This is a genomic window from Paenibacillus sp. YN15 (assembly GCF_003285005.1).
Lineage (GTDB): Bacteria > Bacillota > Bacilli > Paenibacillales > NBRC-103111 > Paenibacillus_AR.
This window is the reverse complement of the sequence record NZ_QMFA01000018.1, coordinates 1-57,671: the sequence shown is the minus strand read 5'-3', so window position 1 is coordinate 57,671 and position 57,671 is coordinate 1. Positions and strand designations below refer to the sequence as shown.

Genomic DNA, 57,671 nt, shown 5'->3' with positions numbered 1-57,671 from the left:
GCAAGTTCACCATTCCGGCGGCAGGCTACGCGGACATCCGGCTGTTGGGCCAGGACCGCGCAGCGCTGGGCAAGCCCATTGACCCGGCCAGGCCGTATTTGGGCACGAGCTATGCCATTTCCGATTTGAACGGCAAGCTGTATTCCGCTTTTCAGTATCTGGATGTCCAGAATTTCAATAGGGGAGCCGCTTCCGCCCAGGATGCCCGCAGCACCTTCTTCATCGGACCAGACGGCAAACGGATCACCCGGCTTCCCCTTGTTCCGGGCAGCGGCACCCTGTCCTTTGAAGGCAATCTGATCCGGGCCCAGGTGGATAACCGGCTGTCCTATTTGACTCCGGCAGGCCGGGTGGTGTGGGCACAGAACACGGTGATCCCGCTGACGCCTCCGTACAGTGTGAAGGAGCTCAAGTATAAGCCCAACAAAGACTATTTGGTGTATTATCCCCAGGTGGAGGGCATCACCCCTCCCTCTGTCCGGGAGCAAGTAAACCGGCGGCTGGCGGAACTTTCCAAGGTCAAACCCGTCCCTGCGTCGCAGCAGCTGGAGTCCTCCTATACCGGCGACTTCCAGGTGGTCTTCTACCGCGGCAGGCTGCTGCAGCTGCTGCTGGAGGGGTATGACTATCCCTTCGGCGCGGCCCACGGCATGCCGTCCCGGGTGTACCCGCCGATTGATCTGGGCACAGGCCGGTTCTATGAGCTGAAGGACCTGTTCAAGCCGGACAGCGATTATCTCAAGGTGCTCAGTGCCATTGTCAAAAAACAGATCGCCAGCGGCGCCTATCCCTATGTCTGGCCGGATAATTACAAGGGCATCTCGGCAGACCAGCTGTTCTATGTGACGGAGAATGATCTCCATCTGCTGTTTGCCCCCTATGAGATTGCTCCTTATGCCGCGGGGTTCCCGGAGTTTACAGTACCTTTCACCGAGCTGGACCCGATTCTGGACAAAAATGGCGCCTTCTGGCGCTCCTTCCACCCGCAAGTTTGAGTCTGTCACCCATGACTGATCTATCGCTCGCAGTCTGAGTCTGTCGCCTATAACTGACCCATCGCCACAAGTCTGAGCCAGCCAGTCCTGCCAGACATCCGCATGGGTAGTTCCGGCCCCGGCGCGGCATCCTAATCCCATCACATTCCGGGGAGGACTGATGCTGCCCATGGGCACCAAGGCCAATGAAAGCAAACGGGCTGTGCTGTGCGGAAAAGGCTATGTGTTTTTGGACGGGCGCTGGAGGCATAAAGGGGGCGGCCCCGGCTTCTCCGACTTCCCGGTCCAGGCGCTGGGGGATGCGGAGTTTGCTGAATCGCTGGACCGGTATGTCTCCGCCGTGTCCCGGAAGGTGAACGATGCCCATTTGGGGAAAAAGCTGTTTGTGTTCAAGCCGTAGCCTTAAGCGTAATGTAACGCAGGGGCGGGGGTGGAATTTTCAGAGTAATAGCGGAAAAAGAGCTTCCTTAATCGCAGCATCCCGTCCCGCAAGCATGATCCGGCCGCTCCCGCGGCCGGTTTTTCGTGCGGCGCCATTGCCAGCCCCCAGGCCAAGGAGTAAAATAGGAACAAGTGTTTGAATATCCGAAAGAAGCGGAAGGGGACAACGGACATGAAACTGGCGTTGCTGATTGTGGATATGCAGCTTGCGTATCTGGGAGATTGCGTGAAGGAGAGCGGGGCGGAGGCCGCCTGCGAGTATATCAATTACGTGTCGGAGAAGCTGCGGGCCAAGGGGCATTGCGTTGTGCATGTGCGGCATCTTGATCCGGGCCAGTCCAAGGAGGATTTGGGCTGCGAAATCATTCCCCAGGTAACCGTCGGGCCGGAGGACCACACGGTTTGGAAAACCTTCAACAACGCCTTCTGGCAGACGGATCTGGAGGAGCTGCTGCGCCGGGAGAAGGCGGATTTGGTGATCGTATCCGGCTTTTCCGCGGAATATTGCGTAACCTTTACCTATGGGGGCGGTACGGAGCGCGGCTTCAAAACCGTCATGCTGCAAAAAGGCATCGTCAGCAAAAACCCCTCTGTGGTTGCCGAAGTGACCCGGGACCGGAATATGATCTCCTATCCGGTTATTGACGCCATTCTGGAAGCGCAGCAGTGAGCATTATCTCCATCTCTGTCCGCGGGCTGGCCGAATATGTCCACCGCGCCGGAAGCATCGAGGCCGGCTTCCGGACAAGCGCCCCGCTGGCTGAAGGAACGCGGGTCCACAAGGCCATTCAGGCGGAGTACGGGCCCGAGGACCGGACGGAGGTGCTCTTGGCGGGGGAATTCCCCTTTGAGGAGCTGCTGTTCCGGCTGGAGGGGCGATGCGACGGCTTAAGGCAGGACGAAGAAGGGGTCTTCATCGAGGAGATCAAGTCCACCGCAGGGTCCCTGGATTCTCCCGCCATCGCCGCGGGGCTGCCCGTTCATTGGGCCCAAGCCTGCTGCTATGCCTGTCTGTATGCCCGACAGGAGGGGGTGGACGCCATCCGGGTGCGCCTCTTGTATGTTCACACCGGTTCGGGCCAACGCCAAGCCATTACCCGGCCGTTCTCCTCCGCGGAGCTGGAGGAGACAGTGGCCGGCATGATTGCCGCCTATGCCCCCTTTGCCCGGATGAATGCGGCGCATCTGGCCCTGCGCGGGTCCAGCAGCAAGGCGCTGCCCTTCCCGTATGCCGATTACCGTCCCGGCCAGCGCAAGCTGGCGGGGGCGGTTTACCAGGCCATTGCCGAAGGGCGCAAGCTGTTTGTCCGGGCGCCTACCGGAACCGGCAAAACCATGTCCACGCTGTTTCCCGCCGTTAAGGCGGTTGGCGGGGGGCTGCTGGAGCGGGTGATTTATGTTACCGCCCGGACTACCGGTCGCGCCGCCGCCGAAGAGGCCTTTGGCCTGATGGACAGGCAGGGGTTGGTGTTCCGCCGGGTAACGCTGACCGCCAAGGAGAAAATCTGCTTCCAGGAGGAGGTCCGCTGCACCCCGGAGGCCTGTCCGTATGCGGATGGGCACTATGACAGAGTGAACGGGGCCATCCTGGATCTCCTCGGTCATGAAACGGCCATAACCCGCCATGTTGTGGAGCGCTACGCCCGAAAGCACCGGGTCTGTCCCTTCGAGCTGTCTCTGGATGCCGCCTATGCATCCGATGCCATGATCGGCGACTATAACTATGTGTTTGATCCGGTGGTGGCGCTGAAGCGGCTGGGGGACGGCGACCGCAAGAAAACCGTTGTACTGGCGGACGAAGCCCATAATCTGCCCGACCGGGCCAGGGAGATGTATTCCGCCGTTCTGGACAAATCCGCTTTTCTCCAGCTGAAGCGGAGCTTCAAAAGCGCGGCCGGCCTGTACCGGTCTGCCCGGGCCATTAACGCCTGGTTCATCGCCATGCGCAAAAAACTCCAGGAGGGCGGCAGCCCCCGCCTGGCGGCTCCCCCGGAGGAGCTGCAGCCCCTGCTGGAGGAGTTCCGCCAGGAGGCGGAAGGCCTGCTGGCATCCGGCTCCGCGCCCCAAAGCGGCCCCGGGGACAGTCTGCTGGCCGACACCTACTATGCGGTGCTGGGTTATCTCCGCGTGGCCGAAGGGTTCGGCGAGGAATACGCCGTTTATCTGGAGGAGGAGCGGCATGAGCTGCGCCTGCGGCTGTATTGCCTCAACCCCTCCGCGCAGCTGGAGCAGGCGGGCAAGGGGCTCCGGAGCCATGTGTTCTTCTCCGCCACCCTGGCGCCTATCCGGTTCTATCAGGAGCTGCTGGGAGGAGGCGGGGAGGATTATGGTTTGGCCGTTCCCTCCCCCTTCCGCAAGGAACAATTGCGGGTGCTTCACGCCCCTGTCTCCATCCGTTACCGGGACCGGGAGCAGAATATCGGGCCTGTTGCCGGGCTGATTGCAGCGTTGCTTCAGCAGCAGCCGGGCAATGGAATTGTGTTCTTCTCCTCCTACGACTATATGCGCAAGGTACATGCCCATTTTATGGAGGAGTTTCCTGCTCACGGCCGTCAGATATTGCTTCAGGAAGCCGGAATGGGCGAGGAGGAGCGGGAGGCCTTTCTCGCTTGCTTTCGTCCGGATGGGGAAACGCCCGTACTGGCATTTGCGGTGCTGGGAGGGATTTTTTCAGAGGGGATCGATCTGCCCGGAGACCGATTGAAGGCGGTGGCCGTAATCGGGGCGGGCCTGCCTCAGGTGGGGCTGGAGCGCAATCTGATCAAGGAGTATTACGACCGCCGCGGACGCGACGGGTTCCAGTATGCCTATGTGTACCCCGGCATGGGCAAGGTGCTGCAAGCCGGGGGCAGACTGATCCGTTCCGAGGCGGATACGGGAACCCTGCTGCTGGCGGATGACCGCTACAGGCAGCCGCCTTATTGGGACCTGCTGCCGGATGAGTGGAAGCCTCCGGAAACCATAGAGCCCAAAAATAATTGGAAGGATCAGGAAGGCTGAACTCCGCCCTTTTGTGCCATATTATCCTTGTCTGGATAAATTGGGACCAAGGGGTGAACAGCATGAGGCGGTTATTGGCGCTTGCCGCGGCGGCGGCCATACTGGCAGCCGCGCCTTCGGCAGCGTATGCCATGGACGGAACAGCGGTTGCGGCGCAGCAGGACAATGGAGGCAAGTCCTACAGCTTCGGCTTCTACAGAAGCAAAAACGGGCAGCTTCCCTCCATCGCCCAAGAGGGCTTTATGGATGTGCTGAAGCGGCACAACGCTGTCTTTTTGGGCAATACGGAGGAAAAGGAGCTTTATCTGACCTTTGACAACGGATACGAAAACGGGTTTACCCCGGGGATTCTGGATGTGTTGAAGGAAAAGCAGGTGCCTGCGGCTTTTTTTGTCACCGGCCATTATATTAAGGATCAGCCGGAGCTGATCAAACGAATGGCGGCGGAGGGCCATGCGGTGGGCAACCATTCCTGGAGCCATCCCGATATGAGCTCGTTGGGTTCAGCCCGCATTTCTGAGGAGCTGGAGAAGGTGCGTTCCGGCGTGGAAGCCCTGACCGGGGAAAAAACCATGAAGTATCTCCGTCCGCCCCGCGGGATTTTCAGCGAACGGGTGCTAAGCGAATGCGCCGCCCAGGGGTATACCAGCGTGTTCTGGTCCATCGCCTACAAGGATTGGGAGCCGGATAAGCAGAAGGGGGCGGATTACGCCTACGCCCGGGTGATGGAGCAGCTTCATCCCGGCGCTGTGCTCCTTCTTCATTCCGTTTCCCGGGACAATGCCCAGGCATTGGGCCGGATCATCGATGAGGCCCGGACCCGCGGCTATACCTTCAAGCATTTGGACCAGTTGACGGTCCGCACCTATCGGTAAGGGCGGTATCTAAGCATATCGGAAGAAAAGGAAAGTCCCTGCTCCGTGTTATGCGGATTCAGGGACTTTTAGGCTGCTTGGCATAGCGGTTGATGCCTTTGAAGAAGAGGACACAGAAGCTGCGCGTTGCAAAAAAAGTCATTAGAAGCGTCAGCCAGGTGATCCACCAGTGCCAGTGAAGGTAACACACCAGCTCCGTGTACCGTTCCAGAAAAATTTCGGGCAGAGTCAAGGCAGTGCAAAAAGCGGCGTAATAAAGCATTTTGGACAACCGCTTGGCCTTTGTCGGATAAAACACATTGAATAAGGCGCAAACCACCGGGTAGGCCATATATTCGTAGGTGAAGCTGGTGCGGTTGACGTCGGCCAGCTCGCGCACCGGATATTCCAGCAAGCCCAATTCCACGGTAACCAGACCCAGGAGCGAGGTAATGAATTGTTTGAATAAATAGGCGATCAGGGCCAGCCTTCTTTTGTTGCGGGGAATGAGGAAAAGAAGCAGGAATGACAATACCCAGACACCCAACAGAATCCAGCGGTCCAGTCTCATGCCGACTGCTCCTCCGCATGCAGAAATGCGGGATCGCGGAATATCCAATTGGTCACGGCGCGGGAGATGAGAAAAAGAATGAGCAGAGTAACCCAATCCTGCAGGATATGGTAGTCGGCGGCGACGATAAGCCGGGTATACCGCATCAGCAGCATGCGGAAAATGACAGTGGCCGTAGGCAAGCATAAGATGTACAGGATCTTCTTGGCCAGCCCGCCGTTGGGCTCGAACAGGATGCAGAAACCGCATAAAGTCGGGTAAAAAAGATATTGCATGGTAAACCCCATATCTGTGGCTTTGGGAAATTCCCGCACCGGGTAGGCATATACCCCCAGTTGACAGTGGATCAAACCATTAATCCAGGTCAGGTTTTGGGCCATCAGATGGGCGGCGGCAAACCGGCGCCAATTGTTGCGCCTAAGCAGAAGCAGCATGGCTGCGATGACGATTATCCATACAGTGATGAGAATCAGACGTTCTTTTGTCATGGAATGGGATCTCTCTTTTGGAAAAGATGGCGGTACGCTTTTAGTATAACCATGCCGTTTATCTCCATACCCGGCGGAAACGCCGGAGGACAGCATAATTTTGCGGAGGAGCAGGAATTTCGCAACAGCAGCAAGAAGTAAATCAGTTGACGCGGCTATGTAAAAGTTGGTATGATCTAAATATTATAATGCCTACATGATTACTTGGTATAAAATTTGCAGGATTCGTTTATGCCTTGCCGCTGTTTGAGCCTTGCCACTCCAAAAACCGGGAGGAATTAACCATGTCGCAAGACCGCCAATTGCAGCCTGAAACTCTGGCTATCCATGCCGGACAATCCATCGACCCCACCACTTTGTCCCGCGCCGTTCCCCTGTACCAGACCACCTCTTACGGCTTCCGGGATACGGAGCATGCGGCGAACTTGTTCGCCCTGAAGGAATTCGGCAATATCTATACCCGGTTAATGAATCCCACCACGGATGTGTTCGAGCAGCGGGTGGCCGCCCTGGAGGGGGGCGTGGGGGCCTTGGCTACGGCCTCCGGTTCGGCCGCCATTACATACTCCATTCTGAATATCGCGGAATCCGGAGATGAAATCGTATCCTCGGCCACCCTGTACGGCGGCACCTACAATTTGTTTGCCCATACGCTGCGGAAGCTGGGGATCAAGGTTACCTTCGTGGATGCTTCCGACCCGGAGAACTTCCGTGCGGCCATTACCGATAAAACCAAGGCTTTGTTCGCCGAAACCATCGGCAACCCCAAGGGCGATGTGCTGGATATTGAGGCTGTGGCGGCTGTTGCCCACGAGAATGGCATCCCGTTGATCGTGGATAACACCTTCCCCAGCCCTTATCTCTTGCAGCCGATTAAATTCGGAGCGGATATCGTTGTCCATTCCGCCACCAAGTTTATCGGCGGCCACGGCACCTCCATCGGCGGGGTAATTGTCGATGGGGGCAAATTCGACTGGAGCGCCGGCGGCAAGTTCCCGGGCCTGACCGAACCCGATCCCAGCTACCACGGAGTGGTCTTTACGCAAGCCGTTGGGCCCATCGCCTATATTATCAAGGCCCGGGTGCAGCTGCTCCGCGATACAGGCGCCGCCATTTCGCCCTTCAACTCCTTCATGCTTCTGCAAGGGCTGGAAACCCTGCATCTGCGGATGGAGCGCCACAGCGAGAATGCGATGAAGGTGGCCCGTTATCTGGAAGGCCACCAGGCGGTGAAGAATGTCAGCTACGCCGGTCTGCCGAGCCATCCCTCTTATGAGCTGGCCCGCAAATATCTGCCCAAGGGCCAGGGAGCGATTCTGACCTTCGAGATCAGCGGCGGCGTGGAAGCCGGCAAGAAGCTGATCAATGCCGTCCGGCTTTTCTCCCACCTGGCCAACGTAGGGGATTCCAAGTCGCTGATTATCCATCCGGCCAGCACCACTCACCAGCAGCTGACGGAGGAGGAGCAGATTTCCGCCGGGGTGGAGCCGGGACTGATCCGTTTGTCCATCGGAACCGAGGCCATCGAGGACATCCTGTTCGATCTGGAACAGGCCATAACGGCCAGCCAGCAATAAGCGGGCATTGCTGCCCTGCACATAACGCCAAAAAAACTGCTTCCCGGCATCGGACCGGGGAGCAGTTTTAAATTAAGAGCGTGTGATTTTCGGTACAGTCTGGAGCAAAGGAACAAGATTGGCGGAGAAGTCTTCGGAGCCCCCGGCCGGCGGCGTGCCGGGCCTGACCTCCGCTGCCGCCCGGCGGCTGGCTTTGGGGCGCGAGCCGATTTCGCCGATCTGCAGGCAGTTCCACTCCATCTCATTCTGGGGTTCATCCGTCCGCACGAGGGACCACTGGTAATCCCGGTCAAACAGATACAGCGTCGGCGGGCATTGCTCCAGATTGGCGGCAAGCTCCTTGTAGCCGGTGATGCATACCCCGGCGGCGCGGGCAAAGGGTGAAGCCGCTTCCATATAGCGGTGATCCCAATAGACCAGGACTTCGTCCAGCTTGTGGGAGTAGCTTTTGAAGGTCTGCTCGGAAATGATATAGGGACGGCGCCTGCGTTCGGTAGCATAATAATCCCAAAGGGCGTAGCCGCTGTTGCGGTAGCCCTTGTTGCGCCTGAGCTTCTCCAGCATCATGAAGGTATGGATGGACATTCTTTCCTGGTCAAGGAACGTCTGGATATAACGGGACAATGCCTGCTCCGACATCCTGGGGCTTAAGGGTTGGAGAACAATATCTGGCATGGGGCATCCACCTCCGTTATGCGGCGCCTGCTGCAGCGCGGGCTCTATGGCAGTCTGCATGGCGCATGGAGCCGCGAGAGCTGTTTTAACAGTCATTATACCCCATGGAAAAGCATATTGACACCACATTCTATCACATACTGGAGGAATTGGCCGACATGGAAGACCGTCTTGTCCGTCTCGCGGTGCCGCAGGATTACAGCTTTGAGCATGCATTGGGTTACTTGCAGCGCAATGAATCGGAATGTCTCCACCAGGTGGAGGACCGCACTGTATACAAAGCCCTCCGCATCGGAAATGAAACGGCGCTCCTGGCCATTGAAGAAGGCAACGGTTCTCTCACGCTCCGCTTTCTGAACGGAAGCCCTTCCGCCGCGCTGCAGGAGGAGGCGGTGTCCTTTGTCAGGGAATGGCTGGATCTGGATTCCCGGCTGGAGGATTTCTATGCGTTAAGCGCCCGGGACCCGGTGCTGCAGCCTGTGGCGGAGCAATACCGGGGCTTAAGGCTGGTGGGAGTGCCCAGCCTTTTGGAGGCGTTATGCTGGACGGTCATCGGCCAGCAGATCAATCTTTCTTTTGCATATACCTTGAAGAAACGGCTGGTGGAAACATTCGGGGACAGCCTGGTCCACCAGGGCCGCCAATATATGCTGTTTCCCGGTGCCGACCGGTTGGCTGCTGTCTCGCGGGAGGAACTGCAGGCGCTGAAGTTCAGCCGTTTCAAGGCGGAGACGCTCCTTGCCGTAGCCCGGCTGATCGCAGAAAAAGAGCTGTCCAAGGAACAGCTCCTGCAAATGGGAGACTTCCGGCTGGCGGAGGAACGGCTGATGGAGGTGCGGGGAATCGGCCCGTGGACCGCCCAGTATGCCTCCATGCGCTGTCTGCGCAATCCGGATGCCTTTCCTTTAACCGATGTGGGATTGCACCATGCCATCCGCATGAGGCTGGGCCAAACGGCAAAACCCTCCCTCCCCCAAGTGGAGGCAATGGGCCGCGCCTGGCAGCCCTGGCGCGCCTACGCAACCTTTTATTTGTGGAGAACGCTGTACTAAAAAGTGACAGACTATCCGTACCGGCGGATCAGGTGGTGGCAATCCGGTGCATAATCAGCTCTTCCACCGGCTCATTGTTCACCAGGTGCTCCATCACGATGCGCTCGGCATCATCTGCAGTCAGGTTGTAATACCAAATGCCGTCCGGGTATACCAGGGCGAAGGGGCCGTTTCCGCACAAGCCCAGGCAGTTAGTCTTGCTCAGCTTAATGTCTTTGTGGATGCCCGCCTCTACCAGCTTCTCCTTCACCGCTTCCATAACTTCGCTGAATTCCTGGCCCTCGCAATGCTCGCTGCTGCAAAAGAAAATATGCTTTTTCATTGTCTTCAACCGCATATTCATGGTTACCCTCTCCTCTTCTGTGGGATATTACTTTCCATCTCTATGGCCTGATTATAGAAGGAATTGTAGAGGAGGGGAACTTTTTTGGGCAAATTTTGCGTAAAATGTAACATGTTCCTCAGAACACGTAACATATAATGTAATGTTTATGTCACGCATTTATTTGCGGATTCGGACCTCTGTTCCAACCGATACCTTCGCCGCCAAATCCAGCACATCGGCGTTATGCATGCGGATACATCCGTGGGAGCTCCGTTTTCCGATGGAGTCGGGGCGGTTGGTCCCGTGAATGCCGTAATGGGGTTTGGACAATCCCATCCAGAAGGCGCCGAAGGGGCCTCCGGGATTGGGCTGTTTGTTGATAATGGTAAACGTCCCCTCCGGCGAAGCGGTGGCAACGGTCCCGATGCCGATGGGATAGGACTTTACCACCCGATCCCCCTCCAGCAAATGCAGCATAAACTGCGACAAATCGACAATAATCCAATAACGGGGCGGCATAAGCATCCTCCTGTTCTTCTTTGCGCTGTGATCCCTGCTGCTGTCAGCATATGCCGATTGCCCGGAATTGGTTTTGGATCAAGCCTAATGTAAAAATAATTCAAATTTTATTCAAATTAATCGGACCGGAAAACAACGCAGAGGGTTATGAAGAAAAATGTCGAAAGAAGTAGAAAAGTTGCCGATTCAAACCACTTAGATTCACACGTGGAAGGGGAGCGAGCAAAGGATGCTTCGTAAAATGAAGTTGGGATCTAAGATTTTTTTGTTGTTTCTGCTGCTGCTGCTTATGACGGCGTTTACCCTGTCCCAAATGTTTCTGATGATCCTCAAGGACGGCATCCGCGATGAGGTAGCCCAGAATGCGGTTGGCGCCAATGCTCTGGCGCTGAAATATTTGGATGCCCGGTTTCCGGGGGAATGGTCGGTGAAGGCGGACGGCTTGTACAAGGGCGCCCTAAACATGAATGGCAATAACGAAATTTTGGATGAAATTAAAGCGGCAACCGGCAATATGGCCACCCTTTTTCAGGGCAATACCCGGGTGGCGACCACCGTTTTGAAGGAAGACGGCAGCCGGGCTGTGGGAACCGCTGTTGATCCTGCGGTAGAGGAAGCGGTATTGAAGCAAGGCTCAGCTTATCAGGGAGCGGCCGCCATTCTGGGGAAGGAATACCAAACCTCGTATCTGCCGCTAAAAAACGGAGGTGGGGAAACCATCGGCATTTTGTTTGCCGGTACCTCCGAAGCCACAGTGCTCCAGCATGCCAATGAGGCCATGAAGCTGGTGTGGATTATCCTGGCCGGCGTGCTGCTGATTTCGCTTGTGGCGATTTTCTTCTTCGTCTGGAGCTTGTCCCGGCGTATCGGCCGGGTGAAGGCTTCCCTGGAGGCTGCCGGGCAGGGGGATTTCACTGTAGAGGTAGCAGATCGGTCCCAGGATGAGATTGGCCTGCTGGTGAACAGCTTTAACCGGATGCGCGATGGATTGATCCGGCTCATTCAGGGCGCGGCATCCACTGCCACGCAGGTGGCCGGCACGGCCGAAATTCTCACCGTGAGCGCCGATGAAACCAGCAAGGCTACGGAGCATATCGCCATGTCCATCCAGGATATTTCCGCCGGGGCCGATTCCCAGTTAAGCGCCACCAGCGAAAGCGGCAGGCTCATGCAGGAGATTGCCGCCGGGATGGGCACCATCGGCGAGGATTCCCGGGAAGCGCTGGAGAAAACGACAGCGGCGGGCCAATTGGCGGGAGAAGGGGCCCAGGCGGTCCAACGCACGGTAATCCAGATGACGCAAATTCACGGGGCGGTGGACCAGTCCGACGCGGCGATCCGCAGTCTGGCCCGCCGTTCGGAGCAAATTGAGGAGATGGTGAGGGTGATTGCAGGCATTGCGGTTCAAACCAATCTTCTGGCTTTGAATGCGGGTATTGAAGCGGCCCGTGCCGGGGAAGCGGGCAGAGGCTTTGCTGTGGTGGCCGGCGAGGTGAAGAAGCTGGCGGAGGGCTCCCGCACATCCGCGGAGAAGGTGGCGGAGCTTATCGGCGATATCCGGACGGATATTGAACGGACAGTGGGGTCCATGGTTCAGGTGAAGGATCAGGTCAAGGGTGGCATGGCGGCGGTGGAGGAAACCGACCGGAGGTTCGGAGAGATCGTCCAGGCCATGAAGGAAGTGGAAATGAAGGTTCAGGAAACCGCAAGGATCACCGCTGCCATTGTGGAGCAGGTTCAGGAGGCCGAACAGACCTTCGGCGGACTGGAGGAGGTTGCGCGCAGCACGTCCATGAACACCCAAACGGTAGCTGCGTCGTCGGAGGAGCAATTGGCTTCCATGGAAGAGGTTTCGGCCTCCTCCGCCGACTTGGCCCGGTTGGCGGACAGCCTGCAGGAGCTGCTGCAGCAGTTTAAGGTCAAGGGATAAAACGGCGGAGCGCTGGCGCCCCGCAGATACGGCAGGCCGTCCGGTTGGGCGGCCTGTTTGATGTGCAGCGGGAACTTGGCTGCGCCGCCTCGTCCCAAATCCCGCACAGTGTGCTATAATAAGCCTTTAGCGTGACAAAGCATGGCCTAAAAAAAGCTAGAGCATGCCCGTATTTTGGACAGGAGGACTTGGATTATGAACACCAAGGGATTTATTTATGCTTTGTTGGCATATTTGGCGTGGGGGTTTCTCCCGCTTTATTGGAAGGCGCTGGACGAGGTGCCCGCATGGGGGATTTTGGGACACCGGATGGTGTGGTCGCTTGTATTTTTGCTGGGGATTCTGCTTGTATCCCGCCGCTTCCATGAATACCGCCAGGTGATCCGCAACAAGGGGACGGCCCGTTATCTGGGGCTGGCGTCTCTTCTCATCAGCACCAACTGGCTGGTATTCATCTGGGCGGTGAACAACGGGCACATGGTGGAGACAAGCCTGGGCTACTATATGAATCCGCTGCTGAATGTGCTGTTGGGCGTGCTGTTCCTGAAGGAAAAGCTCCGCGTCGGACAATGGGCGGCGATTGCCCTGGCTTTTACCGGCGTGGCTGTAGTGACCATTGAGCATGGCCGTCTGCCGTGGGTATCCCTGGTGCTGGCGGGCAGCTTTGCCTTGTATGGCCTGATCAAGAAAAAAGCCAACGTGGACGCCACCCTTGGACTGGCCTGGGAGACCACCTTTGTCGCGCCCATAGCGGCCGCCTATCTGCTGTATGCCCAGTTTACCGGACAGGCCGGCACGGCCGGAATGGACGCCTGGCGCTGGATTCTGCTTCTATTGGCGGGGGCGGTTACCGTTATGCCCTTATTCTGGTTTGCCAAGGCGGCTGCCACCCTGTCCCTGTCCACCATCGGCTTCATTCAATACGTAGGCCCCACCATTACGCTGATTCTCGGCGTGGCGGTGTACCACGAAACCTTTGACATGACGCGCTGGATCAGCTTCGGATTGATTTGGGCGGCGCTTATCGTCTATACCTGGTCGTCGCTGCGGGCTGCGGCTCAGGCAAGCCGTGTCCGGGCGGAAGCCTGCGAGGCGGCCTGATCCAAGCGGAACTGCCCAGTCCATGGAAGCCTTACACCGTCAGCGTCCACATGCCGGCCCATTCGGGAACAACCGGCACACCCTTGGCCAGCACTTGCCGGGCCAGCTCCTCTCCGAAGAAGAAGCCGGTAAGCTCCGCCGCCTCCTCGACGCTGCTGAAGGTATAGTCCAGCGGAAGCAGGGAAAAGGTGAAGCCGTACCTCTCCTCCAACTGGCGGTAATAGCCGGTGAGAAAATCCGGCGGCTGCGGACCATCGGTGCCGGTGCCCATGGTTTCAAAGATGACAATGGTTCCTCCCGGGCGGAGAATCCGCCGGAATTCGGCCATGGTCTCTTCCAGGGAGACCTGCCAATCCGCACGATTGCTGCTGGCCAGGTAGCAGACGCACCACCCTGCCGTCACCAGATCGGCGGAGCTGTCGGCTACGGGCAAGCTGCGGTGGTCTGCAACTCCCCAGCGGAAACGGTCTGCGGGCAGCAGGGGGGCTACCTTTTCCCGTGTCAGGTGGAGCATGGCCTCCGAACGGTCAAACACGGACAGGATGCGGGCAAAAGGAGCCAGAACCGCGGCCAGGCGGCCGGTGCCGGCTCCGGTATCTACCATATCCAGTCCTTCCAGAGGACGGACGGCAAGAAGTGCCGGGAGAAGGCTGGGCTGGCAGGAAATCATACGGTCGTACAAATGGGCTTGCCGATTGTAAACATGCTCATGATCAGGCATATGAATGATCCTTCCTGTATGGAGTGCGCCGGCCGGCGGTGATTTCACTATACAGGTTCACGCTGCGTGAAGGTCAACAGGGTTTTGCCGCATATAACACAGAAACTTGCTTTTGCCCCGGAAGCGGGTGAAGATGGGTCTGCCAGCCGTCGAGTACGGCAGCGGCGAAGGACCAGGCCTCCGCCGGAAGAAGGGCGCAGATGGCGAAGCGCCCTCCGGGCTTGAGAACCCGCAGCAGCTCCGCCAGCGCCTGACTTCGCTCCTCGGGAGCAAGCAGATGAAAAACATAGCCGCTTGCGGCAAAATCAAAGCTGCCCGCATCATACGGAATGGCCAGGGCGTTGCCAAGCTTGGTTTCCATCATGGGAAATTTGCGCCGGCATACCTGCAGCATCCTCCGGGATTGGTCGACGCCCCTTATGACGGCCCCTTGTTTGCCGAGAGCCTCCGCCAGGTTGCCTGTGCCCGTTCCGATGTCCAGGCCGGACTCGGCGGGCTTCGGGTCAAGCAGCTCAGCCATCAGCCGGATGGCGTCCGGGTAACCGGGATATTGAGCGCTGCCCTCCGCCAATTGCGCATCGAAGTCTTCGGCTTGAAGGTCGAAGCGGTAGTGGTCGGTCCAACTGCTGCGCAGCTCCCGCTGTTTGCGCACGTCCCCCGCCTGGTGCTGGAGGGCCGGGGACAGATTCATGCCCTCCCGGGAAAAGCTGCGGATCAGCTCCTCGTTCATGCGGATCTGGTTGTCCAGATCCAGCCGCCGGGCATACAAGAGAGAACGTTGGAGCTCAAGCAGGTACAGACTTTCCTCCTGCCGGCCCATTCCGTGGGTTTCCAGCACATTGCGCAGATCGGGAATGGATAGGCCGGCTTCACGGAGCACAAGAATGGTTTCCAGGCGGAGCAGATCATGTCCGGAAAAAAGACGGTAGCCGTTAACGGGGTCTTTGGAGAAGGTAAGCAGCCCTTTTTCCTCGTAAAACCGGATGGTTCTGGTAGTGATGCCCAAACGGCGGGCGGCCTCTGTAATGTGGAAGGTATCCATATGAACGCTCCTTGGTTTCGTTATATCCAGTATAATGGCAGGGAAACGCGGGAACCAGACTGCAGTTGCGAGAATAAATGCCTGTCGGTGTCATTTGCGTTTGACAAGAAGCTGCGACTTTGAAAAAGGGGGAACAGGGATGAGCAGTGGTGAAAACGGGAGGCTGCCCGTGGAGGAAGCGCTGCCCTCGCTGAAGGCGGCGCTTGGCCGAGGAGGCGGGGCAGTGCTGGTGGCCCCTCCCGGCGCAGGCAAAACCACCCGGGTGCCGCTGGCCCTTCTGGGGGAGCCGTGGGCGGAGGGCAAACGGATTCTTATGCTGGAGCCCAGGCGGCTTGCAGCCCGTTCGGCGGCCCGCTATATGGCGTCGGCGCTGGGGGAGCAGGTTGGGCAAACGGTAGGCTACCGGGTCCGGATGGACAGCAGGGTGGGGCCGAAAACCCGGATTGAGGTGATTACCGAAGGGATTTTGACCCGGATGCTTCAGGAGGACCCGGAGCTGGCGGGGGTGGCGGCGGTGCTGTTCGACGAGTTTCATGAGCGCAGCCTCCATGCGGACCTGGGACTGGCCCTGTGCCTGCAAGCACAGGAGCTTCTGAATAGCGACCTGAAGCTGGTGGTGATGTCCGCCACGCTGGAGGCCGAGCCGGTAGCGGCGCTGATGGGGGAGGTGCCGGTTGTGGTCAGCACGGGACGGGCCTATCCGGTGGAAACCCGCTACGCCGCCAAACGCCCGGAGGGGCGTCTGGAGGACCGGACGGCCGCCGCTGTGGCGGCTGCCCTGCGGGAATGCCAGGGGGATATTCTGGTGTTCCTGCCGGGAGCGGGTGAAATCCGCCGGACGGAGGAGCGGCTTCTCTCCCTGCTGGGCGGGCCAGGCAGCGCGGTGCAGGTGCTTCCGCTTCACGGCAGCCTGCCCCAGGAGGCCCAGGACCGGGCGCTGGCCCCTGGGGAGCCGGGGACGCGCAAGGTGGTGCTGGCCACCTCCATTGCCGAAACCAGCCTGACCGTGGACGGGGTACGAGTTGTGGTGGACGCCGGGCTTTCCCGGGTGCCGCGCTTTTCGCCGCGGACGGGCATGACCCGGCTGGACACGGTGCCGGTGTCCGTTGCCTCCGCCGACCAGCGGAGGGGCCGCGCCGGGCGGCAGGGTCCCGGTGTCTGCTACCGGCTGTGGCCGGAGCAGGACCAGGGCCAGCTGCCCGCCCGCACCGCCCCGGAGATTCTGGAGGCGGATTTGGCGCCGCTGTGCCTGGAGCTGGCGGCCTGGGGCGCTGCGCCCGAGGAGCTGCGCTGGCTGGATGCGCCGCCTGCGGCGGCTTTGGCCCAAGCGCGGGGGCTGCTGCGGCGCTTGGGAGCGCTGGGGGCGGACGGAGCCGTCACGCCCCACGGCAGGGCCATGGCCGGGCTGGGGCTCCATCCCCGGCTGGCCCATATGGCGCTGAAGGCCCGGGAGCTGGGCCTTCACGCCTTGGGCTGCGAGCTCGCCGCTTTGCTCGGCGAGCGGGACGTGCTCCGCGCGGCGGAGGGGGCCGCGGCCAACGCGGACCTGCGCCTGCGGGTGGAGGCGCTGCGGCACGCCGGAGGCGAGGCCCGCAGCCTGGGGTTGCGGGCCGACCCGGCAGCCCTGGCGCGGGTGCGCCAGGAGGCGTCCTGGTGGAGGCGGGAGTTGGACTCCCTCCCGGCTCCGGCCGGATCTGGCACCACCTTCCCGCTGGCTAGGCCCGCACCTGCTCCCGCTGGGCATGGCACCACCTTCCCGCTGGCTGAGCCCGCACCTGCTCCTGCCGGATCTGGCGCTGCCTCCCCGCAGCCATTGCTCCTTCCTTCCGGCCCCGATGGAGAGCTGGCCTTTTGCGGGCTGCTGCTTGCTTTCGCGTATCCGGACCGGATCGGCCAGCAGCGCTCCCGGGGACGGTATCTTCTGTCCAATGGCCGGGGAGCGGTTATGGCAGCCGATCAGCCTCTGGCGGGTGTCCCGTATCTGGTGGCGGCGGAGCTGGACGATCAGGGGGCGGACAGCAGAATTTATTTGGCCGCGCCGGTGGAGCTGGATCATTTGGAGACGTATCTGAAGGAAGGCTTGGAGGAAGAGGAGGCCGTGGAGTGGGAGGAGGCGGCGCAAGCGGTGCGGGCCAAAAGCCGGGTACGGCTGGGAGCGCTGATTCTGCGGGAGAAGCGGCTGCAGAATCCCCCGCCGTCGCTGGTGGCCAAGGCGCTGCTTGCCGCTATCGCCAAGGAGGGGCTGGAGGCGCTGCCCTGGACCAAAACATCCCGGCAGCTTCTGCAGCGTCTGCGCTTCATGCACCTGGCGGACCCGTCCTGGCCGGATGTATCGGAGGAGACGCTGCTCGCCACGCTGCCGGAATGGCTGGGGCCATACGCGGAGGGGCTGCGCAGCAAACAGGAACTGGCCCGGCTGAACCTGGGCGAGGCCTTAACCGGCCTGTTGGACTGGAGCCGCCGCCAGGAGCTGGACCGCTGCGCACCCACGCATCTTCAGGTGCCCAGCGGCTCGCGGATTCCGGTGGATTACAGCGATCCCGGCCAGCCCTATATGGCAGTCCGGCTGCAGGAGCTGTTCGGTTTGACCGAAACGCCGCGGATCGGCGGCGGCCGGGTGTCGGTAGTGATCCATCTGCTGTCTCCGGCCCAACGGCCGGTGCAGGTCACCCGGGATCTGGCGGGCTTCTGGCGGGAAACCTATTTTGAGGTGAAAAAGGATCTGAAGGGGCGGTATCCCAAGCATTATTGGCCGGACAATCCCCTGGAGGCGGTTCCCACCAACCGGGTCAGGCCCAAGCCGCAAAGTTAATGGGGATAAACGGGAAGCGGAGCCTCGGCAAGCCCAACTGAGAGACTGCGACGAAGTAAGGTACCGCAATTTTGGCTCTACGCCAAAAATCAGTGCTTGACGCCACGGACTGATGGATGTTAGACCTTGCCATGGTCTGATAGCTGTGAGACCCTGCCATGGTCTGCTGCTAACGGCAGTGGGAGCCCTTATTTCGGCAAAAACACCGCTTCCGAAAATCTAACGGCGGCAACAGCCGCTATTGGGGCCGATTGCTCCGCTGCAAGCCCTTTTTTAGCCCAATAAGGGCTCCTGCTTCCGTTAGATTTGGTAGCCCCCCGTTTTGGAGCAAATAGAGGCTCTCACCGCCGTTAGGAATCGGGGCATGGTAAAGCGGACAAATCGGCAGAGGCGCGGTCAAGCCAGTCAAGCCTGGTCAAGCACTGATTTATGGTTAGAACTCTAATTTTATGGCAAAATTTCCAAAATCATGGAGATTTCATCGCCAAAAGCAGATACTCATTCCCTTGTAGCTCCTTAGGCACACTATCCCTTTAGCTCAGGAATGGAACTCCTTGAGCCCCTTTAGGCATATACAAAACGCCGCTGGCACCAGTAGCTGAATACAAAAAGCATAGCCTCTGTCAGCAGCTTGGCTGCCAGCAGAGGGGCGCCTATTTGCCCGAACAAGACGGACATCAGCCCGTAATTCAGGAGGAGGATGATTCCCGCAAGGGCGAAATATTTGGGCAGGGACCTTTTGGCCGGGGCGGGTTTGCCGCCGGTGAATACAAAGGTTTTGTTCATTGTATAGTTGAATACGGAGCTGCACAGTCTGGCTCCCCACACCGCCAGCAGCAGATTGCCGGTGCCGTATTGGATCAGCATAAGCAGCAGAATGTCCAGCAGGGCGGAGATCAGGGAGACGGAGCCGAATTTGGCGATGGGCCAATAAATCTTCAGGGAATCGGCCAGCGGGCGGAAATGGGAGGAGTGGTTGCGGTTGATATAGACGGTTTCAATCGGCAGCTCGCAGAAGGAGTACCCTGCCCGGGGAGCCTGCAAAAGCAGGTTCATCTCGTATTCGAACCGTTCCCCCGGCACCTGGCACAGCCATTCCAGCATGTCCCGGGAATATCCCCGCAGCCCCGTCTGGGTATCCTGCAAGGGAATGCCGGAGAAGAAGGAATAGACCTTCCGGGTGGCGGTATTGCCGAAGCTGCTGCGCAAGGGCACTTTGCCGGTAAATTGGCGGCTGCCCAGCACGATCCGGCCGGGAGCCTCCTGAACGGCCTGGGCTACCCGCAGGATATCCCGGGGCAAATGCTGGCCGTCGCTGTCCGCGCAGACCACTGTGTCCACTCCATCCGTTTTCATCAGGTGGCGGAAGCCGGTTTTCAGAGCACAGCCCTTGCCCCGGTTTACCGGATGGGTTAGTACGGTGCAGCCCTCCGACTCTGCGGCGCGGAACAATGGGGCATAGTCCTCCCCGCTGCCGTCATCCACCACCAGAATGCGGTTCATTCCGGAGGCCTTCAACTGGACAATGAGTTCCAAAAGCCGCTTGTCGGGCTCATAAGCCGGTATCAATACATGCATATATGCCGCCTCCGTTATGATGGGATGTTCCCGTTCCACAGGAAGTGGACGGCCTGGCTCAGGGGGCGGGGATGTACAGAATGTCGCTGACGCCCCGCTCGGTTTCTTTGCCCAGGGGATTGTTCACCACCCGGCCCTGAAAGTACATGGTAGAGGAGCCGCCGCCGTCCAGGTTGTAGGCCTCGGTTGCCCCCAGCTCCTTGAACAGCTGGGCGAACTGGTTCAGCGTCATGCCTGTGCTGTAGCCTTCCTTGCGGCCGTCCACCACTATGAAGAGATAGTGATTGGCAGAGATGAGCCCGATGCCCGTACGGGGATTGGCTCCCTGAATGGACCGGTTGCCGAAGTTGCTGTCGATCTTCACCTGGTCCAGATTGGCGGCCACCTCGCCGTTCTCCACCAGGGCGGGGCCGAAGGAATAGGTGTGGATGACACCGTCCGCCAAGAGGGATGCGGCGGTTTGTTCGGTTTCGTCATAGGATTTCATGGTGCCGTCAGCATAGAGGGCAAGCCCTGTACGGGCCGGTTCGCTGCGGTACAGCGTGCCGTTGCGGATGATGACGCCGTCGCTGCGGAAGCCGTAGTAGTCCCCATTGATGGCGAACAAGGCATCATTATTGGTGGCGATGACGGAGGTGTTTTCGATAATATTGCGGCCGAAGGCGTTTTTGGCAAAAGCGGAGCTTAAACTTGCGCCGTTGTTCAATTGGACATCCGCCACATAGTAGGTGATTTTTTGCTTGCCTTCGCCGGTCTCCACCCGGCGGATGCTGATGTCAATATCGCTGCTGCGGTAGCTCCAATCATCCGACAACACCTTCCCGTCCGCCGCTGCCGGCGTACTGCCGGCGGTGCTGCCGGAGGAGCCGGTGCTTGGGGTGGCGGCGGTTGTGCTCTCCGGCGCCGATGTGACCCGGATTTCCACATGCTCGATCAGGTAGCGGTCCGCCAGCTTGTATAGCACTCCCCCGATGAGGAGAATAATCAAAAGGGCTGCCAACAGCGCCCTTTTTCTGTTTGTCCACGATTTCAACACAGTTCCTCCCTCCCGGGCTGTTTGCCCTCCATTCTACGTGCCGGGACTTAATCCGCCCTGAGTTCTGGCTGAATGTCCGCTTAAAGGTGCAATCTGAACAAAAAAGCCGCCCTCCGAAGAAGGCGGCCTTGCGTCTTACTCTCTCTTGCGATCTCTTACTCTCCTGCCAAACGGACCAGCACTCTGCCGCGGGTGGCGGACCGGAGAATATCCGCAAGGGTCTGGGGCAGCTCCGCCAGAGTAACCTCGCGGTTCACCAGCTTGTCCAGCTGCTCCGGCTTCCAGCTGTTTGCCATGAGCTTCCACAATTCCTCCCGCTCAGCGGCGGGACACATCACCGAATCGATGCCCAAGAGGCTTACGCCCCGCAGAATGAAGGGCAATACGCTGGCGGGCACGGCGGTGCCGCCGGTAAGGCCGCTGACGGCTACGGCGCCCCGGTAAGCGATCCGGCTCAGCACCGCGGCCAGCTGCGCGCCGCCTACGGGGTCCACCGCCGCCTGCCAAAGCTGCTTGTCCAGCGGCTTCACGCTGCCCCCGGCATAGATCTCCTCCCGGGACAATACCTCGCTTGCGCCCAACTCCCGCAGATAGCCGGCCTCTTCGCTCCGCCCGGTGCCGGCAACCACCGTATAGCCCTTTTGCGCCAGCATGGCTACGGCCGCACCCCCGACTCCGCCGGAGGCTCCCGTCACCAGCACCTTGCCCTTTTCGGGAGAGACGCCTTTTTCCTCCAGATGCTTGATGGACAGCGCCGCAGTGAAGCCCGCAGTTCCGTAAATCATTGCCTCCCGCAGGGACAACCCTTCAGGCAGCGGCACAACCCATTCCGCCGGCAGCCGGGCGTATTCGCTGTAGCCGCCAAAATGGCTGACCCCAATCCCATAGCCGGTGGCCAACACCTTCTGGCCCTCCTGAAACCGCGCATCCGTGGAGGATACCACATAGCCGGACAAATCGATGCCGGGGATAAACGGGTAGTTCCTGACAATATTTCCGTCCGGTATGGAGGCCAGCCCATCCTTATAGTTGACGCTGGAATACGCCACCTTGATGAGCACTTCCCCTTGGGGCAGATCATCCAGGGTCAGAGAGCGGATGCCTATGGTGAAGGCCTCGCCTTTGTTAACCTCCAGGGCCTGAAATTCGGCAGTCATAACCTTCAAACTCCTTTCGACTTTCACGGTGTGCATAGCTGTACCCTTTATACACCAATTGCTTGGGAGGGTCAAACTTTTTGTCTGTCCGCTTCCCGAAAAAGTGAACCTCAAATGGAGCTATCCCGTCAAATAAATACAGGAAGCGGCGGAAGAAACGAAACATTTGTTACGCCTCTATAAACCTATGGAAAGGCCCACCAATATCCGGTATGCTAGAGGGAACTCTGGTAGAAACCAGGCTGTCCGTTTTATCTTGCAACATCTGTTCCAAGAGGCGCTCCCTGATTTTGTAGCCAACTTTAAGGCAGGTAGACTAACATGAAGCGATTTGCGCAAGCGGTTCTGATCTGTGCCTCGGCAGCTCTGCTTATTATGAGCGGATGTAGCCGGTCCGGCAATCAGGCTGCGGCAGCCCCCCAGGAAGCGGTCTTATCCCCGTTGCCCACCGTTATTTCCACCCCAACACCCGCCCCGCCTGCTGCATCAGCGGAGCCGTCGCCGCTTGTCCCTTCACCGGAAACAGGCAAGCCGGCTGAAGAAACGGTCCAGCCGGACAGCAAGCCCGCCCGCCGGGAGTCCACTCTGAAGCCTGTGTATGCCGTTGGCAAGAACCAGGTGGCCATTACCATTGATGACGGCCCCACCAAGGATACCGGGAAGCTTTTGAAGGTGCTGAAGGATTGCGATGCCAAGGTGACGTTCTTTTTCCTGGGACAAAATGTGGAGAAGTATCATGAATCCGTTACCCAGGCGGTGTACGAGGGCCATGGGATCGGGTACCACTCCGACGGGCATCCGCAGATGACCAAGCTGGATTACGAAGGCCAACTGAAGGAGTTTGAGACAGGGCTCAAGAAGCTGGAGAAGTGGAGCAAAACCCCGGTGAAGCTATTCCGTCCCCCCTACGGCAGCTATAACAATGACACCAAGCTGATTACCGAGGAGCACGGCATGAGCATGATCCTGTGGAATGAGGACCCCAAGGACTGGGAGACAGGGGACTCGGCCAAAATTACCAAGAATGTGCTGTCGGAGGTCCGGTCGGGGAGCATTATTGTGATGCACGATCATCCGTCCACCATTTCCGCTTTGCCCAGTATTATCGAAGGCATCCGCAAGAAGGGCTACACCCTTGTGACGGTGCCGGCCCCCCAATAGACGACTGTTTCAAAGCCCGTGCGTCCCGCGCCGCCAGCGCCAACGCCGGGCTTTCAGCATAAAAAGGACGTGTGATGATGCAATATATCCGTACTGTGGAAGGACGTTTTCTCAAGCGGCCCAACCGGTTTATCGCTCTTGTGGACATCGGCGGTTCCGAGGAAACGGTGCATGTGAAGAACACCGGACGCTGCGCGGAGCTCTTGACGCCCGGCGCGCGGGTGGTGCTGGAGCAGGCCGCGCCCGGCGCTCCAAGGCGAACGGCTTATTCCCTGATTGCCGTGTACAAAGGCGACCTGCTGATCAATATGGATTCCCAGGCCCCCAACCGGGTGGTGCTGGAGGCTGCGTTGTCGGGACAGCTGGACCAGGTGGCGGGAGAGCCTCTTGCGGCGGTGCGGCCGGAGACCCGTTTTGGCGGCTCCCGCTTTGACTTGTATTGGGAAACTGCAAGCGGGGCGAAGGCCTTTATGGAGGTAAAAGGCGTGACGCTGGAGCAGGATGGCATCGTCCGGTTCCCGGATGCCCCCACAGCGCGGGGGACCCGCCATGTGCTGGAGATGGTCGAGGCGGTAAAGGCAGGCTACCGGGGCTACCTCATGTTTCTCATTCAAATGAGCGGTGTCCGCCGGTTCGAGCCGAATACGGTGATGGACCCGGCTTTTGCCCAGGCGCTGCGAGCGGCTGCCGGCTCCGGGGTGCAGGTGCTGGCGTATGATACGCTGGTGACCCCGGACACCATGGTGTTGGGCAAGCCGGTGGAGGTGCGGCTGTAAGAGGCAGCCGCCTGTGCTCCTCTTTGGGTCGGATTGTGGTGATTTTCCAATAGTCTCCCGCACACTCCAACGAAGTAGTTTACACGATCTGTCTGTTCCCTTCGGCTGTACGTTATGGTACGATAGCTTCAATTCCGCTATTCGCACTTCGCACAGGAGGCTCGCAGTCGTGAAACTTGGAAGCATCTCCGGAAAAGTAATGATTATTTATGGAACCGCATTCATTACGATTATATTGCTGACCTTTTGGGTGTCTTACCTTGGCACGGTCGGCCAGTTGAAGCAGGACCTCGAGAATACGAATCTGGCCCTGCTGAAGCAAGTGGACGAGAAGATCGAGGTCACGTTCCGCCAGACGGAGAAGGAACTGCTCACGCTGATCGAAGACCTCGATTTCGTCTATTTTATGTACAGCAACTATGCGGATAACGCGCAGCGCGCGACGACAGTCTATAACGTTCAGCGGAAGTTGAACGATTTCGTCATTTCGAACGCGGATTTTTCGTCCGTCTTCGCCTATTCCGCGGTCACCGGCGATACGCTGACGCAGAATAGCTTCTTGGATGACGCCGAGATTGAAAATAATTGGCTGAAGGATTACGTCAACATGCCCAAATACACCCAGTGGCTGACGACCCACCGGGTTTGGGACGGCAGGGCGAACAGCGACGTTGTGACTCTGGTCCGGTCCTATCCGGCGCTTAGCAGCCCCGGTTACCGCAAAGGCGTCATGGCGGTGAACATCAAGGAGAGCGTGCTGCACGACATGGTGGCGGCCGTCTACGAGGATAGCAAGATCGGGCACCTGTTCATTCTCGATGCGGAAGGCAATGTCGTGACGCACGACGACAAGTCGCAGCTCTACCGCAACATTAAGGACGTGCCCTATATCCGGCAGATTCTGTCGGCGAAGGGCAGCGGCACCGCCACGGTGAAGCTGGATGGCGTTGACCAATCGGTGTTCTATCGCACCTCCGGCTATACAGGGTGGAAGCTGGCCAGCGTCGTGCCGCAAGCGCAGATCTACAAGCCGCTGCAGGTGACCCGCAACTTCCTGATCGCCTTCGCCGTCGGCATGCTGGCGTTCGCGCTGGCCGTGCTGGTTTACGTGAATCGCTGGACGTTCAAGCCGATCGACCGTCAGATCGGCCGAGTGTTGGACGCTTATCATGCCCGACGGCCTCCGCTGCAGGGGGAGGGCGCGAGCTCACAGGGGCTCGACTATCTGGAGAAGGTATTCGAGCGCATGATGCTGGACCGCGAGGATCTGGAGCGGCATGCCCGGGATTCCAAGCCCGTGATGAAGTGGCGTCTCATGATGGATCTGCTGATGGGATATCGGACGGATTATCGGTCCGTCAGTCACCAGTTGGAATTTGTAGGTGCCAGGCTGTATCCGGAGAGATACCTGGTCTGTACAGCCGAGATCGGCAAAGAAGGCGCCGCAATCTCCTCCCGGGACGAGGCGCTGTATACCTTCGTCTTCTGCAACGTAGCGGAAGAATTGATCAACGCCGAGCATGCGGGCTTCGCAATCGATCTCGGCGGCGGCAGCGCCGTCGTGCTGTTCAGCTTCGCGGAGGGCGACAGCGAGCAGAACCACGTGCATGCACTCGCGATTCTGGAGCTGCTTCTCGATGTTGTGAAGAAGCAGTTCGGCTTGATCGCCACCATCGGCGTCGGCAGAGCTTACCGGGAGATGAAGGATATTCCGCTTTCCTTCGACGAATCCAAGAAGGCGCTTCATTACAAGATGCTGTTCGGCCGGCATGCCGTCATTTCCGTCGAGAACGTGCAGCCCCCGGATAGCCAGGACTACTATCGGATCAGCCTCAAGGCTGAGCCGATTGCCGAAGCACTGAAGATGACCGATGCCGTCAGAATCCGCTCTTGCTTGGAGACGCTGTTCGCCGAAGCGGTAGGCAGCAGCCTGCCTCCCGAATTCATCTATCAGCTATCGTTCGACGTTATCATGAAATCGCTGCAGACCGCGGGTGCAATCGGCATCGAGCTGGACACTCAGACGGAATCCCTGGACCGGATTTACGCCAAGCTCAGGCAGTGCGAGAACTGGAAGGAAGCCGAGCAGCTCGTCCTCTCGGTGCTGGAGCAATTGTCCGCGCAGATCGAGTTAAAGCGGAGCAGCCGCGGCAAGAACGACGTGATCGAACGGATGCTGGCCTATATTCAGGCGCATTACCGGGAGAACAATCTGTCTCTTGATCGGCTGGCCGACGAATTCCAGTTAAGTCCGAGCTATATCAGCAAGCTGTTCAAGGAGCATACCGAGAGCAATTTCATCGATCATCTGATCGAGATCCGCATCAACGCCTCCAAGGAGCTGCTGGCGAACCCGGATATGAAGGTGAATAAAATCGGCGAGGCGGTCGGTTATGCCAACACCGGCAGCTTCCTGCGCACTTTCAAGAAATACACGGGCATGACGCCGACCGAGTATCGGGACCGCCTGCGGGAGCAATCATAGCCAGAAGAGAACCGTCCGGACGCATTCGGACGGTTCTTTTTTTTCACCGCACTCCAAGAAAGTCAAACGAGTGTAAAAATTGCGACTGTCTGAAACGCAAAAAAATGATGCGGCTTCAAAAGATGCTCGTAGGCAGGATCTTTTCCGCCGGTATATGATCGAACCGTAATCACGTCGGCAAGCCCTCCGGTTCCGGCACGGGAAGGAAGGCCAACGTGAAGGAAGGCGCGAAAGCGCGAAAGGAAGGAGCATAATATTGTGGAGTTGGAGTACAAGTCGACTGAGGAGACGCGAGGGAGGACACGAAGGCGTGAAAGGAGGGGCAGAATGGAGAATGTTGTTTCAAGGCGCACGCATCCCACGCTGATTTACCGGTTGAAGCGGGACCGGCATCTGTACCTGATGATGCTGCCTATCGTCGGGTTCTACCTATTGTTCAAATACGCGCCGATGTTCGGGGAAATCATCGCCTTCAAGGATTACCGCTTCGCCGAAGGCATCCTCGGGAGCAAATGGGTCGGGTTCAAGCATTTCGAGAGCTTGTTCGCGAGCCTCGATTTCTGGAAGGTGATCCGCAACACGCTGCTGCTCAACGTCTACAGCCTCGTTTTTGGCTTCCCGGTGCCGATCGTGCTGGCGCTGCTGCTCAACGAGGTGCGCAAAGATTGGTACAAGCGGATCGTGCAAAATCTGCTGTACTTGCCCCATTTTATTTCCTGGGCGGTACTCGGCGGCATCTTCATCGCCATGCTGTCTCCCAGCACGGGCGTCGTCAATCTGGTGCTGACAAAGTTGTTCGGGATCGAGCCAATCTACTTCATGGCCCATCCGGACTGGTGGCCTGCAGCATTCACTCTGTCCGGCATCTGGCGGGAAGCAGGCTGGGGCACCATTCTGTATTTGGCCGCGATGGCTTCCATCGATCCGCAATTATATGAGGCCGCCAATATCGACGGAGCTTCCAAGCTGCGCCAGATCTGGCACGTGACACTGCCCGGCATTCGCAGCACAATCGCCATCCTGCTCGTTCTGCGCATGGGGAACATGCTGGACGTCGGGCTGGAGCACGTGCTTGTACTGCAGAACGATTCCGTGCTGAACGTAGCCGACGTCATCAGTACTTATGTGTACAGGGTCGGCCTGCAAAATATGAATTACAGCTATACGACGGCCTTGGGTTTATTCCAATCGTTGATTGGCCTCATTCTGGTATTCGGCGTCAACAAATCCATCCGGCTGTTCGGGGAACGGGGGTTGTGGTAACGATGAGTCCGCATGCTCGCAACCGCTCCTTCATGTCACGCTTCGGTATGTCAGCGATTTATATCATCCTGGGGTTGCTTTCGCTGCTGGCGCTGTATCCGCTATGGTACGAGCTTGTCGCCTCCTTGAGCAGCAGCAGGGCGATTAATTCGGGAGAAGTAAGCCTCTGGCCCGTCGATTTCAATATCGAATCCTATAAACGGCTATTTGACGAAGGTCAACTGTTGACCGCTATGAGTAATACGGTACTGGTTACGATAGTCGGTACCGCGCTGAATATTTTGTTCACCGTATTGGCCGCTTATCCTCTGTCCCGCAAACGGCTGTGGGGGCGCAATACGCTGCTCATTTTCATCACCTTCACGATGTTGTTCGTTGCCGGGATGATTCCGAATTTCATCTTGATCAAAACGTTGGGATTGATGGATACGTACTGGGCCCTCTGGCTCCCTTCGCTGATCAGCACGTACAACTTGTTCGTCATGAAGACGTTCATGGAAGGCCTGCCCGTGGAACTGGAAGAATCGGCCTCGATCGACGGCGCCGGCGATTGGCGCATTCTGCTGCAAATCATCATGCCCTTGTGCAAGCCGATCCTGGCCGCGCTCTCCCTCTTCTATGCCGTAGGTTGGTGGAATTCATACTTTAATGTGCTGCTCTACATCAACGAATCCACCAAACAAACGTTGACGCTGAAGCTGTATCAGATGATTCTGCAAGTCGACCCGAGCTTGCTGAACGATATGTCCGGCGAAGGCGCCCTCGACGCCGTCTTGCTGACGCCGGAAGCGGTCAAAGCCGCTGCGATCATCATTGCGATAGCCCCGATCCTGGTTGTCTATCCGTTCTTGCAGAAGCATTTCGTCAAAGGCGTATTGATAGGCTCGGTCAAAGGGTGAAGGCTGCCGGGCAACCTCCGATAACATAGGACTTCATTGGTCCTTGTTATAAATAAATCATGGAATAAGGGGATGAAAACGGAATGGTCAAGTTCAAACGAGCCTGGAAGCCGGTATTCGCAACCTTGGTGTCACTGTCGCTGGCGGTGCTGGCCGCATGCGGCTCCTCCTCGACACCTGGAGGTTCGACTGCCAAATCGGAGGGCAATGCCTCGCCTCCGGTCGCTCCAACCTCGCAAGCTTCATCTGCTTCTTCGGCAGGGCCGAAGCTGGAAATTACCGCCTCCGCCTTTGACAGAGGCGAAATTGCCGCCGAGGAAGGCACCTATGAGAATAACCGCTGGACGAGATGGATCAACGAAAATTCGCCGACCAAGGTGAAATGGGTACCCGTGGTGCGAAACGAGTTCCAGAAAAAGATGAATACGCTCATCGCCTCCGGCAGCGCGCCGGATCTGATCTGGGAATACGATCGCAACTATATCGCGCAGCTTGCGAACCAGGGCGCGATTCAACCGATTGACAAGTACATCGAGAAATACAGCACAACCTACAAGAAGTATTTGGAGGAGCATCCCGCTCTCAAGCCGCTCGTTACCTTCGACGGGAAAATGTATGCGGTGACCTCGCAACGCAGCACGGATAGCATCGTCAATCATGGCATGTGGATTCGGCAGGACTGGCTGGATAAGCTGGGGTTGAAGATGCCGACGACGATTGAGGAGCTCATTGAAGTCGCCAAGAAATTCAGAGACGAAGATCCCGACGGCAACGGCAAAGCGGATACGGTGCCGATCGCTTTCACCGGCAACGCGAACGGCATTATACGCGCCTTTTTCTTTACCCATGAGGATCAATGGTATTTGGAAGACGGCCAAATGAAATACGGACGGTTGCTTGATCGGTATACGGACGCGATTGCTTTCAACAAGCTGTTGTACGACGAGAAGCTGATCGACCGGGAATATATTACGGATAAGAACTTTCAACACGGGCTGCAGCTGTGGGTGACCGGCAAAGCCGGCATTTACATGGGGACATGGAACATGGACAAGGAATATCTCGATCTGAAGAAGAATGTGCCGGATGCCCAATATGCGCCTCTTGGTTCGGTGGCCACGAAGTACGGCACGAACGGGTTGTATCAGGAAAGTCCTGCGGACATCTTCACCGCATTTAACGCCAACATGAAAGAAGACGAAATCGAAGCGGCCATCAAGTTTCTGGACTGGATGCTGGAGTCCGGCTATATGGCGCTCAAGTTCGGGGAAGAGAACACGCACTACACGCTGGTAAACGGCGAAATTCCGAAAAAAACCGATGAGGAGAAGTTCTCGAAGGAAGTCCGGTATGCCAGGGCTTACTTGATGATCAGCGGATGGAAATCGAATCCGGAATGGTATCCGATTATCGCGCCCTCGGACCCTCTCGCCCAGGAGAATGCGAAGATCAAGGCCTCCGCGCTTGACGTGGCGCTGAAGAATACGTATCGCAGAGATACCGCTTACGGCCCGACCATGCCGGAAGTCACGCAGCTAGTCGCCACCTTCAGGCCGATCGCGCTGCAGATCGAGACCCAGGCGATCATGGGCGGAAGCGGCAAAACTCCGGAAGCCGCCATGGAAAACATGCGCAAGGAATGGAAGCGGCTTGGCGGCGAAAATGTAGAGAAGCTTGTGCAAGAGTGGTACGAAGCAAACAAAAAGAATTTGTAAAGCGGAATTAGGGGCTGTCTTATCACTCCGATGGCGGGTTTTAAGACAGTCCCTAACAGGTCGGCGGGAATCCATACGAGCAATCCGGGTTCCCGCCGATCTTCTTACCGCTTGACAACTATGCAGCTTGAATGGTCAAGCGCATAGCCCGGAGGAATCGACATTGAGCAAATCGATGTATCTTAACATTCTGGAAATGACATGGGAGGCTTACGGTCCGGAGCGCATTCGGCAGCGCAGGAGCGTTGACGGGAACGGACGGATGGATCTGCATGCCTACTCCCGCGTGCTGACTGTATTGTCGTGCCTCATCCATGGCGGCAGGATGGGAGAGCTAACGGATCTGTGGAAGCGGATGATGACGGAATGCTGCCGGGAAATTGCGGCCATGCGAGGCAAGAACGAAGCGGATTACGCGATCCGGGAAATCATGTTCTCCTTGAAGCTCATGAAAGAGACGCTGCCGGACTGGGAGGAAGCCAAGCCGGAATGGTTGGATGAGCTGCGCAAGATTGATCCCTGTGTCCAATACAATTACTGGCTAAGAGAAGGAGGTGATCCTGCTCTTCTGCACAATGTGAACATCTACAACATGACGGGAGAGTATTTGCGGGAAACGGAGGGATTGACGGACACTACATCCTATTTCGCCAAGCATTGGCCGATTCAGATGACCCGCTTCGACGAGAACGGCATGTACCGGGACCCCGGGTGCCCGATCTTGTACGATCTGACGACCCGATGCCAGATTCAACTGATGCTCGGGTTCGGCTACGACGGCCCCTTCGCCGCCGGGATTGATCAATGCCTCCGGCGCGCGGGCCTGGCCACCCTGCGCATGCAGTCGTCCGCGGGTGAGCTTGGTTACGGCGGCCGCAGCAGCCAGTTTCTGTTCAATGAAGCGCTGGTCGCCGCCAATGCGGAGTACGAGGCAAGACGCTATTACCGCGAAGGCAATCTTGCATTGGCAGGGGCGTTCCGGCAGAGCGCCCGGTTGGCTGTAGAGGCGATCCTGCCCTGGCTGCGCATGCAGCCGCCCCATCACATCAAGAACAGGTACCCCGTTGCAATGAAGTACGGGGAGGAAAAGTACGGCTACTACGACAAGTACATGGCCACTCTGGGCGCTTTTCTGGCTATCGGATATTGGTTCGCGGACGATTGTATTCCCGAGGCTGCTTGCCCGGCCGAGGCCGGAGGTTACGTATGGCAGACTTCGGCGTCCTTTCATAAAATCTTCGCCAATGCGGGCGGCTATTCCCTCGAGATGGACACCGCGGCCGACCCAAATTACGACGCAACCGGATTGGGCCGCATTCACCGCAAGGGGGCTCCGACGGAGCTGGCGCTGTCTGCGCCGCTCAGCCCGGGGACCAAGTATGGGCTTCACGAAGGCGTTGGCAGAATCCCGGCCGCTATAGGCGCCGGCTGGAAGGAACGGACAAGCGGAACGATCCGCTACCTGGCGGATTGTTCGTCGCTTGCATCCCGGTTGGTTGTCCTGGAGGAATCACCCGATCAGGTGCGGTTTGCCGTCATTTATGAGGGAGAAGAACTGCCGGGCGGATTCGTGGAGGAGCGCTATGAACTTACCGGGTCGGGCGTCATGATGGACATCGTGCTTGGCCAGACGAAAGACGAACCTTTGTATATCCGGATTCCCCTCCTGGCAACCAACGGACGGGACGAAGCCCTGACGGAACTGACGACCGGCCGGATTACCGTACAGCTCCATGAATACCTGTATTCGGTTGCACTCCCCTCCGCTGCCCAAGTACGTATCGGCCAATTCCGGTACGGGAATCGCAACGGAGAGTACGTATTGGCAGAAGCGCAAGCAACGGGCAACCATGTCCGGCTTGCTTTTGCAATAACGAATCTGAAGGAGGACGAATGAAGATGCGTGACAGGAAGCTTCAGTACTGAAAGGGGAAGCTGGTGATTTTCACCTGTTTGCTTCTGCTGTTCGGGCTTGTGCCGGGATATACCCCGGTGCACGCCGCGGAGGGCGATGGGGCAGGCGGACAGACGATGATGCTGTATCCGACAGACGATGCTTATGTGCGGGGCAGCACGAACGCGGATGTCAACTACGGAAGCGATGTCGACCTCATCGTCAAGCGGGTGCCCACGATCCCAAGCGACAACCGGGAAAGCGATCTGAAGTTCGATCTGCAGGATGTGCCCGGTCCGATCACTTCCGCCAAGCTGATCTTCTGCGGGGCGGTGAGTGATGCGAACGGCTCCGAGAACGACATTCATCTGTATGGAGTCGCTGCCGATCAATGGACGGAAGGAGCCGCGTTAAGTTCCGCTATGCTCTTCCAGGTGCAGAGAGCAGGTGTGAGCCAGGCCATTTCCCGGTGAACCATCGGCATATAATGTTTACGATAGAGGAAGAGCTGCGGGACGTCTTTTTGAAGCGCCCTCGGTAACCCCACAACGTAAAAGGACCTGACGGTGATCTTCCGTCAGGTTTTTCTCATAAAAGGATGCTGCGCCTGTCATGGATGGTTATTCCAAAAACAATTATAATGGGACTAATAAAACCGCCTCATGGCGGTGCGATTCCAAGCGGGGATAAACGGGGGATATGAATATGGCGGCAAAGCAGGAGCAGTATATTCTGGCTATTGATCAGGGCACAACCAGCACCAGAGCGATTCTGTTTGACCGGAAAGGAAGGGCTGCATATACTGCGCAAAAGGAGTTTCCCCAGTATTTTCCGAAGCCGGGCTGGGTGGAGCAGAATGCCGACGAAATCTGGATCTCCGTGCTGGCGGCGGTGAGCGCAGTGCTGACGGAGAATCGCATCGCTCCTGCCCGGGTGGAGGCCATCGGCATTACCAACCAGCGGGAAACTACGGTGGTCTGGGACAAATCCACCGGTATGCCGGTGTATCATGCCGTCGTCTGGCAATCCCGGCAGTCGGCAGGCATCTGCCGCAGGCTGAAGGAGGAGGGCCTGGAGGAGCGCTTCAAAAAGAAAACGGGCCTTTTGCTGGACGCGTATTTCTCCGGTACCAAGATCAAGTGGCTGCTGGATGAGGTGGAGGGGGTGCGGGAGAAGGCCGAGCGGGGCGAATTGCTCTTCGGCACCATCGACACCTGGCTCATCTGGAAGCTGACCGGGGGCAAGGTCCATGTCACCGACCCGTCCAATGCCTCCCGGACGCTGCTGTACAACATCCACGAGGAACGTTGGGATAAGGAGCTGTTGGACATTCTGGGGATTCCCGCTTCCATGCTGCCCGAGGTCCGTTCTTCCTCGGAGACTTACGGCGTAACGGCCGGGTATCATTTCTTCGGCCGGGAGGTGCCTATCGCCGGTGTGGCGGGGGACCAGCAGGCGGCCTTGTTCGGGCAGGCCTGTTTTACGCCGGGCATGGCCAAGAATACCTACGGCACCGGCTGCTTCGTGCTGAAATCCACCGGACGGCAGGCGGTGGAATCGGCCCGGGGCCTGCTCACCACCATCGCCTGGCGGGTGGATGGGGTCACCGAATACGCCCTGGAGGGCAGCGTATTCGTAGCCGGCTCTGCCGTCCAGTGGCTGCGGGACGGGCTGCGCATGTTCAAACGCTCAGGCGACAGCGAGGCATACGCCCGGCGGGTTGGCTCCACCGAAGGGGTCTATGTGGTGCCCGCTTTTGTCGGGCTGGGGACCCCGTATTGGGACAGCGAGGTGCGTGGGGCGGTTTTTGGCCTGACCCGGGGAACGGCCAAGGAGCATTTCATCCGCGCGGTGCTGGAGTCCCTGGCCTACCAGACCCGGGATGTGCTGGACGCCATGGAGGCGGATTCCGGCATCCGGCTGTCGGCGCTGCGGGTGGATGGAGGTGCGGTGGAGAACCGCTTCCTCATGCAGTTCCAAAGCGACATGCTGGGGGCTCCGGTGGAACGCTCCGCGGTCCGGGAAACCACTGCCCTGGGAGCGGCCTTCCTGGCCGGTCTGGCGGTGGGGTTCTGGTCCGGCCGGGAAGAGCTGGCCCGCCTATGGGCAGTGCGGGAGGTGTACGAACCCGTCATGGAGCCCACCCGCCGGGAAGAGCTGTATGCAGGCTGGCAGAAGGCGGTGCGGGCCGCTATGGCTTTCAAGTAGATGGGCTTCTATGAGATTTGTCATATCTAAATTAATTCCGGATTAAATCATGCTAAAGACCCGCTTACACCTCCCCAAAACCGGGACAATTTCCAGACATGTCTAGTATAATGTTGCATGTTGACGAATATTGTCACAGTTATGGGTTCGGGCGGAGGTTCCCTGCCTGAACAAGCAGAAAGGTGGAGGATAAGCGAGATGCATGATAAATTCAGTAAGCGCCAGCCATGGAAGAGGTGGCTTTTTACGGCACTGGCAGTCATTTTGCTGGTGCCGGGATTGCCATTGCAGCCTGCATCCATTGCCCGCGCATCAGGTGCGGCAACGGCAGCGGCAGACCCCAACAAGGTCTATGTTTCGTTCAAAAATGCAACGTTTGATGCAAATAATCCGCTGGTGGGGGACCATCTGGTTACAACCGTCAACTCATCACCGGGCGGCGGCTTGAGCCAGTTAGGAAGCATTACGGCCGCCGGGCTGCAGTATAACTTCGGCCGCAGCACTGGCAGTTACGCTAACCCGCAAGACATCGTCGGATTCCAAGATGACAGGATTCGGCTGGCTACCACCATCCCTTACTCTTTTGGCAGCATATTCAACAAGGAACGGGTAACCCTGTCGGACAACCGGTCCTTCAGCACCTATTTCGGCTTCAAAATGCATGCAGGGTCCCAGGCGGACGGCATTGTGTTCGTGGTGCAGACCGCTTCCAATGAAGCGGGGGCCGCTGGCGGCGGGCTGGGATACTCCGGCGTGGGCAAGAGCTTTGGCATTGAGTATGATACATATTATAATAACCCCCAGGATCAGGGAACAGCCCGCAATGACCCGCGTCCGGTGAATCTGAACTCGGGCAATCGGGCATCCCATGTGGCTCTTGATCTGAATGGGGATGTGGGCCATGGAGGTCTCAATAGCCCCAACTATGATTGGGGCAAGAATATCGCCACCCTGGACACCAAGAAAATGTCATTGGCCCAAACAGATGCTGAGGCCGTACTCGATCCCTACAAGCAGTTCCACTCCTGGATCGACTATAACGGGCTGACCCAAAAATTCGAGGTTTATCTCATCCGTGAGAACAATGACGGTTCTTTTTGGGCGCCGATGGTAAATTCGAACGGTACCCTCCAGACATCCGGAAGCGGAACGTCCGCGCAGATTGACACGGTGAAGCTGACGCAATTCCCCCACTTGGCGAATGGCGTATTGGTTGCGCCCAAGGATGGCGGAGGGACCCAAATCATCAAGCCAATCCTCTCCGATACAGTTGATTTGGGCAGCAAGCTGCTCCAGGACGACGCTTATATCGGATTTACCGCGGCTACGGGAGGGGCGAATCAGCATCATGACATCACCTCCTGGTATTTCAACAACTTCAGCGGTCTGATCGCCCCGCGGGCTGACACACAGCCGACAATAGAGCAGGCAGTGGAGCTGGCGCCGACGCAGGTCCAGATTCTGAACAAAGTGCCCCTTGTTGCGGACGGAATCAACTATGACTTCGCCAAATATGAGGGTGTTGCCTCCCAGCCTTACGGGTATGAGCCGATTACGGGGGTGGGAGCTCCTCCTTCGGGCATTGTCGCCGATGGTTCCAAGGCCGAGATAAAGGCAGAGATCAGAACCATCAATGATGAACTCATTGCCGGTTACCCGGTTACATTCTCCCTTTATTATGTGGATTCTTACTCGCCAGTTAATATCGGAAGCGGAAGAGAGGCAGTAGCCGCCAAGCAGAAGGACGACGAGAAGGTCTATTTGACGGCAGAAGGATATACGGTCAGAACGCGGACCTTTGAACGGGACGGAACGCCCCTTGTTGTCCGTGAAATTACAGTCCCCACAGATAAAAACGGAGTAGCCGCCGTCAACGTGTGGAATTTGGGCAATTATCCGCATCTGACAAATGTCAAAGCGAGGATTGGCGGCGAGCTGTCCCTGCTCACTTACGGCGGCGGAAATTCGGACTCTGCTCCGGTATTATTCGCTGCAGCCAAGGCCCCGAAGGTGGAGGAGGCCGATGTTGGGCCTGACCGTCACACGGTTGTGGTGAAGCTGGACCAGCCGGTAACCTATGACCCTAAACTGCCGGGCGGCTTTGCTGTGGACGTGGGGACGGAAGGCAATCCGGTCAAGGTTCCCCTTGAGGTGATCGGTCATGGCAAGGATGCGTATGGACAGGATGATCCCTTTACGCTGATATTGGAGATCGATCCCGGGCATCCGGACTATCCGCCGCAGCTGCCTACGGACTATGTGATTCTTCCCCAAAATGTCAATCCGCCTTTGTCTTATGACAAGACGAAAGGCACAGTTGCCGGAACGGGAACCGGCAGTCAGCCCTTGGACAGCTTTCCCAATGGGGACACATCCGTTAACGTGGGCAACCGGTTCGCTCCCGAGCACTTGGCCGTGGTGAATGATCAAGAACGCCGCACAATCCAGGTGACCTTTCCCGAGGCGATAAATGCTCTTGCTCCTCATGCTGCTGAAACGCTGAAGGCCTTCACGCTTGCCGTTAATGGAGAACCGGTGAATCCAGCGGGTCTTGTATTTGATCCGTCCGATCCCGCCGTTCTGCTTCTGACTGTGGCGGATGCCATTCCGCCCAATGCGTCTGTGGCTCTGACATATGATCCGTCCGCGCTCTCCTCTGCCGAACGCATCACCAACAGCCATTCGGCTCCCTTGGACAAATTCGTGAATGATCCGGTGGAAAACCAGATGGCGCCGGACACGGCAGTGGTCATCAATGATCTGTCGCGGGATAAAGTTCGGGTTGTATTCAACAAGCCCCTGGACCCGGCAATCGTAACAGGCGCTGTCTATCAGCAGTTTACATTCGATATTAACGGTGTTGCAGGTCCTGTGCTTGTAACAAGGATGGAATTATTGCCGGATGGCAAAACCCTTGTTTTTGCCCTGAATGCCGACCAATTGCCTGCCGGAGGCATCCCCGTGCTGGCAGACGGGGCGTCCGGAACGAACATCTCGCTGAACTATCAGGTGCCCGCTGCTTTGGCCAATATCCGCGAATCAGGTGCGGACGCGCGCGGCTTGAGCTGGCTGAAGAGCTTCCCGGTAGAGAATCAGCTTATGTTCAACCCTGCAGCAGCGGCAGTAGATACATTGGACCGCAATCAAGTCAAGGTGCGCTTCCCGACGGCGGTTTCCGTGGAGGGCACTCCGCAGTTTACAGTTGCCATCGGCTCCATGACGGTGCCGGCCACTGTGACGGGCGTTACCTATGACACCAGTATTTTGACTCTGAAGCTGCCTGGAGGCGTCCTGGCAGAACCGGAGGCTAAGCTTGCCTTCGGCTTCAGCCCTTATGGCGGAAACGTAGTGGATGCCGGCGACCCGCAGCGGGTGCTCGCTACCCAAATACAGTTTCCGGTGGACAATATCCATGTGGGAATACAGCCGGTGGCAGGCGGTTCGCCGCGCTACCAGCCGGTGACAGTCCTTACCGGTACCAGCGAACCCGGCTCGCAAGTGTCGGTGGTAGTGAAGAACAGCGGCAACAGCACGCTGCTGGGAAGTCTTGAGACCGATCCCCTGACCGGAGCATGGACATGGACGGCAGATTCACCTATCAGCTTGAGCGATACCTATACAGTTGCAGCAACCGCCGAGAAGCCGGGGCTGCTTCCGCTAAGCACAACGGCAACCGCCAGCTTCGTTATTGATCACACAATCCCCCATGGCGGCGGTCTCACAGTAACAGCCAACCCTCTCCATAATGTTGGCGACGGGGAGACCACAACAACACTTACGGCTTCTGTAACAGACGAGAACGGCCAGCCTGTGCCGGGTGTATTGGTGAAATTCGCAACCTCGGGAACGGGCGGCGGCAGTTTCGTTGACAAGGACGGCAATCCGGTGACACAGGCGGCAACAGATGCCAATGGCGCAGCGGTTATTTATTACCGTTCTCCCGATCTTGCCGGTGGTGACGCAGAAGAGATTGCCGTGGAGGCGTCTGTTGTTGATCCGCAGAAGGGCATCAGCGCATACGAGTCCTTTACGATCCATTTTGAGCCTCCGGCGATCAGGGGCAGCATTACTGAAACGGACCGCAACGGCCAGCTTTATCCGGTTGCCGGCAAAGCTCTGACTATCAAGAACGGAGCAGGACAGGTTGTAGGCACGGCAGTTACAGATGCGGATGGCAAATATGAATTTAAGATTCCGTTTAGCCGGGATACGTACACCATCGAATATACCAAAGATCTCGGCCAAGGCCGATCAGTGGTGTACAGCCAGCATGCGGCAACGGACAAGCCGTTTAAAGGAGACGGTACGGATGCGCTGGTCTCCAACAAGGCGGTAGCCGGAATCGTTGGCACCAAGAGTGCCGACGGACAGGTGCAAGCCATTGACATTGCGGCGTCCAAGGCAGAAAATCCGGCGGTTGCTCCTGAATTTGTCGTTTTCCTGAAGCAGAATGGCCAGTATGTGGACGGCAGCAACACGGCAGGGGGCGCAGCGCTTGGCAGCGCAGCCGAAGCCGATGGTTTCCCCGTTGGCGCCAACGGCCTGTTTATTGCCGACGGCCTGCCCCAAGGGGGGACAAGCGCAGATAACACATATGAGCTTGAAATCCGCTATTATTACAACCAACTGGACAGTGAAGGCAATCCTACCGGCGTCCGCCAGTATGTGGTCATCAACGAAAAACGGAATGGCCAATTGCCTGCAGTGTCTGTAAATAACGCTGGAGAACTGAATATCAGCGAAGAACTGATCGATCCGTACGGCACAATTTCCAACTCCCAGACAGGTGCGCTTATCGATGACCGCGAAGTCACGTTGAAGCTCTGGTATGCGAATACAGCCCGCAACAAAGCAAACGGGGTGACTCCCGATACGCCGGTTGCGCTGCCTTCTCTCCCCGGATTCCCGCCTGCGGACAATGACAGTCCGGTTCAGAAGGTAACCGGCGGCTCTTATGCCTGGATGGTGTATGGGGACAGCGACTATTATATTACAGCGAATGCCAATGGTTATGACACCTATGACAGCCGCTATGACAGCAGAACGGTTGCAGGAACAGCCAAGGAAAACGGACTCCATTATATCAAGGTGGAAAATGCCATCGTCCGTTTCGACTTTGCCATGGCTCCAAGCTCGGACAGCGGAGAAGGAACGGCTCCGACCGCCACTCCCAAGCCGGGCGTCTCTACGCCCTCACCTGCGCCGACAGCTACACCCGCACCGGGTCAGGCATCTGATATTGCTGTGAATGTGACGGTCAGCCGCTCCGTTCAAGCTCAAGCCAGCGAAGCGTCAATTGATGTTCTGTACAAGAACAATGCTGCTGGGGATATTGCCGAAGGCCAAATCCGGGTTACGCTGCCGGAGGGTGCGGAGGTTATCGATGCCGATGGCGGTACCGTGCTGGCAGGCATGATTGTGTGGGATATCCGCAATCTCAAGGCTGGAGACAAGGGTACCTTCACTATTACGGTGAAATGGCCGGAGCTGGGCCAAGGCGAGCAGGAGCGCATTATGACGGTCAAAGGCGAGTCTGCAGGCAAAAGCGGCAGTCCCTCCGGAGAAGCGGCTTCGGCGAAGCTGCTGGTGTATTCCAATCAAGCGGGCAATCTCAAGCATCAGCGGTATGTGCTGGGATATCCCGACGGCACCTTCCAGGAGGGGCGTTTCCTGACCCGGGCTGAGCTTGCGGCAATCATTGCCCGCCTGATCGGCGATTATGACGCGCCGGCCAAGGGATATACAGATGTGCCGGCAACCCATTGGGCTTATGGCTACATTAATACAGCAACGGCACATAAGATTTTTGAGGGAGATCTGCAAGGAACCTTCCGCCCTGAGGACCCGGTCAGCAGAGGGGAGCTGGCAGCGGTTATGACCCGCTATCTGCAACTGGAAACTGGCGTGCCTGTCGAGCTTCATTATGCCGATGTGCCCAACGGTTATTGGGCGGTGGAAGAGATCGAGGCGCTGTACCGCAACGGGATGATCGAAGGCTACCCCGATGGTACCTTCAAGCCTGTTGAGGGGATTACCCGCTCCGGCGCGGTTACCATGATTAACCGCATGCTGTACCGCGGTCCGCTGACGGAAGTGGAACAAACCTGGCCTGATGTGCCGCCTGGATTCTGGGCATTCGGACAAATCGAAGAGGCATCTGTTTCCCACGAGTCTTACAGAGCGGAAGTGGACGGCAAAACCGTTGAGGTGCTTGTGCGCAAGCTCGACGATCAAGTGAAATAAGAAGCGCCGGAAGCAAGGCTCCGGCTTAGCGGCAGAGGTTATCCGGCGGGTTGTTATGGCCCGGGATAACCTCTGTTGCATATTCTAATATATTCCTTTAAATTTTTGTGTATAATAGAACAAACGAAATTTGCAAGGTTTGGACTTTATTAACCCGCATGAAAAGAGGTTCCTATGGACAACAAAAGCGCCGCATCCAATTTTATCAAAACCATTATGATGGACGATCTCAAGGAAGGCCGCGTCAGCACCGTCAAGACCCGCTTTCCCCCTGAGCCCAACGGCTATCTGCATATCGGACATGCCCGGGCCATTACCATTAATTTCGAGCTGGCCGATGAGTTCGGCGGGACAACCAACCTGCGTTTTGACGACACCAACCCTGTCAAGGAGGATGTGGAATTCGTCAAATCCATCCAGGAGGATATCAAGTGGCTGGGCTTTGAGTGGGACGGGCTTCATTTTGCTTCGGATTATTTCGAGGAAATGTACAACCGGGCCATTGTCTTGATCAAAAAAGGTCTGGCTTACGTGGACGACCAGTCGGCGGACGCCATCCGCGAAACCCGCGGCAGCCTGACCCAGCCGGGTACGGAGAGCCCCTACCGCAACCGCACCGTAGAGGAGAACCTGGACTTGTTCACCCGCATGCGGGCCGGCGAGTTTAAGGACGGGGAGCGGGTGCTGCGGGCCAAGATTGATATGGCTTCCCCCAATATCAATATGCGGGACCCGGTTATTTTCCGGATTTCCCATACCCACCACCACAACACCGGCGACAAATGGTGCATCTACCCCATGTACGCCTACGCCCATCCGCTGGAGGATTCCATCGAGGGCGTCACCCATTCCCTATGCTCCCTGGAGTTTGAGGACCAGCGGCCCTTCTACGACTGGGTGATCCGGGAGACGGAGATGCCCCATGTGTCCCGCCAATATGAGTTTGGCAAGCTGAAGATTGCCGGCACCATTATGGGCAAGCGCTATATCAAGCGCCTGGTGGAATCCGGCGTGCTGGACGGCTGGAACGACCCCCGCGTCTTCACCATCAGCGGCATGCGCCGCCGGGGCTTTACCCCGGAGGGGATCAAATCCTTCATCCGCGAGGCGGGGGTGTCCAAGAGCAACGGCACTGTGGACCCGCGGATGCTGGAGCATTTTATCCGGGAGGATCTGAAGCTGAAAGCGCCGCGGACCATGGGTGTGCTGCGGCCGCTGAAGGTGGTCATCACCAATTACCCGGAGGGCCAGGTGGAAATGCTGGACGCCGAGGTGAATGCTGAGGTGCCGGAGATGGGGATGCGGAAAATTCCCTTCTCCCGGGAAATCTATATTGAGCAGGACGACTTCATGGAGAATCCGGTGCCCAAGTACCACCGCCTGTTCCCCGGCAATGAGGTGCGGCTGAAACATGCCTACTTCATCAAGTGTGAGGAAGTGGTCAAGGACGAGGCCGGCAATGTGGTGGAGCTGCGCTGTACCTATGACCCGGAGACCAAGTCCGGCACAGGCTTTACCGGCCGCAAGGTGAAGGGTACCATTCACTGGGTGGAGGCCACCACCGCCGTTCCGACGGAATTCCGGCTGTATGACCAGCTGGTAGCCGAAAAAACCGACGAGGAAGAAGAGGAAGAGGGCGGAGATGATCTCCTGTCCGGCATCAACCCCAAGTCCCTGGAGATTGTGCAGGGCTTCATTGACCCGGGCATCAAGGATGTGCAGCCGGAGGACAAGTTCCAGTTCTTCCGCCACGGTTACTTCTGCGTCGATTCCCAAAATTCCACGCCGGAAAAGCCGGTGTTCAACCTGACCGTATCCCTGAAAAGCTCCTTTAGCGTATAATTGCCGCCTGGCGCAGCTTGCCGCATTCCGGGCCATTCGTCCGGCGTGCGGCATAATGGCAGGCGCATATAAAAAACACCTTTTCTGCGTGTATATGGAATTTTTACAATTCCTTCTATACCGTGGAAACGGTGTTTTTTTGTAGCTACTCAGCTATTGCGTAAAACGAGTATCCTTTTGGATGCCAACAACTCCTCTATTGGCGGATGGAAGGATATGGTATGCCTATAATGCAAAAGTACACTTCTTTCATGGGTCAGCCGCTGAAACGGAGGGTCATCATGCAAAAGTACAGTTCATTCATGCGGATTTTAGCTTTTTGGCGGTTTCAAGCGAAAGTAAGTGCACTTTTGCATTATGAGAGCGAAAAAGAGGGCTCACGGCTAAAAATAAGTGTACTTTTGCATGATGGCATTGGAACAATATGGATCACGCGCAGTCTATACGAAACTCCAGCGGCTCTAACGATGGCATAAACGACGAAAATGAGGCGAAATGGAGTCCGCAGCAACGTTATTAGGCTTCTCAGTTCCGTTTAACCTCTTCTGCTACTGAGCTTGGCAATTCTCGGGGAGGCAAAGTCGGCAATTGGGAGGTTTATCCCTTCCACTACGGAACTCAGTGACTCCTGCGTGCGGCTTTTATTTTTCGCGGGATTTTGTAGTATTCTGGAAAATTCATAGTATAATTGGGTTAGCGCTTACAGATGCAGAGGTGTCTATTTTGCCAAAGACCAAAATTTTCTTAAGCTCCGCTTCCCAAGCTTCCTTTGGTCCGACCCGGAATACCAGCTTTGATAAGCTCCGTTCCCTTGGGCATGACCCGTTGATGTTTGAACGGAACTTCGGCGCATGGCATAACGGGGAAGACTCCATTGCCAAGTGTATGAAGCTGGTTTCGGATTGCGATATTTTTATCCTGTTTGTGGGAGCAAGAGCTGGCTCCATCACCCCCTACGGGCGGTCCGTTACCCATCTGGAATTTGAGCAGGCTCTGGCGGAGAGAAAATCGGTTTTGGTATTTGTGGAGACGGATATCAAATCTGAATATCTTGGTAATGTGAAGCATCTGATCGATGAATATACAGCCTCATTCCGGGCAAGCAAATTGGGGAAGCCTGCCCCGGCGGATATTGTCCATCATATCGGTCTTCATAAATCGAGAATTTCTTCCCAACAGCAGCACGTGGATGATTATGTGTGGTATTTCCTTCACGAGATTATGGCGGAGGAAAAGATTTTTGTGGAGAATCTGATGCCGGGAGTGCCCATTGAGTGGGATTCCTTGTTAAGCGATATGCTGCGGGACGGCGTGGAAATGCTGCGGAACAAAAAAGATATTGTACGGACGCTGGTGCAGGCCAAGGAGCTGCAGCACTATAAAAAATTCACATCCAGAATTGTTCCCCTGGTAAGGCTGGGCCTGAAAACCGATCTCCCGCTGTTAATTTCGGAGCTGAAGCAAGCCGCCATGGGGAATGTCATTGTCAATGATTTCGGATATGTGCAGCGGAAAATCGGGGAGATCCACAACTGCTCCGCGGTCACTCTTTACAAGCAGGATCACGGTCAAATGATATTGCTGGAATCCTCGGGTAAAATTAAAGCCAGAAATTTCAGCATGGATGACGACACCTCCTATGTGGTCCTTACCCAAAAAGGGGCCAGCGATAATATTTTTTTCAGGGAAGACAATAAAAGTCTGTATGTTTGCCTAAAGGGAAACGGCTTTGTCCTTACCTTCCATTTTCCCTGCGGCGAAGAGTGGAATACCCCCTTGTATTTGGACTATCAGGGCAACGTGGAAAGTGGTATAATGAATAAAAACGGGGAGCTTTTTTATACGGCGGTTTCCATTTTGGAAGGGGTGATTTGAATGGCAGGGAAAGCTTACGTTTCTATTAATGGAGATGTGACGGAGGTTGTAAAGGGGAAGCAGTATCCCAAACATGCCTTGATCTTTTCTCCCATTGAAAAGTCGCCCAAGGATTACCGAAAGCAAAAAGAACTGGCCTATGAGGAAGTGTCCAGCTCCATTGAAAGAATGATTGAGAAGATCAGCAATAAATCCATAACCGAATATCTTATATAAAAACCCGCCATCAATGTTGGCGGGTTTTGTTTTGCTGAAGGGTTTTAAACCAGGAACGCCGTTGTTATTCCTGGGCGTGGGCTTCGTCCTTGACCTCGCGGCGGAAGCCCTCAATGCTTTTCTCGCGGCGCTGGTTTTTCTTTTCAATTTGACTGCGTTCCTCGTCGCTGATTTCGGAGGAAAACTCGTTCAGATATTCCTCGGCCTCGTGCAGGTTTTTCTGGGTATTCTGGATATTTTGCTGCAGATGCTCCACATTGTCTGCGCGGTTATCCGGCTTTGCCATGATCATCGCCTCCTCTTGTTGGTCACGCCTGATTGGGCGCTACCGGATAGGTTGATCGGCCGGAATGGTTCTTATGCACGGCTGGGGCTTCCATACAAGTCCGATTGGACGCCGCGGCAAGGATTTTTTCGTTATATGCAAATTCCACTTTCCGGCACCTCTTTATTTTGCATGCCAGCCCGGGTATACTAATCATATTCGCCAAACGGAGGTGATACTCATGGCAATCGGAGATTGCCGGATTGGAAAACCCTCATGCAAAGCCTGATAGGAGGCGATACTTTGCATGGGCTGGCCGGAAGGATATATCGCCCGAACAAGCATTTATCGTTTTCTAATAGTGGCTTTGCACCTTATTTGCCATACCAAATAAAATAAGGGGCTGAGGTCCATGTGCGAACCATTTATTAGAAACTGCCAATATAATGTAATCAAGAGTCAAGCGGATTCGGTGCTGCGCGCCGTCCGGACAGTAGGGGACCCGAAGGTGCTGGAATCCGTCCGTTTGAGCGCGGCCGCCAAGGTGGAGGAGCTGTTTCCTGATGTAAGAGACAGCCGGAAAGCAATGCTGGAGTCCATTGCCAACCTGAAAACGGCGGAGGATTTCCACAACTATATCCAGGCTCTGGAGCCGTATATGCTGGAGTTTCCCCGCATCACCGAAAAGCAAATCCAGAAGCTGTTTCCGAAAAACAAAAAGCTGAAGCTGCCTGATCTGGAACAGGTGGACTGGCGGCATGTGACCTATCTGAGCTGGACGGATATCTCCACTAACAAAATGTTCATCGTGTATCACAATGGCGAGCAGTTCGTGGGTGTGGAAGGCAGATTCACCGCCACCAACAAAAAGGGTTACTGCTTCGTCTGCAACCGGTTCGAGGAACTGGTGCTGCTTTCGGCCGTCTCCAAAAAAAGGCCTGCTCACGCATTGCCCGACTACTACAAATCTGTAGGCAACTACATCTGCCTAAACGGCCATAGCTGCAACAAAAACATCACCGATGCTGCCCCATTGGAGGCGTTCATCGGCTCTGTGTTGGATTCATAACTCATAAGCCGCGCAAAAAAGAGGCGAGCCCGGGACCAGTGCCCTGGCTGCCTCTTTTTTTGTGCCCATGGCCGCCTACACATCCTTGTACTCCGATTCCAGGATGGAGAGAATGGTCACGGACACATATTCTCCGCCTACCAGGATGGAATCCCGCAGCGTACCCTCCACCTGGAAGCCCTCGCTCTCATACAGGTGCTGCGCACGCGGGTTGTTGCTGCGCACATCCAGCCACAGCCGGTGGGCGTTCCAGCGGTTGAAGGCGCAGCGCTTCACCAGCCGGAGCACGTCCCGGCCAAAGCCCTGGCCCTTCTCCGTAATCACCAGCCGCTTCAGCTCAATGCTGCGCGCCGGATTCTCCAGCCCGGCAATAATGGCGTAGCCGCAGGCCTCCAGATCCGCCTCCACAATCAGGTGAACCGTGTCCGTGCCCTCTTGGGCGTTCCGGTGCTGCTCCTTGGTCCATTGGTTGACAAAATTCCGGTTGTCCGGGTGGCTCTCCGCCTGAAGCACATAGTCCAAATCATGGGGCCGCGATACCCGCAGCCGTATCCGTTCCGAGCTTGCCAAAATCATGGCCATGCCTGGTCATCTCCTTTTTACCATCATATCACAGGAGCGGCACAATTGGGTAAGGGCTGCGGGGCGTTGCGCAAGAATCAGGAGAATGCCCAGTTTCCCTTGCGGAAGATGGGTTCAAGAGTCCCGTCGGCCGTCTCCCCGTCAATGTCCAGCTCTCCGCTGCCCATCATAAAATCCACATGGGCCAGACTGGCGTTGGCGCCGCGGCTGGACAACTCCTCCCGGGACATGGCGGTTCCATTTTCCAGGGTAAAGGAATAGGCATTGCCCAGGGCCAGGTGGCAGGCGGCATTTTCGTCGAACATGGTGTTGTAGAAGGTGATCCCCAAATCGGAAATCGGCGAATGATGGGGAACCAGCGCAACCTCGCCCAGGCGGCGGGAGCCTTCATCCATCTCGATCAGGCTCTTCAGGGGCTCATACCCCTCCGCTGCGGAAAAGTCCGTCACGGCCCCATCCTTAAAGGTGAGGGAAAAGCCCTCAATGACACTGCCCGAATACGGAAGCGGCAGGGTGCTGGCTACAGTGCCGTTGACCTCATCCTTGTGGGGCATGGTGAAGATTTCCTCGGTAGGCATGTTGGGCAGGAATACAATGCCGTCCGGGGTCTCCGAGGTGGCCGCTTTCCAGATATGCCCTTCGGGCAGCCCGATGACAAGATCCGTACCCGGCGCTTTGTAGTGCAGGCGGCGGTAACGCTTGGCGTTCATATAATCCTTGCGCCGGTTCAGCGCCTTCAGATGGGCCTCCCAGGCAGCCAACGGGTCCGGCTCGTACACCCGGTTCACCTGGAAAATCCGGTCCCACAGCGCATCCTGCGCTTCAGCGAGAGACAGCTGCGGGAATACGGCAGCCGCCCAGGCCGGGGTCGGCACGGAAGCCATGGACCAGGCGTTCAGGTTCTGGTTGACATACCGGCGAAAACCCTGCATGGCCTCCGCTTGGGCTTTGTTGCCGATGGCAATCCGCTCCGGAGGAAGCCCCTTCAGCAGGGAGGGGTTGGGAGCGTAAATTTGCAGGAAGGAGCCGCCTGCCTCCATGTGCGCTTCCATGGCCTTGGTCCGCCACTCCGGCGGCGTGCGGAGGGTTTCCTCCGGCGCCTGCTCGTATCTGATCCGGGTGGAGGCTTCGTCCACCCAGTCCATTTGCACATGGGCGGCTCCCGCTTCATAGGCCTTCGAGGCCAACAGACGGGCAAACGGGGCGCTGTCCAGATTGGAGTTGATCCATAACGAGTGCCCCTTGCGCAGGGCTGCCCCGATTTTAATTACCAGCTCAGCGTAACGCTCCAGACAAATTTCAAACGACGGTTTCATCATTCGCATCTCCTTTATGCCCGCATGCGTGCTTGTACAATTCGAAAGCAGGCGTCTTCCCTATTGTAGCATAAAGGCGTCATCCCATTCCCGCATGTACGCCGCCGGATGGGGTGGCCGAACCTTCCGCCGGGGGACGGCATACAATGGTTATGGACCAGAATCGGGCAGGGGAGTGTGCATATGTGGAAGACGCCAGGCAATGTCTATTGGGTGAACCGGCGGGCGGCAGCGGATAGGAGGGCGTTTATAGCAGGCGCCAGGGAAGTCCCCGGGAGGAAGCGCCCCTCCATGCACAAACGGAAAAAGGCGGCGGCGCCGGCCAAAGCGGTAACGCTGGCATATGTGCTGCAGCAGACCGGACGGCGGATGGAGCCCTTCTACCGGCGGGCCGCAACCAGCGAGTTTTATGTCCGCCGTTTCTGCGAAGCGGTGACGGAGACGGATTTGGACAAGATTGAGCAGATGATGAAGGAAGCAGCGCCCAAAATCGGCGAGAACTTTCCCGGGACCAACGGGATCGGGTATTTTGTGGGACTGCCGTTTGCCAAACCGATTGAGGTTTATTCCAACGGAACCACTATTCCGCCGGGGACGGTTCAGTTTACCTTCGAGCCGGAGGCTTTCCAGCGGGTGGCCCAGGCGGTGCTTCCCCTGTATAAGCGCTTTGCCAAAGCCCCTTTGTATACCGGGCGGCTGGCCCACGCCATTGAAGACAAGGACCCGGAGGAGGCCGCCAAGCTGGTGCGTACGGTGGTCAAGGACCCGGCGCTGCGTTCGGTCACCCTGGAATCCTATGGTGTGGCCCTTGCGTTCCGCTTCCCCTTCAGCAAATATACCTACCGCCATCTCCTGATGCGGGAATCCAAGCTTTAAGCGTGAGGGGCGGCAGCAGCCGCCAAAAGACCGGAGTCCCGACAGCCTGCGCTGCACCGGTTCCGGTCTTTTTGACCCTGGCTTCGGGGGCACCCCCAAAAGTAATCGGAATTGACATCAGAGCATCTGCGTCACTTTTGGGGGACTTTTACAGCGTGAAGCGGGACAGGCCCGCCTGCAGCTCCTCCGCCAGCTTGGATAAGGAGCTGGCGTTGTGGGACATGTCCTCCAGGGTGGCCAGCTGCTCCTCATTGGCGGCTGCGGCCTCCTGGCTCATGGCCGCCCCGTCCTGGGCCACTTCCGTAACGGCGGCCATCGCCTCCGCTACCTGGCTGCTGCCCGCGCTTACCAGAGTCACCGCCTGGACGATTTCCTCCACGTTGGCATGGATTTTATCGACGACCCGGCTAATGGAGCTGAAGGCTTCGTCCAAATCCCGGGATTCGGTTATCCGCCTGGTAATTTCCGCACTCTGCTGGTTGCCTCGGGCAGCAAGATCAATATCCTGCTGGGTATCCCCGATGAGCTGGGCAATCTGCCGGGCTTGCTCCCGGCTCTGCTCCGCCAGTTGCTTGACCTCGGCGGCGACTACGGCGAAGCCCCGTCCCGATTCTCCGGCCCTTGCCGCCTCAATGGAGGCATTCAGGGCCAACAGATTGGTCCGGGCGGCAATAGCGGAGATAGCTTCCACGATAGAGCTGATTTCCCCGGACCGCTGCGCCAGCCGTTTCATCTGCCCGGAGGCGGCGTTGGCTACCTCCTGAACCTGGTTCAGGGAAGCCCGGGCGCCAATCATAACCTGTTCCCCATTCGCTGCCATTTGCGCGGCTCTGGCCGTCCGGGAGGCGGCCTTTTCACATTGATCGGCGATTTGGCTGATGTGCTCTCTCATTTTCTCGCTGATGCGGGAAGCGGAATCCACCGTCTTCACCTGATGATCCAGCCCCGAAGCAAGCTCTTGGGTAGAGTCGGCAATAAGTCCGCCCGCCGCCTTGGACTCTTCGGAGCTGGCCAGGAACTCCTCTGCGCTGGCCGACAGGGTCAGGGCGCTTTCCTGGACCAGTCCCATCATGCTGCGCAGACCGGCAATCATGCCATTGAAGGAGGAGGCCAGACGTCCCAGCTCATCCTTGGATTCGTAAGAGGCCTTTACCCCCAGGTTGCCGTTCTCCACCTCCGCCATCAAATATTGAATCTGGCGCATCGGCTTTTTGATGGTCCGCTGAATCAGATATCCCGACAAACCCAGCAGCAGATATAAGGCGATGCTGGCCATGGTCATCAGACTGATCCGCCCGTCAATAAATGAATGAGTCTTTTCGTTGCTGTCCATCACTTCTTGCTTGTGCTGCTCCTGGATGGACAGGGCCAGCTCCTCCAGCTTTTTCTGATAAGGCTTCAGATCTGACTGATAAAGCTTGAGGGGAGAGACGGCCGAGCCGGCGGCTAGAGCGGTATTCATCACTTCGCGCTGCTCCTGGTATTGGGCGGTAAATTCCGCAAGCCGGGCCTCCTCCTCGTCGCTTTTGGCCACCTGCGCATAATGGGCCAGCAGCTCGTCGTTGGCCGCCGTCAGTTTTTTTACCGATTCGGTCAGCGTGCCGCGGGCTGCAGGATCAGTGCTGATTAAATATTCCAGCAGGCGGATATCCGTCTCCTTCAAATTGAGCAAAACGGACGACATATCGGTCATGGGGATGATTTCACCCTCGAACGCTTCATTCCAATTCTTCTCGCTTTGCTTCAGGTCAAGGTAATACATCACAACGGAGCCGACCAGAAACAGCAGGGAGATGCCCATCAATATGGCGATCTTGGTTCCGACCGACCGGTGTTTGATCAGAAAGGGATTGTCCAGCATATGGCTTAATCTGGACCGGCTTGCGGAAAGGCTCTTCATGCTTACACTTCCTCCACATGGAATGATCTGCAAATTCCGACTATAAATGATGGTATCACTACCTGGAAAGAGCATCAATCAAGGGGAAGGAAATTTCTCATCAACAATTAGTCAACAAATCGGAAAATGTCGAAATTTATAAAAACGTAAAAACCTCCGGCTTTATTTTCGCCTTTTGCAGACCTTATGCTACAATGAAAGGGGAGTTTGTTGCACAGGATTTTCCAACTCACTAAAGGAGTGATTGAGGCGAATGATTGCATCATTGTCGGATACAACCCGTTTGAACAACGGCGTAAACATGCCCTGGCTGGGGCTGGGCGTATGGAAAGTGGAAGACGGCGGCACTGTGGCGGAAACAGTAAAGTCGGCGATCCGCCTGGGATACCGCTCCATCGATACGGCGGCGGTGTACGGCAATGAAACAGGCGTAGGCCAAGGCATCCGGGAATGCGGGGTGCCTCGGGAAGAGCTGTTTATCACCACCAAGGTTTGGAACTCCGACCAAGGTTATGATTCTACGCTGGCGGCTTTCGACACAAGTCTGGACAAGCTGGGATTGGAATATGTGGATCTTTATCTGGTGCATTGGCCGGTGAAGGGGAAGTATGTGGAAACCTGGAAGGCGCTTACCCACCTCTATCAAAGCGGACGGGTGAAGGCCATCGGGGTCAGCAACTTTCAAATCCATCATCTGGAGGATATTATCGGGGAGACCGGCGTTATTCCGGCGGTTAATCAGGTGGAGTTCCATCCGTATTTGACTCAAAAGCCGCTGCTCTCCTTTTGCAAGGATAAGGGCATTCAGCTGGAGGCATGGAGCCCTCTGGCCCAAGGCGCGCTGACCAATCATCCGGTGCTGGGGGAAATCGGCGCCAAGTATGGCAAATCCGCTTCCCAGGTGATTCTGCGCTGGGATTTGCAGAATGGCGTGGTGACCATTCCCAAGACGGTGCATGAAGGCCGCTTGAAGGAAAACGCCGATATTTTCGACTTTGTTCTATCGCCGTCGGATATGGAGGCCATTGACGCTTTGAACCGCAATGAGCGCAAGGGCTCCGACCCGGATAATTTCAATTTTTAAATTTGGTCAAGGACCCGAAGACCGCTTCGCCGCCTGCCGGACAAACCGGAGGCAACGAGGCGGTTTTGTCTTTATATGGAGAGAGGAGGAGGGGCAGATGGAATGCCGGATGGGCTGTGCGGCCTGCTGTATCGCAGTGTCCATCTCTTCGCAGATCCCCGGAATGCCCGGCGGCAAACCTGCCGGCGTTCCTTGCGTTCAACTGCTGCCGGATCTGCGCTGCGCTCTCTTCGGACGCCCGGAGCGCCCCGGGGTATGCGGCAGTCTCCGGCCTTCCCCGGAGATGTGCGGAGAGTCCCCAGCCGATGCCTTTGCCTACTTAGAGAGGCTGGAGCGGTTGACGGCGCCTGGGACGGCTAAACCGGTTTAATCAAAAAAATTTTTCAACATCATAGAAAAGAATTTGCCGGGTAAAGCAGATGGTGTTAGAATATATGACGGAAAGCAAGGGCGGGGCTTCTTTCCATCGCCAAACAAGAAAACAGAGTCATATTATATGACATGAAACAGGGCGGAATAGGGCGATTTTTGCGCCAACAGCAGCTATTCCGCAATTTGGTTCAGATGATTCTGCCCGGTTTCCGGCTGCATTGCGCTGAGCTTGGAGGCGATCTGACCTGCGTGGGGGGATACATAGAAAAGGAACATGCTGGGAAGGGTAAAGATGGATAAGAGCTTGGTGACGGCAGGCTTTTTACCAATGAAGGAATATTATTGACGGCTGCTCAAAAATAACGATAAGATGAAAGACGCATGGCTAATCTTAATGAATCGAGGGGACAGGTTTATGAAAAAGATAGGGATTATTTTAACGGCGGCATCCTTGGTGCTTGTGTCCGCCCTTGCCGGCTGCGGCAAGAAGGAGGACAATACGCAGGGCGCGGCATCAGCGGCTCCTACGGCGGCAGCTTCGGCATCAGCGGCAGCCAGTCCTGCCAGCAAAAAAGGAGTGGGCGTTAAGGTAGGCATGGTTACCGATGTCGGCGGCGTTAACGACAAATCCTTTAACCAATCCGCTTGGGAGGCTCTGCAGAAGCTGAAGACCGATACCGGCGCTGAAGTGAAGTATCTGCAGTCCAAGAACGACACCGAATTCCAGCCTAACCTGAACACCTTCGTCAAGGATAACTATAATCTGACCTGGGGCATCGGCTTCATCATCGGCGACGCTATGAAGCAAGTAGCTGCCGCCAATCCCAATGCCAAGCTGGCTATTATCGATGAGGTTGTGGAAGCCCCCAACGTGAAGTCCGTTACCTTCTCCGAGCAGGAAGGCTCCTACCTGGTAGGCGTTGTGGCCGGCCTCATGACCAAAACCAACAAGGTTGGCTTTGTGGGCGGTATGGACATCGTTGTAATCAAGCGCTTCGAAGCCGGCTTCAAGGCAGGCGTAGCCGCTGCCAACCCCAATGCCAAGGTATCGGTTAACTACACCGGCGCCTTCGACAAGCCCGACCTGGGCAAAGCTGCCGCCGCCACCATGTACAACGATGGTGTAGACATTATCTTCCACGCTTCCGGCGGAACCGGAACCGGCGTCTTCAATGAAGCCAAGGACCGTGTGAAGGGCGGCAAGAAGGTATGGGTGATCGGGGTGGACAAGGACCAATCCGTTGAGTTCGGCAATGACGTAACTCTGACCTCCATGATGAAGTATGTGGATCAAGCGGTGTACAGCGTATCCAAGAACCTGATCGAAACCGGCTCCTTCGACACCAAACCGGTTGTGCTGGGCCTGAAGGACAACGGCGTTGGTTTGCCGCCCAACAACCCCAATGTTCCGGCGGATATTCTGAAGAAGGTTGACGAGTATAAGGCGAAGATCATCAGCGGCGAAATCAAAGTTCCCGAAAAGTGAGCGTGATCTCATGAACCGAGCGGCACTGGACTCATCGGCTCCCGTGGTGATCGAAATGCGGGGAATCACCAAGCGGTTCCCCGGCATTGTCGCCAACGACTCTATTTCCCTTACCCTGCGCAAGGGTGAAATCCATGCGCTTCTGGGGGAGAACGGCGCGGGCAAATCCACGCTCATGAATATCCTCTTTGGGCTGTATCAGCCCGACGAGGGGGATATTTTCGTGGGCGGGGAGAAGGTTGTCATCGACGGGCCGAACAAGGCGATAAAGCTCGGTATTGGAATGGTGCACCAGCACTTTAAGCTGGTGCACCCTTTTACCGTAGCGGAGAATATTATCCTGGGCAGCGAGCCGGTAAAAGGGCTGTCCACCGATGTGAAAAAGGCGGCCAAAGAGGTGGAGCGGCTGTCCAATCTGTACGGCCTCCAGGTGGACCCGTATGCGAAGATCGAGGATATATCCGTCGGCATGCAGCAGCGGGTGGAGATTCTGAAGACGCTGTACCGGGGTGCGGATATTATCATTTTTGATGAGCCTACCGCCGTATTGACGCCCCAGGAGATTGACGATCTGCTGAAGATCATGCGCAATCTGATCCGGGAGGGCAAGTCCATCATTTTGATCACCCACAAGCTTAAGGAAATTATGGCTATCTCCGACCGGGTTACCATTATCCGCAGAGGCAAGGTGGTGGGTTCGGTGGTTACCGCCGAAACCACGCCGGATGCGCTGGCCGAGGCGATGGTGGGGCGCAATGTGTCCTTTGAGATCAACAAAGCCGCTTCGGTTCCCGGCGCGCCGGTGCTTCAGGTCGACAAGGTGTCCCTGAAGGATGAGCGCGGCGTGCGTGCGCTGGACGGGATATCCCTGCAGGTGAATGCCGGGGAAATTCTGGGTGTGGCGGGCGTGGACGGCAACGGCCAAAGCGAGCTGATTGCCGCCCTGACGGGACTGCGCAAGGTGGACTCGGGCCGGATTCTCTTGAAGGGCGCGGAGGTGCAGAACCGCTCCACCCGGCAGATCGGGGAAGCGGGCCTGTCCCTGATCCCGGAGGACCGGCATAAACACGGTCTGGTGCTGGATTTTACCCTGCGGGAAAATATGGTGCTGAACACGTACTTTAGAGCGCCTTTTAACCGCAGCGGTTTTATGGATGAGAATGCCATGGAGGTTCATGCCCAAAAGCTGGTGAAGGACTTCGACGTAAGAGCTTCGGGAACCGACGCCAGAGCCCGCTCCCTCTCGGGAGGCAACCAGCAAAAGGCGATTATCGCCCGGGAGCTGGACAAGGACCCGGATCTGCTGATTGCGGCCCAGCCTACCCGGGGGCTTGATGTGGGCGCCATTGAATTTATTCACCGGCGGCTGGTGGAGCAGCGGGACAAGGGCAAGGCAGTGCTCCTAGTCTCCTTCGAGCTGGATGAGATCATGAAGCTCTCCGACCGGATTGTGGTCATGTATGAGGGCAAAGTGGTGGGCGAGGTGCGTCCCGAGGACACCAACGATCAGGAGCTGGGCCTCTTAATGGCGGGCAGCAGAAGGGAGACAGCGGCGCATGAATAAATGGATGAAGGTGTTCGTCAAGGACTCCGCCTATATTCCGCTGGTGGCGATTCTTCTGGGGCTTATTGTCGGCGGCCTGATTATGGCTATCGGCGGCTTCAATCCCTTCGCGGCGTACAAAGCGCTGGCGGGGAAGGTGGTCGGCACCCCCTATGACATCGGAGAGACTCTGCGGGGGATTACGCCGCTGCTTCTGTGCGGGTTATCCGTAGGCTTTGCTTACCGGACAGGCCTCTTCAACATCGGCGCGGAAGGGCAGGTTACCATGGGGATGCTGGGTTCGGTCTGGATCGGCATTGTGCTGGACCTGCCGGCTTACATCCATACTCCGCTGGCCGTTATTGTCGGGATGCTCTGCGGCGGCCTCTGGGGCGCCATTGTGGGCTGGCTGAAGGCCTCCCGCGGCGTCAACGAGGTTATCACCAGCATTATGATGAACTGGATTGCCCTGTATCTGGCCAACTATCTGATCGGCCATTTCCTGCTGCAGGAAAAGACCCAGCGCTCCAAAATAATCGAACCCAGCGCCTCCATCACCTCCAGCTGGCTGTCCGGGCTGTTCGGCGATTCCCGGCTGCATTGGGGCGTGCTGCTGGCCCTCTTGGCGGTTCCGGTCTTCTATATTCTGCTGTGGAAAACCCGGCAGGGCTACGAGCTCCGCGCTGTAGGGCATAATCCCCACGCCGCCCAATATGCCGGCATCAATGTCAACGGCAATGTGATCAAGGCCATGTTCATCAGCGGCTTGTTTGCCGGACTGGCGGGCGTGACCGAGGGCCTGGGGGTATTTGGCTACATGACCCGGGCGGCGGCCAGCAGCGGCTTGGGCTTCGACGGCATTGCCGTGGCGCTGTTGGGCGGCAACAACCCTGTGGGCATCCTGCTGGGTTCGATTCTGTTCGGCTCCCTGAACTACGGCTCTGCGGGCATGAGCTTTGAGGCGGATGTGCCGCCGGAAATTATCCGGGTGGTCATCGGGCTGATCATATTCTTCGTGGCGTCCAGCGGTCTTGTCCGGTGGGTGCTCGCGCCCTTTACGGCCAGACGCAAAAAGGAGGCGGCAGGATGAACTTCGCGGAAATTATCAATATTACCCTGGTGTTTTCCACGCCTCTGATTCTGGCGGCCCTGGGCGGTATTTTCTCGGAAAAATCCGGTGTGGTCAACATCGGAATTGAAGGTTTGATGGTGGTGGGAGCCTTTGGCGCCGCGTTGTTCGGCTATTATGCCGAGGAAGCGGGGATGGGTGTTTTCTCTCCCTATGCGGGTATGCTTGCCGCGGCGGCGCTGGGCATTCTGCTGTCGGCTGTCCATGCGGTGGCCTCCATTACCTTTAAGGCGGACCAGACGGTCAGCGGCGTGGTCATCAACTTCCTCGCCGCGGGGCTGTGCGTGTATCTGGTGAAAGTGCTCTTCGACGGCTCCGGCCAGACGGAGAACCTGCAGGAGGTATTCAGCAAGGTGAAAATCCCGCTGCTGGGGGATATTCCTTTTGTCGGTCCGGCCTTGTTCCAGGCGTATCCGCCTACGTATCTGGCCTATATCCTGGTGTTTGTGGCTTGGTATGTCCTGTACAAAATGCCCTTCGGACTGCGGCTGCGGGCGGTGGGCGAACATCCCAGCGCCGCGGATACGGTGGGCATCAAGGTGCTGCGCACCCGCTATATCGGGGTGTTTATCAGCGGAGCCTTGTCCGCCTTGGGCGGAGCTACCATCACCATGACCACCACCGCCAGCTTCACCCATAACACTATCTCCGGCCAGGGCTTCATCGCCATTGCCGCCATGATCTTCGGCAAGTGGAATCCCTTGGGCGCCTTCGGCGCGGCGGTGTTCTTCGGCTTCGCCACCTCCCTGCGGAACGTGGTGCAGCTGTATGACTGGTCCGCCAGGATTCCCCAGGAGTTCATCTTCATGCTGCCCTATGTCCTCACCATTCTGGTGCTGGCGGGAGCCGTAGGCCGTGCCCGCGCCCCGGCGGCGCTGGGCGAGCCTTACGATCCGGGCAAGCGGTAGAGGCTTCATGTACTTTACAAAATTCCTCCGTCCCCGTGTTCCATGAGTGAGCGCCGGCGGAGGAGTTTTTGCTTCGACAGAAGGGAGAAGGGAGGGGCTTAAGCGATGTACGAGCAAAAAACCAAGGAAACGGATCACAGTGTCATCGAATTTATCGAAGCAGTCGATAATCCGAAGAAGCGCGAAGATGCTTATGCGTTATTGGAAATTTTCACTGAAACCACGGGATGCCAGGCTAAGCTGTGGGGCAGCAGCATTATCGGTTTTGGCTCGTATCATTACAAGTACGCCTCCGGCCATGAGGGCGATGCGCCGCTGGTGGGTTTTTCGCCGAGGAAAGGAAAAATCAGCCTCTATTTTGCGGTTGGCGATGCCCAAAGGGAGGCTCTGCTGCAGGAATTGGGCAAACACACATCAGGCAAAGCCTGTGTGTATATCAACAAAGTAGCGGATATCCGGGTGGATGTGCTCAAGGAGCTAATCGTCCAATCGGTGGATTTTCTGAAAAAGGCCTATCCGCAAGGCGTTGGCGGCGGTGCTACGGATGCCGGAGCAGAGGAATAAGAGGCAGGCGAATCAGAAGCAGGCGAATAAACGGGGGAGAGCAGCCGGCTGGCTGCTCTTTTTTTGTATACGAAAACCCCCAGTTCGACTGGGGGTTCTAAAAAGCTTAAAGCTATGAGTAGTCCA

At 57.2% G+C, this 57,671-nt stretch carries 47 protein-coding genes (1 of these 47 running past the window's edge); 33 read left to right on the top strand and 14 right to left on the bottom strand.

The window, feature by feature from the left end; translation table 11 throughout:
- From DQG13_RS15730 to pdaA, 5 genes are all read left to right on the top strand, one after another.
- Positions 1-995, top strand: the 3' portion of a protein-coding gene (locus DQG13_RS15730; protein WP_258525698.1) for a WG repeat-containing protein. 1,054 nt of this gene lie to the left of the window's left edge; only the last 995 of its 2,049 coding nucleotides appear in the window; its start codon lies beyond the left edge, outside the window; the stop codon is at positions 993-995.
- 160 nt (positions 996-1,155) lie between these two features.
- Positions 1,156-1,395, top strand: a complete 240-nt coding sequence (locus tag DQG13_RS15725) for a hypothetical protein (RefSeq protein WP_113020734.1) — start codon at positions 1,156-1,158, stop codon at positions 1,393-1,395.
- A 213-nt stretch (positions 1,396-1,608) separates the two neighbouring features.
- On the top strand, positions 1,609-2,106 hold the full coding sequence (locus DQG13_RS15720) for an isochorismatase family protein (RefSeq protein WP_113020733.1): 498 nt from the start codon (positions 1,609-1,611) through the stop codon (positions 2,104-2,106).
- Positions 2,103-4,436 (top strand): ATP-dependent DNA helicase, encoded by a 2,334-nt coding sequence (locus DQG13_RS15715; RefSeq protein WP_113020732.1) that lies wholly within the window; start codon positions 2,103-2,105, stop codon positions 4,434-4,436. The genes DQG13_RS15720 and DQG13_RS15715 overlap by 4 nt, the downstream gene beginning before the upstream one ends.
- 62 nt (positions 4,437-4,498) lie before the next feature.
- Positions 4,499-5,311, top strand: coding sequence for a delta-lactam-biosynthetic de-N-acetylase (pdaA, locus tag DQG13_RS15710; protein ID WP_113020731.1), 813 nt, complete (start codon positions 4,499-4,501; stop codon positions 5,309-5,311).
- A gap of 58 nt (positions 5,312-5,369) precedes the next feature.
- Here pdaA and DQG13_RS15705 read toward each other — a convergent pair whose 3' ends face one another.
- Both DQG13_RS15705 and DQG13_RS15700 read right to left on the bottom strand, forming a co-directional pair.
- Positions 5,370-5,861: a CBO0543 family protein gene (locus DQG13_RS15705; protein ID WP_113020730.1), complete on the bottom strand. Its 492-nt coding sequence runs from the start codon at positions 5,859-5,861 to the stop codon at positions 5,370-5,372.
- Positions 5,858-6,349, bottom strand: a complete 492-nt coding sequence (locus DQG13_RS15700; RefSeq protein ID WP_113020729.1) for a CBO0543 family protein — start codon at positions 6,347-6,349, stop codon at positions 5,858-5,860. Before DQG13_RS15700 ends, DQG13_RS15705 begins: the two co-directional genes overlap by 4 nt.
- 284 nt (positions 6,350-6,633) lie before the next feature.
- Between DQG13_RS15700 and DQG13_RS15695 the strand changes: the two genes are divergently transcribed.
- Positions 6,634-7,926, top strand: coding sequence for a homocysteine synthase (locus tag DQG13_RS15695; RefSeq protein WP_113020728.1), 1,293 nt, complete (start codon positions 6,634-6,636; stop codon positions 7,924-7,926).
- A gap of 72 nt (positions 7,927-7,998) precedes the next feature.
- Here DQG13_RS15695 and DQG13_RS15690 read toward each other — a convergent pair whose 3' ends face one another.
- Positions 7,999-8,601, bottom strand: coding sequence for a hypothetical protein (locus tag DQG13_RS15690; protein WP_113020727.1), 603 nt, complete (start codon positions 8,599-8,601; stop codon positions 7,999-8,001).
- Positions 8,602-8,759: 158 nt separating this feature from the next.
- Between DQG13_RS15690 and DQG13_RS15685 the strand changes: the two genes are divergently transcribed.
- Positions 8,760-9,653, top strand: a complete 894-nt coding sequence (locus tag DQG13_RS15685) for a DNA-3-methyladenine glycosylase family protein (RefSeq protein WP_113020795.1) — start codon at positions 8,760-8,762, stop codon at positions 9,651-9,653.
- Positions 9,654-9,681: 28 nt separating this feature from the next.
- On the opposite strand, the gene DQG13_RS15680 is transcribed toward DQG13_RS15685, so the two are convergent.
- Both DQG13_RS15680 and DQG13_RS15675 read right to left on the bottom strand, forming a co-directional pair.
- Positions 9,682-9,996, bottom strand: a complete 315-nt coding sequence (locus DQG13_RS15680; protein ID WP_113020726.1) for a (2Fe-2S) ferredoxin domain-containing protein — start codon at positions 9,994-9,996, stop codon at positions 9,682-9,684.
- A 159-nt stretch (positions 9,997-10,155) separates the two neighbouring features.
- The gene (locus tag DQG13_RS15675) at positions 10,156-10,497 is read right to left on the bottom strand and encodes a L,D-transpeptidase (protein ID WP_113020725.1); all 342 of its coding nucleotides are present in this window, start codon (positions 10,495-10,497) and stop codon (positions 10,156-10,158) included.
- Positions 10,498-10,738: 241 nt separating this feature from the next.
- Between DQG13_RS15675 and DQG13_RS15670 the strand changes: the two genes are divergently transcribed.
- Both DQG13_RS15670 and rarD read left to right on the top strand, forming a co-directional pair.
- Positions 10,739-12,427 carry a methyl-accepting chemotaxis protein gene (locus DQG13_RS15670; RefSeq protein WP_181592778.1) on the top strand — a complete coding sequence of 563 codons (1,689 nt, stop codon included), beginning with the start codon at positions 10,739-10,741 and terminating at the stop codon, positions 12,425-12,427.
- A 195-nt stretch (positions 12,428-12,622) separates the two neighbouring features.
- On the top strand, positions 12,623-13,528 hold the full coding sequence (rarD, locus tag DQG13_RS15665) for an EamA family transporter RarD (RefSeq protein WP_113020723.1): 906 nt from the start codon (positions 12,623-12,625) through the stop codon (positions 13,526-13,528).
- A 31-nt stretch (positions 13,529-13,559) separates the two neighbouring features.
- Here rarD and DQG13_RS15660 read toward each other — a convergent pair whose 3' ends face one another.
- A complete protein-coding gene (locus DQG13_RS15660; RefSeq protein WP_113020722.1) occupies positions 13,560-14,249 on the bottom strand; it encodes a class I SAM-dependent methyltransferase in 690 nt (229 codons plus the stop codon).
- Between the two features lie 73 nt (positions 14,250-14,322).
- Complete coding sequence (locus tag DQG13_RS15655) at positions 14,323-15,291, bottom strand: MerR family transcriptional regulator (protein WP_113020721.1); 969 nt, start codon at positions 15,289-15,291, stop codon at positions 14,323-14,325.
- Between the two features lie 139 nt (positions 15,292-15,430).
- Here DQG13_RS15655 and hrpB point away from each other — a divergent pair, with 139 nt between their 5' ends.
- A complete protein-coding gene (gene hrpB, locus DQG13_RS15650; protein ID WP_113020720.1) occupies positions 15,431-18,103 on the top strand; it encodes an ATP-dependent helicase HrpB in 2,673 nt (890 codons plus the stop codon).
- Between the two features lie 564 nt (positions 18,104-18,667).
- Here the strand turns inward: hrpB and DQG13_RS15645 are convergent.
- The 3 genes from DQG13_RS15645 to DQG13_RS15635 form a co-directional block, all read right to left on the bottom strand.
- Positions 18,668-19,681 carry a bifunctional glycosyltransferase family 2/GtrA family protein gene (locus DQG13_RS15645; RefSeq protein WP_113020719.1) on the bottom strand — a complete coding sequence of 338 codons (1,014 nt, stop codon included), beginning with the start codon at positions 19,679-19,681 and terminating at the stop codon, positions 18,668-18,670.
- Positions 19,682-19,739: 58 nt separating this feature from the next.
- Positions 19,740-20,714 carry a phosphodiester glycosidase family protein gene (locus DQG13_RS15640; protein WP_181592777.1) on the bottom strand — a complete coding sequence of 325 codons (975 nt, stop codon included), beginning with the start codon at positions 20,712-20,714 and terminating at the stop codon, positions 19,740-19,742.
- A 158-nt stretch (positions 20,715-20,872) separates the two neighbouring features.
- The gene (locus tag DQG13_RS15635; protein ID WP_113020717.1) at positions 20,873-21,874 is read right to left on the bottom strand and encodes an acrylyl-CoA reductase family protein; all 1,002 of its coding nucleotides are present in this window, start codon (positions 21,872-21,874) and stop codon (positions 20,873-20,875) included.
- Positions 21,875-22,195: 321 nt separating this feature from the next.
- Here DQG13_RS15635 and DQG13_RS15630 point away from each other — a divergent pair, with 321 nt between their 5' ends.
- The 14 genes from DQG13_RS15630 (at position 22,196) to DQG13_RS15565 (ending at position 44,451) form a co-directional block, all read left to right on the top strand.
- Positions 22,196-23,035 (top strand): polysaccharide deacetylase family protein, encoded by an 840-nt coding sequence (locus DQG13_RS15630; protein WP_113020716.1) that lies wholly within the window; start codon positions 22,196-22,198, stop codon positions 23,033-23,035.
- Positions 23,036-23,109: 74 nt separating this feature from the next.
- A complete protein-coding gene (gene sfsA, locus DQG13_RS15625) occupies positions 23,110-23,811 on the top strand; it encodes a DNA/RNA nuclease SfsA (protein WP_258525694.1) in 702 nt (233 codons plus the stop codon).
- Between the two features lie 169 nt (positions 23,812-23,980).
- Positions 23,981-26,296 carry a helix-turn-helix domain-containing protein gene (locus DQG13_RS15620; protein ID WP_113020714.1) on the top strand — a complete coding sequence of 772 codons (2,316 nt, stop codon included), beginning with the start codon at positions 23,981-23,983 and terminating at the stop codon, positions 26,294-26,296.
- Positions 26,297-26,623: 327 nt separating this feature from the next.
- A complete protein-coding gene (locus DQG13_RS15615) occupies positions 26,624-27,559 on the top strand; it encodes an ABC transporter permease (RefSeq protein WP_113020713.1) in 936 nt (311 codons plus the stop codon).
- A 2-nt stretch (positions 27,560-27,561) separates the two neighbouring features.
- Positions 27,562-28,458, top strand: coding sequence for a carbohydrate ABC transporter permease (locus DQG13_RS15610; protein ID WP_113020712.1), 897 nt, complete (start codon positions 27,562-27,564; stop codon positions 28,456-28,458).
- Positions 28,459-28,541: 83 nt separating this feature from the next.
- Positions 28,542-30,173 carry an extracellular solute-binding protein gene (locus tag DQG13_RS15605; RefSeq protein WP_113020711.1) on the top strand — a complete coding sequence of 544 codons (1,632 nt, stop codon included), beginning with the start codon at positions 28,542-28,544 and terminating at the stop codon, positions 30,171-30,173.
- A 163-nt stretch (positions 30,174-30,336) separates the two neighbouring features.
- Positions 30,337-32,070 carry a hypothetical protein gene (locus DQG13_RS15600; protein ID WP_113020710.1) on the top strand — a complete coding sequence of 578 codons (1,734 nt, stop codon included), beginning with the start codon at positions 30,337-30,339 and terminating at the stop codon, positions 32,068-32,070.
- A gap of 41 nt (positions 32,071-32,111) precedes the next feature.
- On the top strand, positions 32,112-32,540 hold the full coding sequence (locus tag DQG13_RS15595; RefSeq protein ID WP_113020709.1) for a CBM96 family carbohydrate-binding protein: 429 nt from the start codon (positions 32,112-32,114) through the stop codon (positions 32,538-32,540).
- Positions 32,541-32,772: 232 nt separating this feature from the next.
- On the top strand, positions 32,773-34,275 hold the full coding sequence (glpK, locus tag DQG13_RS15590) for a glycerol kinase GlpK (protein WP_113020708.1): 1,503 nt from the start codon (positions 32,773-32,775) through the stop codon (positions 34,273-34,275).
- 198 nt (positions 34,276-34,473) lie between these two features.
- The gene (locus DQG13_RS15585; protein ID WP_181592776.1) at positions 34,474-40,518 is read left to right on the top strand and encodes an S-layer homology domain-containing protein; all 6,045 of its coding nucleotides are present in this window, start codon (positions 34,474-34,476) and stop codon (positions 40,516-40,518) included.
- 174 nt (positions 40,519-40,692) lie between these two features.
- On the top strand, positions 40,693-42,360 hold the full coding sequence (locus DQG13_RS15580; RefSeq protein ID WP_113020706.1) for a glutamine--tRNA ligase/YqeY domain fusion protein: 1,668 nt from the start codon (positions 40,693-40,695) through the stop codon (positions 42,358-42,360).
- Between the two features lie 281 nt (positions 42,361-42,641).
- Positions 42,642-42,836 carry a hypothetical protein gene (locus DQG13_RS15575; RefSeq protein WP_146767162.1) on the top strand — a complete coding sequence of 65 codons (195 nt, stop codon included), beginning with the start codon at positions 42,642-42,644 and terminating at the stop codon, positions 42,834-42,836.
- A gap of 247 nt (positions 42,837-43,083) precedes the next feature.
- Positions 43,084-44,235, top strand: coding sequence for a DUF4062 domain-containing protein (locus tag DQG13_RS15570; protein ID WP_181592775.1), 1,152 nt, complete (start codon positions 43,084-43,086; stop codon positions 44,233-44,235).
- Positions 44,236-44,451: a hypothetical protein gene (locus DQG13_RS15565; RefSeq protein WP_113020703.1), complete on the top strand. Its 216-nt coding sequence runs from the start codon at positions 44,236-44,238 to the stop codon at positions 44,449-44,451.
- A 64-nt stretch (positions 44,452-44,515) separates the two neighbouring features.
- Here DQG13_RS15565 and tlp read toward each other — a convergent pair whose 3' ends face one another.
- Positions 44,516-44,737 (bottom strand): small acid-soluble spore protein Tlp, encoded by a 222-nt coding sequence (gene tlp / locus DQG13_RS15560; protein ID WP_113020702.1) that lies wholly within the window; start codon positions 44,735-44,737, stop codon positions 44,516-44,518.
- A 391-nt stretch (positions 44,738-45,128) separates the two neighbouring features.
- On the opposite strand from tlp, the gene DQG13_RS15555 reads away from it, so the two are divergent.
- Positions 45,129-45,785, top strand: a complete 657-nt coding sequence (locus DQG13_RS15555; RefSeq protein WP_113020701.1) for a FusB/FusC family EF-G-binding protein — start codon at positions 45,129-45,131, stop codon at positions 45,783-45,785.
- Between the two features lie 75 nt (positions 45,786-45,860).
- Here DQG13_RS15555 and DQG13_RS15550 read toward each other — a convergent pair whose 3' ends face one another.
- Together DQG13_RS15550 and DQG13_RS15545 are read right to left on the bottom strand one after the other, a co-directional pair.
- Positions 45,861-46,367 carry a GNAT family N-acetyltransferase gene (locus DQG13_RS15550; RefSeq protein WP_220094387.1) on the bottom strand — a complete coding sequence of 169 codons (507 nt, stop codon included), beginning with the start codon at positions 46,365-46,367 and terminating at the stop codon, positions 45,861-45,863.
- Between the two features lie 77 nt (positions 46,368-46,444).
- Positions 46,445-47,686 (bottom strand): aminopeptidase, encoded by a 1,242-nt coding sequence (locus tag DQG13_RS15545; RefSeq protein WP_258525693.1) that lies wholly within the window; start codon positions 47,684-47,686, stop codon positions 46,445-46,447.
- Between the two features lie 180 nt (positions 47,687-47,866).
- On the opposite strand from DQG13_RS15545, the gene DQG13_RS15540 reads away from it, so the two are divergent.
- Positions 47,867-48,559, top strand: coding sequence for a hypothetical protein (locus tag DQG13_RS15540; protein WP_181592774.1), 693 nt, complete (start codon positions 47,867-47,869; stop codon positions 48,557-48,559).
- 148 nt (positions 48,560-48,707) lie between these two features.
- Here the strand turns inward: DQG13_RS15540 and DQG13_RS15535 are convergent, their stop codons facing one another.
- A complete protein-coding gene (locus tag DQG13_RS15535) occupies positions 48,708-50,459 on the bottom strand; it encodes a methyl-accepting chemotaxis protein (protein ID WP_181592773.1) in 1,752 nt (583 codons plus the stop codon).
- Positions 50,460-50,712: 253 nt separating this feature from the next.
- On the opposite strand from DQG13_RS15535, the gene DQG13_RS15530 reads away from it, so the two are divergent.
- The 7 genes from DQG13_RS15530 (at position 50,713) to DQG13_RS15500 (ending at position 57,545) form a co-directional block, all read left to right on the top strand.
- Positions 50,713-51,543: an aldo/keto reductase gene (locus DQG13_RS15530; RefSeq protein WP_113020697.1), complete on the top strand. Its 831-nt coding sequence runs from the start codon at positions 50,713-50,715 to the stop codon at positions 51,541-51,543.
- 97 nt (positions 51,544-51,640) lie between these two features.
- The gene (locus DQG13_RS15525) at positions 51,641-51,913 is read left to right on the top strand and encodes a YkgJ family cysteine cluster protein (protein ID WP_113020696.1); all 273 of its coding nucleotides are present in this window, start codon (positions 51,641-51,643) and stop codon (positions 51,911-51,913) included.
- A gap of 417 nt (positions 51,914-52,330) precedes the next feature.
- The gene (locus DQG13_RS15520; protein WP_113020695.1) at positions 52,331-53,401 is read left to right on the top strand and encodes a BMP family lipoprotein; all 1,071 of its coding nucleotides are present in this window, start codon (positions 52,331-52,333) and stop codon (positions 53,399-53,401) included.
- 10 nt (positions 53,402-53,411) lie between these two features.
- On the top strand, positions 53,412-54,965 hold the full coding sequence (locus tag DQG13_RS15515; RefSeq protein ID WP_181592772.1) for an ABC transporter ATP-binding protein: 1,554 nt from the start codon (positions 53,412-53,414) through the stop codon (positions 54,963-54,965).
- Positions 54,958-56,034 (top strand): ABC transporter permease, encoded by a 1,077-nt coding sequence (locus DQG13_RS15510; RefSeq protein WP_113020694.1) that lies wholly within the window; start codon positions 54,958-54,960, stop codon positions 56,032-56,034. The genes DQG13_RS15515 and DQG13_RS15510 overlap by 8 nt, the downstream gene beginning before the upstream one ends.
- Positions 56,031-56,981: an ABC transporter permease gene (locus DQG13_RS15505; RefSeq protein WP_113020693.1), complete on the top strand. Its 951-nt coding sequence runs from the start codon at positions 56,031-56,033 to the stop codon at positions 56,979-56,981. Before DQG13_RS15510 ends, DQG13_RS15505 begins: the two co-directional genes overlap by 4 nt.
- A gap of 105 nt (positions 56,982-57,086) precedes the next feature.
- The gene (locus DQG13_RS15500) at positions 57,087-57,545 is read left to right on the top strand and encodes a DUF1801 domain-containing protein (protein WP_113020692.1); all 459 of its coding nucleotides are present in this window, start codon (positions 57,087-57,089) and stop codon (positions 57,543-57,545) included.
- Positions 57,546-57,671: the final 126 nt, after the last annotated feature.

Bases quoted from the DNA above. Each gene is read 5' to 3' on its own strand.
- DQG13_RS15630 (WP_113020716.1), top strand. From the start codon at position 22,196: ATGAAGCGATTTGCGCAAGCGGTTCTGATCTGTGCCTCGGCAGCTCTG.
- DQG13_RS15695 (WP_113020728.1), top strand. From the start codon at position 6,634: ATGTCGCAAGACCGCCAATTGCAGCCTGAAACTCTGGCTATCCATGCC.
- DQG13_RS15530 (WP_113020697.1), top strand. From the start codon at position 50,713: ATGATTGCATCATTGTCGGATACAACCCGTTTGAACAACGGCGTAAAC.
- DQG13_RS15660 (WP_113020722.1), bottom strand. From the start codon at position 14,249: ATGCCTGATCATGAGCATGTTTACAATCGGCAAGCCCATTTGTACGAC.
- tlp (WP_113020702.1), bottom strand. From the start codon at position 44,737: ATGGCAAAGCCGGATAACCGCGCAGACAATGTGGAGCATCTGCAGCAA.
- DQG13_RS15700 (WP_113020729.1), bottom strand. From the start codon at position 6,349: ATGACAAAAGAACGTCTGATTCTCATCACTGTATGGATAATCGTCATC.
- DQG13_RS15580 (WP_113020706.1), top strand. From the start codon at position 40,693: ATGGACAACAAAAGCGCCGCATCCAATTTTATCAAAACCATTATGATG.
- DQG13_RS15565 (WP_113020703.1), top strand. From the start codon at position 44,236: ATGGCAGGGAAAGCTTACGTTTCTATTAATGGAGATGTGACGGAGGTT.
- DQG13_RS15555 (WP_113020701.1), top strand. From the start codon at position 45,129: ATGTGCGAACCATTTATTAGAAACTGCCAATATAATGTAATCAAGAGT.
- DQG13_RS15655 (WP_113020721.1), bottom strand. From the start codon at position 15,291: ATGGATACCTTCCACATTACAGAGGCCGCCCGCCGTTTGGGCATCACT.
- DQG13_RS15705 (WP_113020730.1), bottom strand. From the start codon at position 5,861: ATGAGACTGGACCGCTGGATTCTGTTGGGTGTCTGGGTATTGTCATTC.
- DQG13_RS15635 (WP_113020717.1), bottom strand. From the start codon at position 21,874: ATGACTGCCGAATTTCAGGCCCTGGAGGTTAACAAAGGCGAGGCCTTC.
- DQG13_RS15585 (WP_181592776.1), top strand. From the start codon at position 34,474: ATGCATGATAAATTCAGTAAGCGCCAGCCATGGAAGAGGTGGCTTTTT.
- DQG13_RS15610 (WP_113020712.1), top strand. From the start codon at position 27,562: ATGAGTCCGCATGCTCGCAACCGCTCCTTCATGTCACGCTTCGGTATG.
- DQG13_RS15520 (WP_113020695.1), top strand. From the start codon at position 52,331: ATGAAAAAGATAGGGATTATTTTAACGGCGGCATCCTTGGTGCTTGTG.
- DQG13_RS15720 (WP_113020733.1), top strand. From the start codon at position 1,609: ATGAAACTGGCGTTGCTGATTGTGGATATGCAGCTTGCGTATCTGGGA.
- DQG13_RS15550 (WP_220094387.1), bottom strand. From the start codon at position 46,367: ATGGCCATGATTTTGGCAAGCTCGGAACGGATACGGCTGCGGGTATCG.
- DQG13_RS15725 (WP_113020734.1), top strand. From the start codon at position 1,156: ATGCTGCCCATGGGCACCAAGGCCAATGAAAGCAAACGGGCTGTGCTG.
- DQG13_RS15545 (WP_258525693.1), bottom strand. From the start codon at position 47,686: ATGATGAAACCGTCGTTTGAAATTTGTCTGGAGCGTTACGCTGAGCTG.
- DQG13_RS15535 (WP_181592773.1), bottom strand. From the start codon at position 50,459: ATGAAGAGCCTTTCCGCAAGCCGGTCCAGATTAAGCCATATGCTGGAC.
- DQG13_RS15510 (WP_113020694.1), top strand. From the start codon at position 54,958: ATGAATAAATGGATGAAGGTGTTCGTCAAGGACTCCGCCTATATTCCG.
- rarD (WP_113020723.1), top strand. From the start codon at position 12,623: ATGAACACCAAGGGATTTATTTATGCTTTGTTGGCATATTTGGCGTGG.
- DQG13_RS15690 (WP_113020727.1), bottom strand. From the start codon at position 8,601: ATGCCAGATATTGTTCTCCAACCCTTAAGCCCCAGGATGTCGGAGCAG.
- DQG13_RS15525 (WP_113020696.1), top strand. From the start codon at position 51,641: ATGGAATGCCGGATGGGCTGTGCGGCCTGCTGTATCGCAGTGTCCATC.
- sfsA (WP_258525694.1), top strand. From the start codon at position 23,110: ATGATGCAATATATCCGTACTGTGGAAGGACGTTTTCTCAAGCGGCCC.
- DQG13_RS15645 (WP_113020719.1), bottom strand. From the start codon at position 19,681: ATGCATGTATTGATACCGGCTTATGAGCCCGACAAGCGGCTTTTGGAA.
- DQG13_RS15670 (WP_181592778.1), top strand. From the start codon at position 10,739: ATGAAGTTGGGATCTAAGATTTTTTTGTTGTTTCTGCTGCTGCTGCTT.
- DQG13_RS15500 (WP_113020692.1), top strand. From the start codon at position 57,087: ATGTACGAGCAAAAAACCAAGGAAACGGATCACAGTGTCATCGAATTT.
- pdaA (WP_113020731.1), top strand. From the start codon at position 4,499: ATGAGGCGGTTATTGGCGCTTGCCGCGGCGGCGGCCATACTGGCAGCC.
- DQG13_RS15540 (WP_181592774.1), top strand. From the start codon at position 47,867: ATGTGGAAGACGCCAGGCAATGTCTATTGGGTGAACCGGCGGGCGGCA.
- DQG13_RS15575 (WP_146767162.1), top strand. From the start codon at position 42,642: ATGCAAAAGTACAGTTCATTCATGCGGATTTTAGCTTTTTGGCGGTTT.
- glpK (WP_113020708.1), top strand. From the start codon at position 32,773: ATGGCGGCAAAGCAGGAGCAGTATATTCTGGCTATTGATCAGGGCACA.
- DQG13_RS15675 (WP_113020725.1), bottom strand. From the start codon at position 10,497: ATGCCGCCCCGTTATTGGATTATTGTCGATTTGTCGCAGTTTATGCTG.
- DQG13_RS15680 (WP_113020726.1), bottom strand. From the start codon at position 9,996: ATGAATATGCGGTTGAAGACAATGAAAAAGCATATTTTCTTTTGCAGC.
- DQG13_RS15685 (WP_113020795.1), top strand. From the start codon at position 8,760: ATGGAAGACCGTCTTGTCCGTCTCGCGGTGCCGCAGGATTACAGCTTT.
- DQG13_RS15615 (WP_113020713.1), top strand. From the start codon at position 26,624: ATGGAGAATGTTGTTTCAAGGCGCACGCATCCCACGCTGATTTACCGG.
- DQG13_RS15505 (WP_113020693.1), top strand. From the start codon at position 56,031: ATGAACTTCGCGGAAATTATCAATATTACCCTGGTGTTTTCCACGCCT.
- hrpB (WP_113020720.1), top strand. From the start codon at position 15,431: ATGAGCAGTGGTGAAAACGGGAGGCTGCCCGTGGAGGAAGCGCTGCCC.
- DQG13_RS15605 (WP_113020711.1), top strand. From the start codon at position 28,542: ATGGTCAAGTTCAAACGAGCCTGGAAGCCGGTATTCGCAACCTTGGTG.
- DQG13_RS15515 (WP_181592772.1), top strand. From the start codon at position 53,412: ATGAACCGAGCGGCACTGGACTCATCGGCTCCCGTGGTGATCGAAATG.